The 45839-nt window shown below is 35.6% G+C and carries 41 protein-coding genes and 4 tRNA genes; 36 read left to right on the top strand and 9 right to left on the bottom strand.

Features of this window, described 5'->3' with window-relative positions; translation table 11 throughout:
- Positions 1-240: 240 nt before the first annotated feature.
- The 6 genes from gyrA to dnaA all read right to left on the bottom strand — a co-directional run bounded on the left by gyrA (position 241) and on the right by dnaA (position 8907).
- The gene (gyrA, locus tag ACODS7_RS17170) at positions 241-2712 is read right to left on the bottom strand and encodes a DNA gyrase subunit A (protein WP_001282866.1); all 2472 of its coding nucleotides are present in this window, start codon (positions 2710-2712) and stop codon (positions 241-243) included.
- Positions 2713-2800: 88 nt separating this feature from the next.
- On the bottom strand, positions 2801-4723 hold the full coding sequence (gene gyrB / locus ACODS7_RS17165; RefSeq protein ID WP_000435980.1) for a DNA topoisomerase (ATP-hydrolyzing) subunit B: 1923 nt from the start codon (positions 4721-4723) through the stop codon (positions 2801-2803).
- 39 nt (positions 4724-4762) lie between these two features.
- Positions 4763-5890, bottom strand: coding sequence for a DNA replication/repair protein RecF (gene recF / locus ACODS7_RS17160; RefSeq protein WP_016079537.1), 1128 nt, complete (start codon positions 5888-5890; stop codon positions 4763-4765).
- Positions 5891-5902: 12 nt separating this feature from the next.
- Positions 5903-6115, bottom strand: a complete 213-nt coding sequence (gene yaaA, locus ACODS7_RS17155; RefSeq protein WP_000680510.1) for a S4 domain-containing protein YaaA — start codon at positions 6113-6115, stop codon at positions 5903-5905.
- 127 nt (positions 6116-6242) lie between these two features.
- Complete coding sequence (gene dnaN, locus ACODS7_RS17150; protein ID WP_016079538.1) at positions 6243-7388, bottom strand: DNA polymerase III subunit beta; 1146 nt, start codon at positions 7386-7388, stop codon at positions 6243-6245.
- Between the two features lie 178 nt (positions 7389-7566).
- Entirely contained in the window at positions 7567-8907 is a 1341-nt protein-coding gene (gene dnaA / locus ACODS7_RS17145; RefSeq protein ID WP_000428018.1) for a chromosomal replication initiator protein DnaA, read from the bottom strand.
- A gap of 564 nt (positions 8908-9471) precedes the next feature.
- Here dnaA and rpmH point away from each other — a divergent pair.
- The 10 genes from rpmH (at position 9472) to spo0J (ending at position 18519) form a co-directional block, all read left to right on the top strand.
- On the top strand, positions 9472-9606 hold the full coding sequence (gene rpmH, locus ACODS7_RS17140) for a 50S ribosomal protein L34 (RefSeq protein ID WP_000831901.1): 135 nt from the start codon (positions 9472-9474) through the stop codon (positions 9604-9606).
- 76 nt (positions 9607-9682) lie between these two features.
- Positions 9683-10030, top strand: a complete 348-nt coding sequence (gene rnpA / locus ACODS7_RS17135) for a ribonuclease P protein component (RefSeq protein WP_000726621.1) — start codon at positions 9683-9685, stop codon at positions 10028-10030.
- Between the two features lie 52 nt (positions 10031-10082).
- Entirely contained in the window at positions 10083-10850 is a 768-nt protein-coding gene (spoIIIJ, locus tag ACODS7_RS17130) for a YidC family membrane integrase SpoIIIJ (protein WP_000727741.1), read from the top strand.
- Positions 10847-11464, top strand: a complete 618-nt coding sequence (gene jag, locus ACODS7_RS17125; RefSeq protein WP_243168675.1) for an RNA-binding cell elongation regulator Jag/EloR — start codon at positions 10847-10849, stop codon at positions 11462-11464. The genes spoIIIJ and jag overlap by 4 nt, the downstream gene beginning before the upstream one ends.
- Before the next feature lie 226 nt (positions 11465-11690).
- Positions 11691-13067: a tRNA uridine-5-carboxymethylaminomethyl(34) synthesis GTPase MnmE gene (gene mnmE, locus ACODS7_RS17120; RefSeq protein ID WP_243168674.1), complete on the top strand. Its 1377-nt coding sequence runs from the start codon at positions 11691-11693 to the stop codon at positions 13065-13067.
- A gap of 46 nt (positions 13068-13113) precedes the next feature.
- Positions 13114-15003, top strand: a complete 1890-nt coding sequence (gene mnmG, locus ACODS7_RS17115; protein WP_029443713.1) for a tRNA uridine-5-carboxymethylaminomethyl(34) synthesis enzyme MnmG — start codon at positions 13114-13116, stop codon at positions 15001-15003.
- 22 nt (positions 15004-15025) lie between these two features.
- Complete coding sequence (gene rsmG / locus ACODS7_RS17110) at positions 15026-15745, top strand: 16S rRNA (guanine(527)-N(7))-methyltransferase RsmG (protein ID WP_001019628.1); 720 nt, start codon at positions 15026-15028, stop codon at positions 15743-15745.
- 105 nt (positions 15746-15850) lie between these two features.
- Entirely contained in the window at positions 15851-16723 is an 873-nt protein-coding gene (noc, locus tag ACODS7_RS17105; RefSeq protein WP_000799016.1) for a nucleoid occlusion protein, read from the top strand.
- Between the two features lie 190 nt (positions 16724-16913).
- Positions 16914-17675, top strand: coding sequence for a sporulation initiation inhibitor protein Soj (gene soj / locus ACODS7_RS17100; RefSeq protein WP_000516114.1), 762 nt, complete (start codon positions 16914-16916; stop codon positions 17673-17675).
- Positions 17668-18519: a stage 0 sporulation protein Spo0J gene (gene spo0J, locus ACODS7_RS17095; RefSeq protein WP_080117058.1), complete on the top strand. Its 852-nt coding sequence runs from the start codon at positions 17668-17670 to the stop codon at positions 18517-18519. Before soj ends, spo0J begins: the two co-directional genes overlap by 8 nt.
- Positions 18520-18539: 20 nt before the next feature.
- Here spo0J and yyaC read toward each other — a convergent pair whose 3' ends face one another.
- Entirely contained in the window at positions 18540-19136 is a 597-nt protein-coding gene (gene yyaC, locus ACODS7_RS17090) for a spore protease YyaC (RefSeq protein ID WP_001020711.1), read from the bottom strand.
- A 259-nt stretch (positions 19137-19395) separates the two neighbouring features.
- Between yyaC and ACODS7_RS17085 the strand changes: the two genes are divergently transcribed.
- The 25 genes from ACODS7_RS17085 to ACODS7_RS16965 all read left to right on the top strand — a co-directional run bounded on the left by ACODS7_RS17085 (position 19396) and on the right by ACODS7_RS16965 (position 40867).
- Positions 19396-20277, top strand: coding sequence for a mechanosensitive ion channel family protein (locus ACODS7_RS17085; RefSeq protein ID WP_000365111.1), 882 nt, complete (start codon positions 19396-19398; stop codon positions 20275-20277).
- Positions 20278-20297: 20 nt separating this feature from the next.
- Positions 20298-20495, top strand: a complete 198-nt coding sequence (locus ACODS7_RS17080) for a DUF951 domain-containing protein (RefSeq protein WP_000435486.1) — start codon at positions 20298-20300, stop codon at positions 20493-20495.
- Between the two features lie 115 nt (positions 20496-20610).
- Entirely contained in the window at positions 20611-21711 is a 1101-nt protein-coding gene (ychF, locus tag ACODS7_RS17075; protein WP_000524670.1) for a redox-regulated ATPase YchF, read from the top strand.
- Positions 21712-21902: 191 nt separating this feature from the next.
- The gene (gene rpsF, locus ACODS7_RS17070; RefSeq protein WP_001233781.1) at positions 21903-22193 is read left to right on the top strand and encodes a 30S ribosomal protein S6; all 291 of its coding nucleotides are present in this window, start codon (positions 21903-21905) and stop codon (positions 22191-22193) included.
- 26 nt (positions 22194-22219) lie between these two features.
- Positions 22220-22750 (top strand): single-stranded DNA-binding protein, encoded by a 531-nt coding sequence (gene ssb, locus ACODS7_RS17065; RefSeq protein ID WP_002108911.1) that lies wholly within the window; start codon positions 22220-22222, stop codon positions 22748-22750.
- 45 nt (positions 22751-22795) lie between these two features.
- Positions 22796-23029 (top strand): 30S ribosomal protein S18, encoded by a 234-nt coding sequence (rpsR, locus tag ACODS7_RS17060; RefSeq protein WP_000918873.1) that lies wholly within the window; start codon positions 22796-22798, stop codon positions 23027-23029.
- Between the two features lie 80 nt (positions 23030-23109).
- On the top strand, positions 23110-24045 hold the full coding sequence (locus ACODS7_RS17055) for a YybS family protein (protein WP_016079545.1): 936 nt from the start codon (positions 23110-23112) through the stop codon (positions 24043-24045).
- 78 nt (positions 24046-24123) lie between these two features.
- A complete protein-coding gene (locus ACODS7_RS17050) occupies positions 24124-26097 on the top strand; it encodes a DHH family phosphoesterase (RefSeq protein ID WP_243168673.1) in 1974 nt (657 codons plus the stop codon).
- Positions 26094-26540, top strand: coding sequence for a 50S ribosomal protein L9 (rplI, locus tag ACODS7_RS17045; protein ID WP_000864237.1), 447 nt, complete (start codon positions 26094-26096; stop codon positions 26538-26540). Before ACODS7_RS17050 ends, rplI begins: the two co-directional genes overlap by 4 nt.
- Before the next feature lie 27 nt (positions 26541-26567).
- On the top strand, positions 26568-27917 hold the full coding sequence (dnaB, locus tag ACODS7_RS17040; protein ID WP_001286147.1) for a replicative DNA helicase: 1350 nt from the start codon (positions 26568-26570) through the stop codon (positions 27915-27917).
- A gap of 215 nt (positions 27918-28132) precedes the next feature.
- Positions 28133-29422 carry an adenylosuccinate synthase gene (locus tag ACODS7_RS17035; RefSeq protein ID WP_000100230.1) on the top strand — a complete coding sequence of 430 codons (1290 nt, stop codon included), beginning with the start codon at positions 28133-28135 and terminating at the stop codon, positions 29420-29422.
- Between the two features lie 140 nt (positions 29423-29562).
- A tRNA-Lys gene (locus tag ACODS7_RS17030) sits at positions 29563-29638 on the top strand.
- Between the two features lie 13 nt (positions 29639-29651).
- Positions 29652-29723, top strand: a tRNA-Glu gene (locus ACODS7_RS17025).
- 22 nt (positions 29724-29745) lie between these two features.
- Positions 29746-29821, top strand: a tRNA-Asp gene (locus ACODS7_RS17020).
- An 8-nt stretch (positions 29822-29829) separates the two neighbouring features.
- Positions 29830-29902 (top strand) — tRNA-Phe (locus ACODS7_RS17015).
- Positions 29903-30183: 281 nt separating this feature from the next.
- On the top strand, positions 30184-30891 hold the full coding sequence (gene walR, locus ACODS7_RS17010) for a cell wall metabolism DNA-binding response regulator WalR (protein WP_000971865.1): 708 nt from the start codon (positions 30184-30186) through the stop codon (positions 30889-30891).
- A 3-nt stretch (positions 30892-30894) separates the two neighbouring features.
- On the top strand, positions 30895-32736 hold the full coding sequence (walK, locus tag ACODS7_RS17005) for a cell wall metabolism sensor histidine kinase WalK (protein ID WP_243168672.1): 1842 nt from the start codon (positions 30895-30897) through the stop codon (positions 32734-32736).
- Complete coding sequence (locus ACODS7_RS17000) at positions 32733-34049, top strand: YycH family regulatory protein (protein ID WP_048564329.1); 1317 nt, start codon at positions 32733-32735, stop codon at positions 34047-34049. The genes walK and ACODS7_RS17000 overlap by 4 nt, the downstream gene beginning before the upstream one ends.
- On the top strand, positions 34030-34872 hold the full coding sequence (locus ACODS7_RS16995; protein WP_016079548.1) for a two-component system regulatory protein YycI: 843 nt from the start codon (positions 34030-34032) through the stop codon (positions 34870-34872). The genes ACODS7_RS17000 and ACODS7_RS16995 overlap by 20 nt, the downstream gene beginning before the upstream one ends.
- Complete coding sequence (locus ACODS7_RS16990) at positions 34856-35650, top strand: MBL fold metallo-hydrolase (RefSeq protein ID WP_016079549.1); 795 nt, start codon at positions 34856-34858, stop codon at positions 35648-35650. The genes ACODS7_RS16995 and ACODS7_RS16990 overlap by 17 nt, the downstream gene beginning before the upstream one ends.
- Before the next feature lie 63 nt (positions 35651-35713).
- Positions 35714-36892, top strand: coding sequence for a S1C family serine protease (locus tag ACODS7_RS16985; protein ID WP_016079550.1), 1179 nt, complete (start codon positions 35714-35716; stop codon positions 36890-36892).
- Positions 36893-36945: 53 nt separating this feature from the next.
- On the top strand, positions 36946-37131 hold the full coding sequence (locus tag ACODS7_RS16980) for a CxxH/CxxC protein (protein WP_001052827.1): 186 nt from the start codon (positions 36946-36948) through the stop codon (positions 37129-37131).
- A 59-nt stretch (positions 37132-37190) separates the two neighbouring features.
- Entirely contained in the window at positions 37191-37670 is a 480-nt protein-coding gene (rlmH, locus tag ACODS7_RS16975; RefSeq protein WP_001027003.1) for a 23S rRNA (pseudouridine(1915)-N(3))-methyltransferase RlmH, read from the top strand.
- A 79-nt stretch (positions 37671-37749) separates the two neighbouring features.
- Positions 37750-39768, top strand: a complete 2019-nt coding sequence (locus ACODS7_RS16970) for a GAF domain-containing sensor histidine kinase (protein WP_029443711.1) — start codon at positions 37750-37752, stop codon at positions 39766-39768.
- 220 nt (positions 39769-39988) lie between these two features.
- The gene (locus ACODS7_RS16965) at positions 39989-40867 is read left to right on the top strand and encodes a radical SAM/SPASM domain-containing protein (protein ID WP_000713633.1); all 879 of its coding nucleotides are present in this window, start codon (positions 39989-39991) and stop codon (positions 40865-40867) included.
- 38 nt (positions 40868-40905) lie between these two features.
- On the opposite strand, the gene pepF is transcribed toward ACODS7_RS16965, so the two are convergent.
- Positions 40906-42723: an oligoendopeptidase F gene (gene pepF / locus ACODS7_RS16960; protein WP_243168671.1), complete on the bottom strand. Its 1818-nt coding sequence runs from the start codon at positions 42721-42723 to the stop codon at positions 40906-40908.
- A 137-nt stretch (positions 42724-42860) separates the two neighbouring features.
- Positions 42861-43844, bottom strand: coding sequence for a GMP reductase (guaC, locus tag ACODS7_RS16955; protein ID WP_000432447.1), 984 nt, complete (start codon positions 43842-43844; stop codon positions 42861-42863).
- Positions 43845-44318: 474 nt separating this feature from the next.
- On the opposite strand from guaC, the gene ACODS7_RS16950 reads away from it, so the two are divergent.
- Complete coding sequence (locus ACODS7_RS16950; RefSeq protein WP_016079555.1) at positions 44319-45764, top strand: DEAD/DEAH box helicase; 1446 nt, start codon at positions 44319-44321, stop codon at positions 45762-45764.
- The last annotated feature ends 75 nt before the right edge of the window (positions 45765-45839 follow it).

Raw genomic sequence — 45839 nt, 5'->3', positions numbered from 1 at the left:
TAGTTTGTCTAGCATCTAAAAATAAAAATTGACGTTTCACGTTGTTTGTTTCGTTTAGTTTTCAAAGTTCAATATCACGTTTCAGCGACTCTCATAATATATCATAGTATATTATTTTCGTCAACAAGTTTTTCAAGATAATTTGTATCTCTCATTTGCTGACTCTGCCTATTATATAGACTTTCCTATCACTATGCAAGTATTATTATAAAAAAATAAGAGGGGGGAAAATCCACCCTCTTATTCTTCAGAAGAAACCTCTTCATTAGATTCTTCTTCTTCATCTTTCTGTGCTTTTGCTACTGTCGCTACCTCTTGCTCATCCTCTAAACGAATTAGACGAACACCTTGTGTATTACGTCCCATTTGAGAGATTTGATCAACTGGCATACGAATAATAACGCCTGCGGCTGTAATTAGCATGATGTCTTCTTCACCTGTTACAGACTTAACCGCTACTAACTTACCGTTTTTATCTGTAATGTTACAAGTCTTAAGACCTTTACCACCACGACTTTGTAGTCGATACTCTTCAACTGGAGTACGCTTACCATACCCGTTTTTCGTTACAATTAAGACATTCGTATCTTCTTCAACAATTTCCATACCTACTACTTGGTCCTCTTCGCCTAGTGTAATAGCTTTTACACCAGCTGCATTACGGCCCATAGAACGTACATCTTGTTCATTGAAGCGAATTAACATACCGTTGCTTGTCCCTACGATAATATCTTTATCGCCAGATGTTAAACGTACAGAAATCACTTCATCTTCTTCACGAAGAGAAATTGCAATTAAACCGTTCGTACGTATATTTGCAAATGATGAAAGTGGTGTTCTCTTAGAAATACCTTGTTTCGTTGTAAAGAATAAGAACTGGTCGTCACCAAATTCACGAATTGGAATAATGGCATTGATCCACTCACCCTTATCTACCCCTAATAGGTTAATAATTGGTAGCCCTTTTGCAGTACGACTATACTCTGGGATTTCGTATCCTTTCGTACGGTATACTTTACCCTTGTTTGTAAAGAATAAAATATGATCATGAGTAGACGTTGTTAATAAATGTTCAACAAAGTCATCGTCATTCGTACCCATTCCTTGTACACCACGTCCCCCACGGTTCTGTGTTTTGTACGTAGAAGCTGGTAACCTCTTAATATAACCGTTATGAGTTAACGTAATCGCAATATTTTGCTCAGGAATTAAATCTTCATCTTCAATAAATTCCATACCGCCGATTGTAATCTCTGTTCGTCTCTTATCATTGAAACGCTCTTTTACTTCTGTTAATTCTTCACGAATAATCTCAAGAACTTTCTCTTCATCTGCTAAAATTGCTTTTAATTCAGCAATTAACTTCATTAAGTCTTGATATTCTTGCTCGATTTTTTCACGTTCTAATCCAGTTAAGCGTTGCAGACGCATATCTAAAATCGCTTGCGCTTGTTTCTCACTTAAACCGAAACGTTCCATTAAACCTTGTTTTGCAATATCAGCCGTTTTTGAACTACGAATTAAAGTAATAACTTCATCAAGATGATCTAAAGCAATTCGTAATCCTTCTAAAATATGAGCACGTGCCTCTGCTTTTTCTAATTCATAAGCAGTACGCCTACGAATTACTACCTTCTGATGCTCCAAATAATGATATAAGTTTTGTTTTAAATTTAGTACTTGAGGCTCTCCATTTACAAGAGACAACATATTAATACCGAAACTTGTTTGAAGTGCTGTATGTTTATATAGATTGTTTAATAGTACGTTTGCATTGGCATCACGACGTACTTCCATGACAATACGCATACCATTTCGGTCTGATTCATCACGTAAATCTGTAATGCCTTCAATTTTCTTATCGCGAACTAATTCTGCGATTTTTTCAATTAATCGTGCCTTATTAACTTGATAAGGCAGTTCCGTTACGATAATAGATTGTTTACCATTTGATTTCTCTTCAATTTCAACTTTGGCACGAAGCATAATAGAACCTCGTCCTGTTTCATAAGCTCTACGGATGCCACTTCGCCCTAAGATTAAACCTGATGTCGGGAAGTCTGGCCCAGGAATATATTCCATTAATTCCGCGATAGTGATATCCGGGTTATGGCTTAATGCCAACACACCATCAATTACTTCGCCAAGTTGATGCGGCGGAATGTTCGTTGCCATACCAACTGCAATACCTGTCGTACCGTTTACTAATAAATTAGGGAAACGCGCTGGTAATACAATCGGCTCTCTTTCCGAACCATCGTAGTTATCTTGATAATCAATTGTATTTTTTGAAATATCACGTATTAATTCCATAGAAATCTTAGACATTCTTGCCTCTGTATAACGCATTGCCGCTGCTGAATCTCCATCTACAGAACCGAAGTTACCATGCCCATCTACAAGCATATAACGTTGACTGAAATCTTGCGCCATACGTACCATTGTTTCATAAACGGCTGAATCACCATGAGGGTGATACTTACCAATTACTTCACCGACAATACGTGCTGATTTCTTATACGCTTTATCAGCTGTAATTCCTAAATCATTCATCGCATATAAAACCCTACGATGCACAGGTTTTAATCCATCACGAACATCTGGTAATGCACGAGATACGATAACACTCATTGCGTAATCTAAAAATGAGGTACGCATTTCATGACTAATATTAATTTCTCGAATTCGTGCTTGTTGTTGATTGTCTGACATCAACGAGCACCTCCTCTTACGTTTCCGTTACACATACATTGATTTATATGTAGAAGACAGGAATACTTAGATTCCTGTCATTACTCATTTAAATATCAAGGTTTTTCACGTATTTTGCATTCTCCTGGATAAAGTTACGACGTGGTTCCACTTTATCACCCATTAAAATTTCAAATGTTTCGTCTGCTTCTATTGCATCTTGAAGAGAAACTTGAAGTAACGAACGTACTTCTGGATCCATTGTCGTTTCCCATAGCTGAGTTGGATTCATCTCTCCAAGACCTTTATAACGTTGAATTCCTGGTTTCGGCTGGGCTGGTAGCTCAGCTAATATTTTTTCAAGTTCCTTATCATTATAAGCATATTGAATTTTTTTACCTTGTTGCACTTTAAACAAAGGTGGCTGTGCGATATATATATATCCACACTCAATTATTTGACGCATATAACGATAGAAGAACGTTAATAATAGGGTACGAATATGCGCACCATCAACATCAGCATCGGTCATAATAATAACTTTATGATAGCGTGCTTTTTCAATATCGAAGTCTCCACCAATATTTGTACCGATCGCCGTAATAATTGTACGAACTTCATCATTTGATAAAATCTTATCTAAGCGTGCCTTTTCAACATTAATAATTTTACCTTTCAGCGGTAAAATCGCTTGAAAATGACGATCGCGTCCTTGTTTTGCAGATCCACCCGCAGAGTCACCCTCTACGATATAAATTTCACTAATTGCTGGATCTTTAGAAGAACAATCTGCCAATTTCCCTGGTAAACTTGAAACTTCTAAAGCACTCTTTCGGCGAGTTAGTTCACGAGCCTTTTTAGCTGCTACACGCGCACGTGCTGCCATCGTTCCTTTATCTACAACCTTACGTGCAACATTGGGATTTTCCAGTAAGAATTTTTCAAAAGCCTCAGAGAATACCGACTCAGTAATCGTTCTCGCTTCACTATTTCCAAGTTTCGTCTTCGTTTGCCCTTCGAATTGTGGATTTGGATGTTTAATTGACACGATTGCTGTTAAACCCTCACGAACATCTTCACCAGTCAAATTACTATCCGCATCTTTTAAAATGTTATTTTTACGACCATAATCGTTAATCACACGTGTTAAGGCAGTTTTAAATCCTACCTCATGTGTACCACCTTCATACGTATGAATATTATTTGTAAATGAGTAAATATGATTTGTATATCCTTCGTTATATTGAAGTGCAACTTCAACTTGAATACCATCTTTTGAACCTTCTACATATACAGGCTCTTCATGAATTGGTTGTTTTGAACGATTTAAATGTTCAACATATGATTTAATTCCACCTTCATAGTGGAACTCTTTCTTTTGCTTATGTTCACGTTTATCTTCAATTGTTAATTTAATATTACGATTTAAAAACGCCAACTCACGCATACGAGTCGCTAGCGTATCGAATTCATATTCTGTCGTCTCTTTAAAAATTTCTGGATCCGGTTTAAAGCGAGTTATTGTTCCAGTCTTATCTGTATCACCAATGACTTTTAAATCTGCAACCGGAATACCTCTTTCGTATTTTTGGTAATGGATTTTGCCATCACGATGTACAAATACTTCTAATTCTGTTGATAAGGCATTTACAACAGATGCACCAACACCGTGCAAACCACCAGAAACTTTATAACCGCCACCGCCAAATTTACCACCAGCGTGGAGGACAGTCATAATAACCTCTACTGCAGGACGTCCCATTTTTTCTTGTATACCAACTGGAATACCACGTCCATTATCCGTTACAAGAATACTATTATCTTCTTCGATACTAACGTTAATTTCATCGCAATATCCTGCTAATGCTTCATCGATACTATTATCGACAATCTCCCATACAAGGTGGTGAAGTCCCTTTCCACTCGTAGATCCAATATACATACCCGGACGTTTCCGAACTGCCTCTAGTCCTTCAAGTACCTGTATCTGACTCTCATCATATGCATTTTCTTGCATTTGTTTTTGTTCCATTGACACAAAGATCACCTACTTTTCCATTTAAACAGGGGTTTATGCCCTATCTATTTCACAATCTACCGTGCCGTTCGTTACATGAATTGTTTTCGCATCTTTTAATGTTTCGTGTTCAATTCCGTCGACACTCGTCGTTGTAACAAATGTTTGCACCTTTCCTTGAATTGTATTTAACAGATGTGATTGACGATAATCGTCTAATTCTGATAAAACATCATCCAGCAAAAGGATTGGATATTCTTTAACCTCTGAATAAATTAATTCAATTTCAGCTAATTTTAGGGATAGTGCGGTCGTTCGTTGTTGTCCTTGCGAACCAAAGACTTGAACATTTTTACTATTAACGAAGAATTGTAAATCATCACGATGAGGACCAATTAAAGTCGTACCACGGAAAATCTCACGTTGTTTCACAGATTGAAAACTTTCATAGTATACTTCTTTTATTTTCGACAAATCCATTGATTCTGATACATCCACACTTGGTTTATAGACAATTTCTAACTCTTCTAATCCACGGCTTATACCGCGATGAATTGGAGCTGCCCATTCCTGTAGCAAATGCAAAAATTCAAAACGTTTTTGTAGTATTTTTGCACCATGCTCAATTAGTTGAAGTGTAAATACATCCAACATCGTTTCCTCATTCTTACTATTCCCTTGCATCTTTTTCAACAAGTGATTTCGTTGCGTGAGCACCTTTTGATATTGACTTAATTCATACAAATACACAGGAGCTATTTGTCCTAATTCCATATCTAAAAAGCGTCTTCTTACTTGAGGGCTTCCTTTTACAAGATTTAAATCTTCTGGGGCAAACATGACAACGTTCATCACGCCAATGTACTGGCTTAACTTTTGTTGTTCAAGTTGATTTAATTTTGCCTTTTTACCTTTTTTCGAAATATTTAATTCCAAAGACAAAGAACTGTTTCTTTTTTGTAATTTCCCTTTAATTTGACCAAAATCTTCATCCCAACGGATAAGTTCGCGATCATTAGAGGTTCTATGAGATTTCGCCATCGCTAAAACATAAATAGCTTCCATCAAGTTTGTTTTCCCTTGTGCATTTTCGCCGATAATTACATTTACCTTATCTTCAAAGGAAAGCTCTAATTTTTCATAATTGCGATAGTTTTTTAATTGTATTTCTGAAATAAACAAAGGGCTCCCCCTTTATGCCTGAACTTGGAAAGTTCCGCTTCCTGGAATTTCAATAACATCATTCGCATATAGTTTGCGACCTCTTCTATTTTCAAGTTCGTTGTTCACGTACACTTCATATTCTTGTAAAAACCATTTTACAGCGCCACCTGTATCAATTACATCAGCTAACTTTAAAAATTGTCCTAGTGTAATATACTCTGTTGAAATTTTAATATGTTTCATAAAATCGCTCACTTTCTGAAAGTGTTCATTCTTTCATTGTACTAAATAAACTAACATTAGGAAAGTAATACCCAAAAATCAAATAAGGGCCACTAGCATCTTTAAACTAGCAACCCTTATTCCTTACCTAGTAAGTACGAACCGGTAAAATTAATTGAATAATTGAATCATCATTTACTGTACGAATTAAGAACGGTCTCATCGCCCCAGTAAAACTAACTTTAATCTCTGTACTATCCAAAGCTTTCAATGCATCCATCATATATTTTGCACTAAAAGATATTTTTAACTCTTCTCCATCTACTTTTTCACATTGTACTTCTTCGACAACTTTTCCGATTTCTGGTGAATTCGAAGAAATCTCTAGCATTTCTTGCTCTAAAGTTGATAATTTGACAACGTTATTGCGGCCATCTCTCGCTAATAGTGAAGCACGATCAATTGCTTGTAGGAATTCTTTTGTATTCACAAAAATATCCGTTTTACTCTCTGCTGGAATTAAACGTGTCGTATCTGGATAATTTCCTTCTAACAATCTTGAGAAGAATAATAAATGCTTTGTACGGAATAATACTTGATACTCCGTAATAACAATATCCACCATTTCTTCAGACTCATCTAGAATCTTACTTAATTCATTTAAGCTCTTACCTGGGATAACAACATTAGCTTGAAATTCATCTGCAATATTATGTCCTTCGATTTTTGCTTTTCGAAGTGCCAGTCTATGACTATCTGTTGCAATACAAGTTAACTCGCTGTTATATACCTTCCAGTTTACACCTGTCAAGATCGGTCTTGTTTCAGAAGTAGAAACTGCAAATACAGTTTGTCTGATCATATGCTTAAGTAAATCTGTTGGTATCTTAAATACATGATGTTCTTCAATCTGTGGTAATAACGGATATTCTGCAGAATCTAAACCATTTAAGTTAAACTCTGATTTTCCAGATTTTATTTTTGTCATAAAATGATTTTCCACAGAAATTTCGACAGTATCTCTAGGTAGTTTTTTTACAATCTCACTAAAATATTTTGCTTGTAAAACAATGCTTCCTGATTGAGCTATTTCTACAATTTCTTTTCCATCTTCTTCGACTGGAATAAACGATTCAATAGAAATATCAGCATCGCTTCCTGTTAATGTAACCCCTTCTTCAGTAGCTACAACTTTAATTCCTGTAAGGATGGGGATTGTTGTACGAGAAGAAACGGCCTTCATTACATCTTGTACACCTCTTACAAGATAGTCTTTTTGTATTGTAAAACGCATAAAGAAAAACCTCCGGTAAGTATAAGATTTTATTTAATTAATAAAGATAAAAAATAGTAGTAATAGTAATAGGGCTTGTGGATATGTGGATAACCCCTTTGAAGGATGTAAAAACAGTCTATCTACATGTGGATAGACTGTGCGTAAAACAAGGTAAGTTATTCACACTATTCAGCTACTACTTTAAAATACCATTAATTTCTTCAACTTGCTTTTGTAATTGTGTATCGGTTTTTAGTAGTTTAGAAATTTTTTCATGGGCATGGATAACTGTTGTATGATCACGTCCACCAAATTCTTCACCTATTTTTGGTAAAGAGGAATCCGTAAGTTCGCGTGATAAATACATTGCAATTTGGCGAGGAAACGCAACTGATTTTGTACGTTTTTTCGCTTTAAAATCTTCTAATTTCACTTGATAAACGTCTCCGACAGCTTTTTGAATATCATAAATAGAGATAATTTTCGGCTTAGAATTTGGAATAATATCTTTAAGTGCTTCAGCTGCTAAATCAGCATTAATATCTTTATTAATTAAAGATGAATAAGCTACAACTCGGATAAGTGCACCTTCTAATTCACGAATATTTGAATCAATTTGATTTGCGATATAAAGCATAACTTCATTTGGTATATCAAGTCCTTCAGCTTTTGCTTTTTTGCGTAAAATTGCAATTCGTGTCTCTAAATCTGGCGGCGTAATATCTGTAATAAGTCCCCATTCAAAGCGAGAACGAAGACGATCTTCTAAGGTTGGAATTTCTTTTGGTGGTCGATCACTAGAAATTACAATTTGTTTACTTTCTTCGTGTAATGCATTAAATGTATGGAAAAACTCTTCCTGAGTTTGTTCTTTTCCAGCAAGAAATTGAATATCATCTATCAGTAAAACATCTACGTTGCGATATTTATTACGAAAATCAACAGCTTTATTATCACGAATAGAGTTAATAAATTCATTAGTGAATTTTTCTGATGATAAATATACAACTTTTGCATTTGGATTATGTTCAATTACATAATGACCAATCGCGTGCATTAAATGCGTCTTTCCAAGCCCAACTCCCCCGTAAATAAAGAGTGGATTATACGCTTTAGCTGGCGCCTCGGCTACAGCTAATGAAGCTGCATGGGCAAAACGGTTACCAGAGCCAATAACAAATGTATCAAATGTATATTTTGGATTTAACATGCTCTGTGGTAAATGAGCCGAATCATCTTGTGCTGGATTCCGCTTAACTGGAGGAAGATCAATGTCCTCTTCAGCTTGACTTTGGGGAATAATAAAGCGGATTGCTAATTTTGCCCCTGTTAAATCGTATAGTGTTTCTGAAATTAGTTCTGAGTAATGAGATTCTAGCCAGTCACGAGCAAATTCATTTGGAGCTGTAATCGTTAATACGTCTTTCTTCAAGTTATGAGCCGTTGTTGATTTTAACCATGTTTCATAACTAGGTTTGCTTACCTTTTTTTCTAATTCTTTTAAGGCACTATTCCATAAATCAGAGATATTTTCCAAAGGTGTCCCTCCTTTACTAAGATGGTAAAAGAATAAGGTTGCGCAACAAATGTACAACCTAATAAATATAAAATGTATATTTATACGAAACGTATTTTAAAACCTAAAAACGTCGTTTGTATATGAGATAGGGTTTTCGACAAAAAAAGCAAATGTGGACAACTATTTACCCACATGTGATTAAAACTGTCCACATGTTATACACAAATTGTGGATAAGATAAAGATGTGGAAAACTTATTCAAAGTGAAAACACAACTATAATATCAAAAAAAAGTGGCTATAGCAATGAATTTAAGAAAGTTATCCACAAAATCAATACCTTGTGGAATAAACTTGTCCACAACACGATATACTGTGTAAAAGTGGGAAAAAAGTTTGTGGATATAAAAAACGTGAAAAAACATTTATCCACAAGGAAATATAGATGCTGTGAAAAAGTATGTGAATAGGTTCAAAATGAATATTTGATGAAAATTTCTAGAACCATTGACATTTTCCTAGTTGATTAACTATAATTTATAGGACTGTCTTTAACAGATATTCCTCAGGGAGGTGTCATATAATGAAAAGAACTTACCAACCAAATAAACGTAAGCGCAGCAAAGTACATGGTTTCCGCAGCCGTATGAGCACAGCGAACGGACGTAAAGTGCTAGCAGCTCGTCGTCGTAAAGGAAGAAAAGTATTATCTGCGTAGACCACTGATCGTTCAGTGGTCTTTTTTTCTAATAATAGTGAATTTCCGCTGATGAAATACAGGAGTGTCAATTGATATGAAGAAAAAACATCGTATAAAGAAGAATGATGAATTCCAGGCGGTTTTTCAAAAAGGAAAATCAAATGCGAATCGTCAGTTTGTTGTATACCAATTAGATAAAGAAGAACAGCCAAACTTTCGCATCGGCCTTTCTGTTAGCAAGAAAATAGGAAATGCAGTAGTTCGTAATCGAATTAAGCGCATGGTCCGTCAGGCTATTACAGAGTTAAAAGATGAGATAGATTCTGGAAAAGATTTTGTTATAATAGCAAGGAAGCCTTGTGCAGAGATGACATATGAAGAAGTAAAGAAAAGCTTAATTCATGTCTTTAAACGCTCTGGTATGAAAAGAATAAAAAAGTAGCGTAAGGAAATGAATTACACTATATACATACCGATACAAGGAGGAGTAGGCTTTGAAAAAGAAATTAGGTTTACTAGCCATGGTCGTTGCATTAATGGCGATTGCCACCGGTTGTAGTGAAACAGGTCAGCCGATTACATCGAAAAGTACTGGGATTTGGAATGAATATTTCGTATATCCGCTTTCTCAGTTAATCACGTATTTTGCCGACTTATTTAACAGTAATTACGGTTTAGCAATTGTTATTACAACTCTTATCATTCGTTTTGCATTATTACCATTAATGATTAAACAAACAAAGAGTACAAAGGCAATGCAAGCGTTACAACCAGAAATGGTGAAGTTAAAAGAGAAATATAGTTCTAAAGATCAAGCAACACAGCAAAAACTACAACAAGAAATGATGCAGTTATATCAAAAGAATGGTGTAAATCCATTGGCAGGATGTTTACCGATATTTGTTCAGATGCCTATTTTATTCGCGTTTTATCATGCGATTATGAGAACAACAGCAATTAGTGAACATACATTTTTATGGTTTGATTTAGGACAGGCAGATCCGTTCTATATCTTACCGGTTGTTGCAGCAATTACGACATTTATTCAGCAAAAGCTTGCAATGGCAGGAACAGCTGGTCAAAATCCGCAAATGGCAATGATGCTTTGGCTTATGCCGATTATGATTTTAATCTTTGCGATTAACTTCCCAGCAGCATTATCACTTTACTGGGTTGTTGGTAATATCTTTGGGATTGCTCAAATGTACTTTATCAAAGGGCCAGAGATTAAGGCTAGCAAAGCTGGAGGCTCAAGCAAGTGAGTGTAATTACTGCTAAAGGACAAACAGTCGAGCTGGCAGTAGAGGATGCTTTAAGGCAATTAAATACATCAAAAGATCAAGTAGATATAAATATTGTCGATGAGGGTAAAAGAGGATTCCTTGGTTTATTTGGGAATCGTCCTGCAGTAGTAGAAGTTGTATTGAAGAAAGATCCAATTCAGGAATGTGAAGAATATTTAAGAAATGTTATTCACAATATGGGTGTGGAAGTTGAAATTAGTAAAATTGTAAAAGGACGCGAAATCGAATTTACAATTTCTGGTGATGATGTAGGGGTTTTAATTGGAAAAAGAGGTAATACATTGAACTGTTTACAGTATTTAACAAAACTTGTCGCGAATCGTAACACGAAGCAGTATATCGGTATTACACTAGATGCTGAAAATTATCGTAGTAAAAGAAAAAGTACGTTAGAATCACTTTCTTATCGATTAGCGAAACAAGTATCTAATACGAAAAAAAGAGTTATTTTAGAACCGATGCCATCTTTTGAACGAAAAATTATTCATCAGGCATTATCAAATCATCAAGGTATCAAAACAACTTCTGAAGGAAATGAACCACATCGGCATGTTGTAATATCTCCTAAATGACCGGTTGCTCAAATGAGTGCCGGTTTTTTTGAGCGAAAAATAGATGTGGATAACTAAAAAACACTAAACTTATCCACTGTGAATAAGTTTAGTGTTTTTTACATGGGGATATAATAAAATGAGTTATTCTTCTTTTGTAGATAGGTTCGTTATGGTATCCTAATAATTTAGTGAAAGAAATAATCATGTTGAAATAGAGATAAATAAGCAAGTGAGGTGAAAGGACATGGAATTTGATACAATTGCTGCGATTTCCACAGCGCTTGGAGAGGGTGCAATTGCCATTGTTCGAGTAAGTGGGGATGATGCGGTTGAGAAAGTTGACCGTATTTTTAAAGGGAAGGATTTAACAGAGGTTCCTTCTCACACTATTCATTATGGTCATATCATTGATTTAGATACAAATCAAGTTATTGAAGAAGTTATGGTGTCTATTATGCGCGCACCAAGGACTTTTACACGTGAAAATATAGTTGAAATTAACTGTCATGGTGGACTTGTTTCAGTAAATAAAGTATTGCAACTTATTCTAGCACAAGGAGTACGATTGGCAGAACCGGGCGAATTTACAAAACGTGCTTTTTTAAATGGACGTATCGATTTATCACAAGCAGAAGCTGTTATGGATTTGATTCGAGCAAAAACAGATCGTGCGATGAATGTAGCAATTAATCAAATGGAAGGGCGATTATCTAAATTAATTGGTCGCCTACGTCAAGAAATATTAGAAACGTTAGCTCATGTTGAGGTAAATATAGATTATCCAGAATACGATGATGTAGAAGAGATGACACATAATATTTTAATTGAGAAAGCGACGCATGTTCGTTCGGAAATCGAAAAAATATTAGAAACATCAAAACAAGGGAAAATTTTACGTGAAGGTATTGCTACAGCAATTATCGGTAGACCTAACGTTGGGAAATCATCGTTATTAAATAGTCTTGTTCAGGAGAAAAAGGCAATTGTAACTGATATTGCAGGAACAACTCGTGATGTTATTGAAGAGTACGTTAATGTGCGTGGTGTACCTCTTAAACTTATAGATACAGCCGGTATTCGTGAGACAGAAGATGTTGTTGAACGAATTGGTGTGGAGCGTTCAAAAGAAATGATGAGCCAAGCGGATTTAGTATTAGTTGTTGTCAACTATAGCGAGGCTTTAACAAATGAGGATGAAGATCTATTACGTGCGGTACAAGGAAAAGACTTTATTGTTATTGTGAATAAGACTGATTTACCGCAAACGATTGATATGGAACGTGTTACAGAGTTAGCCGCGGGAAATCGTGTTATTACAACATCTTTAATCGAGGAACAAGGAATAGATGAACTAGAAAAGGCAATAGCTGATTTATTCTTTGAAGGAACAATTGATTCTGCAGATATGACATATGTTTCTAATACGAGACATATTGGATTATTAACACAAGCGGGACAAACAATCGGTGATGCAATTGAGGCGATAGAAAATGGTGTGCCAATTGATATGGTACAAATTGATTTAACAAGAACGTGGGAAATACTTGGTGAAATTACTGGTGACACAGTTCATGAAAGCTTAATTGACCAGTTGTTCTCTCAATTTTGTTTAGGAAAATAATATAGTGATGTTTTAGAAAGATAGAGATTATTAGGAGGAATAAACAATGGGATACAATGCCGGTTCATACGATGTCATAGTAATCGGTGCAGGTCATGCAGGATGTGAAGCTGGTCTTGCGGCAGCACGAATGGGCTCAAAAACATTAATGTTAACAATTAACTTAGATATGGTAGCGTTCATGCCATGTAACCCTTCTGTTGGTGGACCAGCAAAAGGGATTGTTGTTCGTGAAATTGATGCATTAGGCGGAGAAATGGGACGTAATATTGATAAAACTCATATTCAAATGCGTATGCTAAATACAGGTAAGGGCCCAGCTGTACGTGCGCTTCGAGCGCAAGCTGATAAATTCTCTTACCAACATGAATTGAAGAAAACAATTGAGGAAACACCAAACTTATCGTTGTTCCAAGGAATGGTAGAGCGTTTAATCGTTGAAGAAGGTGTATGTAAAGGGGTAGTTACACAAGCTGGTGCAGAATATACAGCGAAAACCGTTGTAATTACGACTGGAACATTTTTACGTGGCGAGATTATCATGGGCGATTTAAAATATTCAAGCGGTCCAAATAATCAACAACCGTCTATTACATTATCTGAGCATTTAGAGGAGCTCGGATTTGATCTTGTTAGATTTAAAACAGGGACACCTCCGCGTGTAAACAGTAATACAATTGACTACAGTAAAACAGAAATTCAACCAGGTGATGATAAGCCGCGTTCGTTCTCTTTTGAAACAACGAAATTTATTATGGATCAAATTCCATGTTGGTTGACATATACAAGTACAGAAACACACCGTTTAATAGATGAAAATTTACATCGTTCAGCTATGTATTCTGGTATGATTAAAGGAACAGGTCCTAGGTACTGTCCTTCTATTGAAGACAAAGTAGTAAGATTTAATGACAAACCACGTCATCAAATTTTCTTAGAGCCAGAAGGGCGTAATACACAAGAAGTATATGTACAAGGTTTATCCACAAGCCTACCAGAAGATGTACAACGTGACATGCTTAGAACAATTCCAGGCCTAGAAAATGTTGAAATGATGCGCACAGGTTATGCAATTGAATATGATGCAATTGTGCCAACACAATTATGGCCAACACTTGAAACGAAAAAGATTAAAAATTTATATACAGCAGGACAAATTAATGGAACTTCTGGTTACGAAGAGGCCGCAGGACAAGGGCTTATGGCTGGGATTAATGCAGCATGCCGTTCTTTAGGTAAAAAAGAAGTTGTTTTAGGCCGCGAGGATGCTTATATTGGTGTCTTAATTGATGATCTTGTAACGAAAGGTACAAATGAACCATATCGTTTATTAACGTCTCGTGCAGAATACCGTCTATTATTACGCCACGATAATGCTGATCTTCGTTTAACTGAAGTTGGTCGTGAAATTGGATTAATTAAAGAAGAGCGATATGAGCGATTTACAAATAAAAAATTACAAATTGAGCAGGAAAAGGAACGTTTAAGCAGCATTATTATTAAACCACGTCCTGAAGTTCAAGAATTAATTCGCAATATTGGCGGAAGTGAATTGAAAGATGGAATACGTGCAAGTGACTTATTACGTCGTCCAGAGATGACATATGAGCATATTCATCTTTTAGTACCAAGTGAAGTAGAATTAAGTGATGAAGTTACAGAACAAGTTGAAATTCAGATTAAGTACGAAGGATATATTGAAAAATCTTTACAGCAAGTAGAGCGTATGAAGAAAATGGAGAGTAAAAAAATCCCTGTAGATATTGATTATGACGCGATTTCTAGCCTTGCTTCAGAAGCTAGACAGAAATTGAAAGATGTTCGTCCACTTTCAATGGGGCAGGCTTCACGTATTTCTGGCGTAAATCCAGCGGATATTTCCATTTTACTTGTGTATATAGAACAAGGAAAAATTGCGCGCGTATCGAACCAATAACATAGTAAGGAGATATTGCTAGATGAACATAGAACAATTTCAATCTATGCTAGAAGAGAAGGGAATCACCCTCTCTTCTAGACAGTTAGAGCAGTTCAAAATCTACTTTGAAACATTAGTAGAGTGGAATGAAAAAATGAATTTAACGGCTATTACAGAAAAAGAAGAAGTATATTTAAAACACTTTTTTGATTCCATTACAGCTGCTTTTTATTATGATTTTTCAAAACCATTCTCAATTTGCGATGTTGGTGCAGGGGCTGGATTCCCAAGTATTCCTTTGAAAATCTGTTTCCCGCACTTAAAAGTAACGATTGTAGATTCATTGCAAAAACGTATTAATTTCTTAAATCACTTAGCACAAAAGTTAGAATTAAGTGACGTTGCATTTTGTCACGATCGTGCTGAAACATTTGGGAAAAAAGAAGGTGTACGTGAATCATACGATATTGTAATGGCACGTGCAGTTGCGCGTCTTTCTGTATTAAGTGAGCTATGTTTACCACTTGTAAAAGTTGGAGGAACATTCATTGCAATGAAAGGTGCAGCAGCAAACGAGGAAATTGAAAATGGCAAGTATGCTTTAGAGGTGCTAGGCGGAGAGTTAAAAGAGATGTCTACGTTCCAATTACCGTTTGAAGAGAGTGAACGTAATATTTTATTAATCGAGAAAAAGCGCAAGACACCAAAGAAATATCCACGCAAACCGGGAACACCCAATAAATTACCTATTGAAAAATAAATCTTATTAGACGTAAGATTAAATTATATAAATGAAAACGTAAATGTTTCATAGGAAACATTTTATGGAGAATAGTCAATAGGCCTAAAAGGTGGTGGAATATGTATGAAAAATACGTTTTCTCGTTTATTTGGCTTTGGAGATAAAGAGAGCGAATTCGAATTACAAGACGAAAGCCATGAAGAGATAGATAAAAAGGTATATGAAGAAATACAAGAAATTCCGATAGTAAATATTACCCCTAACCGTTATCAACCAAGAACAGTTTTTGATGATGCGCGTATTGATGAGCTAGCATTAACGATTCGTACACATGGACTTATTCAGCCGATTGTTGTAAGGCAATATGAGGATGACAAGTACGAGATTATTGCTGGAGAAAGACGTTTTCGTGCAGCAACAAAGTTAGGGTGGGAAAAGGTTCCTGCAATTATAAAGAACTTAAATGATACAGAGACAGCTTCTGTAGCTTTAATTGAAAACTTGCAACGTGAGGAACTAACGGCAATCGAGGAAGCTGTGGCATATCAAAAGCTAATTGAGTTACATAATTTAACACAAGAAGCATTGGCACAACGACTTGGAAAAGGACAATCTACAATCGCAAATAAGTTGCGATTGTTAAAGTTGCCTGAAGAAATAAAAAGTGCATTATTAGAAAAAAGCATTACAGAACGTCACGCCCGCGCTCTCATTCCTTTAAAAAATGAGGAATTACAACTGAAGGTTTTACAGGAAATTGTGGAGAAACAACTGAATGTAAAGCAAACAGAAGAACGAATTGCGAAGTTACTAGAGGAAGCAAAACCGAAGCGTAAGGCAAAGCAAAAAGCAGTAAGTCGAGATACGAGGATTGCTATGAATACAATTAGACAATCTTTACAAATGGTTACTGAAAGTGGTTTGAATGTTAATTCTGAGGAAGAAGAATTTGATGAGTACTATCAAATTACAATTAAAATTCCAAAGAAAAAATAATAATGACGTGTTAGAGACCTTATCCTATTGGAGAGGTCTCTTTTACTATATTTTCTTGTTAAATGAAGAAGGAGTTTAGAAATAAATTTTGAAGTTTAATAAAGGACGTAAAAGAAAAAGTTTTATTTCATGTTACAATAAACGTAATTGTTACTAGAATAAGATAGAAAGGTTGAAAGTAGGTGACATCATGGGAAAAATCATTGCTATTGCTAATCAAAAAGGCGGTGTTGGAAAAACCACAACATCTGTTAATTTAGGGGCTGGATTGGCACAAGTAGGTAAAAAAGTCCTTCTTGTAGATATTGATGCTCAAGGAAATGCAACGACTGGTGTGGGGATTGAAAAATCTGAATTAGATCAATGTATTTACAATGTTCTTGTGGAAGATGCAGATGTTCAAGGGGTTATACAGAAAACCGCAACTGAAAACTTAGATGTTCTACCCGCTACAATTCAATTGGCTGGTGCTGAAATTGAATTGGTACCGACTATTTCCCGGGAAGTACGTTTGCAAAGAGCATTACAGCCAGTTCGTGATGAATATGATTATATTATTATCGACTGTCCCCCGTCTTTAGGGTTATTAACGATTAATGCATTAACAGCAGCAGATTCGGTTATTATTCCGGTACAGTGTGAATATTACGCACTAGAAGGCTTAAGTCAGCTATTAAATACAGTTCGACTTGTACAAAAACATTTAAATAAAAATTTAGCAATTCAAGGCGTATTGTTAACGATGTTGGATGCCCGTACAAATTTAGGGATCCAAGTTATAGATGAAGTGAAAAAGTATTTTAGGGATAAAGTATATCGCTCGATTATTCCGCGTAATGTACGCTTGAGCGAGGCTCCAAGTCATGGGAAACCTATTATGCAGTATGACGCTAAATCAAGAGGAGCAGAAGTATATATAGATTTAGCAGAGGAAGTGATTGCAGGTGGCTAAAGGATTAGGAAGAGGAATTAATGTGTTTTTTCCTGATTTAGATGTGAAAGAAGAGGAAACAATCCAGGAGATTCTTGTAACTGAATTAAGGCCAAATCCATATCAACCGCGTAAACACTTTAATAAAGAGGCTATTCAGGAATTAGCAATTTCGATTAAGGAACACGGTATTCTACAACCATTAATTGCTAGGAAGAGTATTAAAGGATATGAAATCGTTGCAGGTGAAAGACGATTTCGTGCTGCAAAAGAAGCTGGTTTAGAAAAAGTACCTGCGGTTGTAAGACAATTAACTGAACAGCAAATGATGGAATTTGCTTTGTTAGAAAACTTACAACGAGAAGATTTAAATCCTATGGAAGAGGCAATGGCATACCAGATGTTAATGAATGAGCTAAATGTAACGCAAGAACAATTAGCAAAACGTCTTGGCAAAAGCAGACCTTACATTGCAAATTATACTCGGTTATTAAGCCTCCCTTCGTTCGTCCAAGATATGATTGCAAATGGTCAACTTTCAATGGCTCATGGGAGAACTTTACTTACGATAAAAGATGAAGAGCAATTGAAGTCCTTATTGAAACGCATTGAAAAAGAAGGATTAAATGTTCGTCAATTAGAGAAAATCGTCCAAGAGATTAATCAACACGTTTCACGTGAAACAAAAAAAGTGAAAAAAGAGCGAAATATATTTTTCGTAGAACGTGAAACGTTCTTAAGAGAAAAGTTTGGCACAGATGTGAAAATTAAAGAGACGAAAAAAGAAAAAGGTAAAATCGAAATTGAATTTTTTAATAAAGAAGATTTAAATCGTATTTTAGAACTATTATCACAGAAAAATTAAAGAGCAAACCATCTTATTATTTATAGATGGTTTGCTTTTTTTAATGCGGATAATTTTTGATCTGTCTCTTTTATACTTTGTGCGATTACATCAGCCATTTTCATGACTAAACTTAATCTTGTATTTTGAAGAACGAAAAACTCCATAAACCCATTTAGATTGACGATACCGTGTATATGCAAATCACCAACTGCAGGTAATTTCTTATTCATAGCAGCTCCAGGTTTACTAGGTCCTTTTCCAGTAGTAATTGACCCGATATTTTGGGACTTTCCTAAACATGCATCAACAGCAATTATAAATGCAGCAGGATATTCTTTCTGTATATTCTGAATTTTTTCTTCTAGATTTAGCGCATGTACGGGCTCATCGAGTGTACCGAATACTTGGAGGTTTTTGATGTCTATTTGTTCAAGTTTTGTACCAACTAACGGGCCAAGTGCGTCACCTGTAGAACGATCTGTTCCGATACAAACGAGAATGAGTGGTATATTAGTTTTAATAGGAATATGGGTAAGTAAGAAATTACTGATTATCTCAGAGGCTTCTAGATCTTGGTGCATAACGTTTTGAGTTTCTTTCTCAAAAAATGGTAAGCGAAAACTTCCAATATTCATGAAGCACCCATCCTTTTAATAAATTTTCAATATATGTTATATGGTGAGAAAAATGGAAAGCTATAAGTGCGTAATTTTTGCAAAATGTGAATGAAAACGGAAATAATAGTACTAGTATATATATATTCGTTCCATTTTATACCTGAATGGCGGGTATAAAATAGGATTAAAATCATAAAATTTTTTCAGCAATTAGAGGACTTCTGATACAATAATAAGGATAACTAAAAAGAAATTTTAGCTAGAGAGGTAGAGGCACATGGATTTATTAACAAAGTGGTTTAATTCTACGAAACAGTATTTATTAGATGCTGATCGTTGGGCTCATATTGGAGTTGCGACATTAAAAATATGTATTATTTTAATAATTGGTGCAGTTGTTGTGCGAATTGCAAGAGCGGTTGTACGAAATGCGTTTCGTATGGGGAGTCGTTCTCCAATTCAAATTTCAGAACGTCGTACAGTTACAGTAGCGAAATTACTTGAAAATATTGTAGCGTACGTTGTTATGTTCATTATGCTAATTGCAATTTTAGGTGTGTTTGATATTAATGCATCAGGTTTATTAGCGGGGGCCGGGGTAATTGGTTTAGCAGTCGGATTTGGTGCTCAAAGTTTAGTGAAAGACGTTATTACAGGTTTATTTATTTTGCTAGAAGATCAGTTTTCAGTTGGCGATTATGTTAAAATCGGTCAATTTGAAGGAGTCGTTTTAGAAATTGGACTCCGCACAACGAAAGTAAAGAGTTGGACAGGTGAAATTCATACTTTACCAAACGGAAGTATTATTCAAGTTACTAACTACTCAGTTAGTAATAGTGTAGCTTTTGTTGATGTATCTATTTCATATGAGGCTGATATTGCGAAAGCAGAGCAGGTTATTGAAGATTTATTAGTAGAGTTACCTTCAAAGTACGAAAAAATGGTAACAACACCTCAATTATTAGGTGTGCAAACATTAGCTGCATCGGAAGTTATATTGCGCGTTATTGCTGAAGTAGAGCCGATGCAACATGCAGTTATTGCAAGGGCACTTCGTAAAGAGATTAAAAATCGTCTTGATTTACATGGAATTGAAATTCCATATCCACGTATGGTTTTATATAATCGTGAAGAATTGGTTAGTGGAAAAGCAATTTAGTATGGAGAGGAGTTTGAAGAGTGGAGCAAAAGGAATATAACTTGTACGATGTTGTGGAAATGAAGAAAGCACATCCATGTGGCGAGAATCGTTGGAAAATTATTCGTATGGGAATGGATATCCGCATTAAGTGCGAGGGATGTGACCATTCAGTAATGATTACTCGAAGAGAGTTTGATCGTAAGGTGAAAAAAATACTTGTGAAGCACGAAGAATAGAGGGAGAGTAACAGTTACAGTAGGTAACTGTTACTTTTTTTCGTTTGGCGGAAACTTGTCATTTTTTTCGTTACTATCTATAATGATGAAAGATTGAGACATAGGAGTGAAAAATATGGGATTAACGGCTGGGATTGTTGGATTACCTAACGTAGGGAAGTCCACTTTATTTAATGCAATTACACAAGCAGGAGCAGAATCTGCGAACTATCCATTCTGTACAATTGATCCAAACGTAGGAATTGTAGAAGTACCAGATGAGCGTTTAAATAAATTAACGGAATTAGTAGAACCGAAAAAGACTGTTCCGACTGTATTCGAGTTTACTGATATTGCAGGTATCGTAAAAGGTGCTAGTAAAGGTGAAGGTTTAGGAAATAAATTCTTATCTCACATTCGTCAAGTAGATGCAATTTGTCAAGTTGTTCGTTGTTTTGAAGACGAAAATATTACGCACGTTTCAGGGAAAGTAGATCCAATTGATGATATCGAAACAATCAACTTAGAGCTAATTTTAGCGGACTTAGAGTCTGTTGATAAGCGTATCGAGCGTGTTGCGAAATTAGCAAGACAAAAAGATAAAGAAGCTGTATATGAGCATGAAATTTTAGTTCGTTTAAAAGAAGCTTTTGAAGAGGGGAAACCAGCTCGTACTGTTGAATTTACAGAAGAGCAAATGAAGATTGTTAAAGGCCTTCATTTACTTACAACAAAAGAAATGTTATACGTAGCGAACGTAAGTGAAGACGATGTTATCGATCCTTCAGAAAATAAATACGTACAAATGGTAAAAGAATTTGCAGAAAATGAAAATTCTCAAGTAATCGTTGTATGTGCAAAAATCGAATCAGAAATTGCTGAATTAGACGAGGAAGAGAAAAAAGTATTCCTTGAAGAATTAGGTATTGAAGAGTCTGGTTTAGATCAATTAATTCGTGCAGCATATGACCTATTAGGACTTGCTACTTACTTTACAGCTGGCGTTCAAGAAGTACGTGCTTGGACATTTAAACAAGGTATGAAGGCACCACAATGTGCTGGCGTTATCCATACAGACTTTGAGCGTGGATTTATTCGTGCAGAAACAGTTTCTTACGATGACTTAATGACAAACGGTTCTATGACAGCTGCAAAAGAAGCTGGAAAAGTACGTTTAGAAGGAAAAGAGTATATCGTAAAAGACGGAGATGTTATGCACTTCCGTTTTAACGTTTAATTTAATATTTCCTAGGAAAAATAAAGATATGAGCTTGGCGAATATATTATATGTTTGCCAAGTTTTTTATGTATTGGTGAGTTGATTCATATAACTTACTATGATATAATCTAAACTCGTGAGTAATTACTATAAATTAATTGCTCCTTGCCCATTATGGGCCGTTTAGACCAAAAGGAGGTGAAAGTGTAATGAGAAAGTACGAAATTATGTACATCATTCGTCCTGGCGTTGAAGAAGAAGCTCAAAAAGCTTTAGTTGAACGTTTTGCAGGTGTTTTAACAAACAATGGTGCAGAAATCATTAACACGAAAGAGTGGGGTAAGCGTCGTTTAGCTTACGAAATCAACGACTTACGTGAAGGTTTCTACATGATCTTAAACGTGAACTCTAACGCAGAAGCGATTAACGAATTCGACCGTTTAGCTAAGATCAACGAAGACATCCTTCGTCATATCGTTGTTAAAGAAGAAGAAAAATAATTGATATATAAGGGAGAGTGGTTCGATTGATGAATCGTGTTATCCTCGTTGGTCGTTTAACTAAGGACCCTGACTTACGTTACACGCCCAATGGTGTTGCAGTAGCTACTTTTACGTTAGCTGTGAATCGCGCATTTGCGAATCAACAAGGTGAGCGTGAAGCTGACTTTATTAATTGTGTAATATGGCGTAAACAAGCAGAAAACGTAGCAAATTATTTGAAAAAAGGAAGCTTAGCAGGCGTAGATGGACGTCTTCAAACTCGTAATTACGATGGACAAGACGGTAAACGTGTATATGTAACAGAAGTTCTTGCGGAAAGCGTACAATTTTTAGAGCCGCGTAATGGCGGTGGGGAGCAACGTGGTTCATTCAATCAGCAACCATCAGGAGCTGGTTTCGGTAACCAAAGCTCTAACCCATTTGGTCAATCTAGTAATTCAGGTAACCAAGGTAACCAAGGTAACCAAGGTAACTCTGGATTTACGAAGAATGACGATCCATTTTCAAATGTAGGTCAACCGATCGACATTTCCGACGACGATTTACCGTTCTAATACAGTAAATTTGTTAGTTTTAACAAAGAATGGAGGGAAATAGACATGGCAGGACGCAAAGGTGGACGTGCGAAACGTCGTAAGGTGTGTTTCTTCACAGCTAACGGCATCACTCGCATTGACTATAAAGATGTTGATTTATTAAAACGTTTCGTTTCTGAGCGTGGTAAAATTTTACCTCGTCGTGTAACAGGGACAAGCGCAAAATACCAACGCAAACTTACAGTTGCAATTAAACGTGCTCGTCAAATGGCACTTTTACCATATGTTGGTGAATAATAGCGTATGAAATGCACAGTAGAGTCGGACTCTACTGTGCATTTTGCTATGCTTTTCTTTTTTGAAAGAGAGGTTAAAATGTGAAACAAACAAAGTTTATTACAGAAGGCGCAGCGTTATTAGCTATATATGCAATTTTGTTGCTTATATCTATGTATGTTCCGATTTTGGGTACTGTTGTAACTTTTGCGTTGCCGTTACCATTTATACTATTAACGATAAGACATAAACTATCTAATGTGCTTGTGGTTTTTGTAGCGGCACTTTTTGTTACTATTATTGTGAGTCAACCCATGAATTTAGTGAAGACCATTATGTTTGGATTGATAGGGATTGTTTTAGGATATATGTATAAAACAAGAAAAAAACCAGTGGAAATCTTAATAGCGGGGACGCTTGCATACTTAATTGGTTTTGTACTTATTTATGTTGCGAGTATAAAGTTTTTCAACATAGATATAATGAAGCAAATGCAAAGTATGTTTAGTGAAAGTATGGTGCAAAGTGAAAAGATAGTAAGTGCTATAGGTATGCCGATTAGTAAGGAACAAAAAGAGTTACTTACACAAATGAATGATATATTACAATCGTTATTTCCAAGTATACTTGTTCTAGTTTCAGTATGTTTTTCTTGGATTACAGTGATAATATCAGGTAGTGTTTTGAAAAAGTTAAAACATGATATTATACCTTGGCCTAAATTTAAAGATATACAATTACCAAAGAGTATTGTTTGGTATTACGTTATATTTATTTTGTTAGCAACTTTTATAAAAGTAGAACCAACATCATATTTACATATGGTATTTTCTAACCTATATGTCATATTTGCACTATTGCTTGTACTGCAAGGTCTGACATTCATCTCCTTTTTAGCGTATAGAAAAGGTTTTACTAAAGGGGTTCCTATTATTAGTTTTATTGTATGCATGTTTATTCCGATGCTGTTTCCTCTTGTGACAATCTTAGGTATAATTGACTTAGGGATTTCATTGCGTTCTAAAATAGGGGAATAGGGTAATATTCCTTATACTATTTTAATCTGTTTAACTAACTGGAAGGTGAGTTAGTTTTACTTTATAGGAGTTGTATACATGCCTGAATTTGATAAGAAACAGTGGTTTTTATATCCTGTTTATGTATTGGCATTTTTTGTATTTGTTCTCATTTCAATTCTCTGTTATTTTCATTTAATTATGGGGATAGCTGCTTTTGTCATTTTTTGTATCGTATTCTTTATCGTTATACGATTTGAACTTAATTTTCAAAGGAATTTCGAAAAGCATACGACAGATATGATTACGAGGGTAAAGAAAGTAAGTAACGAAGCATTTAACCAAATGCCGATTGGTATTTTGTTATACAATAAGGATTATGGGATTGATTGGGCAAATCCTTATTTATCTTCATGTCTGGGACAGCATGCATTAGCTGGATGGCACCTTTACGATGTATCAGAAACATTACTTCTTTTTATTAAAGGAGAAACTTCTGATGATATAGTCTCTTTAAATAATCGAAAGTTTCGCGTTTTTGTAAGGAAAGAAGAAAAGTTAATTTATTTCTTTGATGTAACGGAACAAACAGAAATCGAAAAGATGTACGAGGATCAACGAACTGTTTTAGCTGTCATTTATTTGGATAATTATGATGAAGTTACACAAGGATTAGATGATCAATTACGTACGAATATAACAAGTCTTGTGACATCGCGACTAAATGAATGGGCACTTAAGTATGGTGCGTATTTAAAACGTGCATCTTCAGAAAGATTCTTCGTTGTGTTAAATGAAAGTATTCTGACGCAGATGGAGAAAGGGAAATTTAGTATTTTAGATCAGGTGCGTGAAGAAACATCTAAAAGGAATATACCACTTACATTAAGTGTAGGTGTCGGATCAGGTGATTTACCTTTATCAGAGCTTGGGGCAATGGCTCAATCTGGTTTAGACCTTGCGCTTGGGCGTGGGGGAGACCAAGTAGCTATTAAACAAGCGACAGGTAAAGTTAAGTTCTATGGAGGTAAGACAAATCCGGTTGAAAAACGTACCCGTGTACGTGCTAGGGTCATTTCGCATGCGTTAAAGGATTTAGTATTAGAAAGTAGTAATGTCATTATTATGGGGCATAGGGCTCCTGATATGGACGCAATTGGTGCTGCGATTGGTATTTTAAAAGTGGCTCAGTTAAATGAGCGTAAAGGATATATTGTGTTAGATGAAAAGGATTCCGATAAAGGAATTAAGCGCTTGATGGATAAAGTGAAACAAAATGAGGAGTTATGGTCTCATTTTATTACTCCAGAGCAAGCGATGGAGTTTGCAAATGATGAGTCGTTGCTGGTTGTTGTCGATACGCATAAACCTTCTATGGTGATGCAGCAAAAACTGTTACATAAAATTGAAAATGTAGTAGTTATTGATCATCATCGCCGTGGAGAAGATTTTATTGAAGATCCATTGCTAGTTTACATGGAACCATATGCTTCTTCAACGGCAGAATTGGTTACAGAATTGCTTGAGTATCAACCGAAAAATTTAAAGATGACAATGTTAGAAGCAACGGCATTGTTAGCGGGTATTATTGTCGACACGAAAAGTTTCACATTCCGGACGGGGGCTCGTACGTTTGATGCTGCTTCTTATTTACGTTCACATGGTGCAGATACTGTACTTGTACAAGAACTTTTAAAGGAAGATATGGATCAGTATTTACGGGTTGCAAAAGCTATAAAAAATGCGTACATTTATAAAAATGGAATTGCGATTGCTAAAGTTGATAGTGATGATTACTACGATCAAGTGCTTATTGCGCAATCAGCTGACACGTTACTAACAATGACAGGAATTATTGCATCATTTGTTGTTGCGAAACGTGGCGAGAATCTCATTGGAATTAGCAGCAGGTCTTTAGGTGAAGTGAATGTGCAGCTAATTATGGAAAACTTAGGTGGTGGCGGGCATTTGACAAATGCAGCCACACAAATGAAAAATGTTACAGTAGATGAAGCTGAGGAGAAGCTTCGATTTGTTATTGATGACTATTTACAGGGAGGCACACAATCATGAAAGTAATTTTTCTAAAAGACGTAAAAGGTAAAGGTAAAAAAGGAGAAGTAAAAAACGTACCAGATGGCTATGCAAATAACTTCTTACTAAAACAAGGATTGGCTGCTGAAGCAACAAATAGCAGTATGAAAACTTTAGAAGCTCAAAAGCGTAAAGAAGAAAAAGATGCAGCAGCAGAAGTTGAGAATGCAAAAGAGCTGAAAGAAACATTAGAGAAATTAACTGTAGAAGTAAAGGCGAAATCTGGAGAAGGTGGCCGTTTATTCGGTTCTATTACGAGCAAACAAATCGTAGATGCGATGCAAAAATCACATAAAATTAAACTTGATAAACGTAAATTTGAAATGGATGATGCAATTCGTGCATTAGGCTACACAAATGTAACAGTGAAATTGCATCCGCAAGTAACAGCGACAGTAAAAGTTCATGTTAGTGAACAATAAAAATAAATTAAGCAAGGAGGATTGCGTATGAGTGATGTACTTGCTGATCGTACCCCTCCGCATAATATAGAGGCCGAGCAGGCGGTTTTAGGGGCCATATTAATTGATCAAGATGCGTTAACGTCAGCATCGGAGTTATTGGTACCTGATTCATTCTATCGAACGAAACATCAAAAGATTTTTGAGGTCATGCTTGGGTTATCTGATAAAGGAGAACCGATCGACTTAGTAATAATGACATCAGCGATGGCTGATCAAGGATTACTAGAAGAAGTTGGTGGAGTGTCTTATTTAGCAGAGTTAGCAGAAGTTGTTCCAACAGCTGCTAACGTTGAATATTATGCACGTATCATCGCTGAAAAGGCACTTTTACGTCGTTTAATTCGAACAGCGACTCATATTGTCTCGGATGGATATGAGAGAGAAGATGACGTGGACGGCCTTTTAAATGAGGCCGAGAAAAAAATATTAGAAGTATCCCATCAAACAAATGCAAAAGCATTTCAAAATATTAAAGATGTTCTTGTAGATGCTTATGATAAAATTGAACTTTTGCATAATCAAAAAGGTGAAGTTACTGGGATACCAACTGGATTTACTGAATTAGATAAGATGACGGCAGGTTTCCAGCGAAATGATTTAATCATCGTAGCAGCACGTCCGTCAGTGGGGAAAACTGCATTTTCATTAAATATCGCACAAAACGTAGCGACGAAAACGGATGAAAATGTAGCGATTTTTAGTTTGGAGATGGGCTCCGATCAACTTGTTATGCGTATGCTTTGTGCAGAAGGAAATATCGATGCGCAAAGACTTCGTACCGGGTCATTAACTTCTGATGATTGGGCGAAATTAACAATGGCGATGGGTAGTCTTTCAAATGCCGGTATATATATTGATGATACACCGGGAATTAAGGTAAATGAGATTCGAGCAAAATGTCGTAGACTAAAGCAAGAACAAGGTCTTGGCATGGTTTTAATTGACTACTTACAGCTTATTCAAGGAAGTGGGAAATCAGGTGAGAACCGTCAGCAGGAAGTATCTGAGATTTCTCGTACTTTAAAAGGGATTGCACGTGAATTGCAAGTGCCTGTTATTGCCTTATCACAGTTATCTCGTGGTGTAGAATCTCGTCAGGATAAACGCCCGATGATGTCTGATATTCGTGAATCTGGAAGTATTGAGCAGGATGCTGATATTGTAGCTTTCCTATATCGTGAAGATTACTATGACCGTGAAACGGAAAATAAAAATACGATTGAAATTATCATTGCAAAACAACGTAATGGTCCGGTAGGTTCAGTAGAGCTTGCGTTTGTTAAAGAATTTAATAAATTCGTCAATTTAGAACGACGCTTTGAAGATGGGGCATAAAGGCAGTATAAAAAAGAAACACATTTCTTATAATAAGATGTGTTTCTTTTTTTATGGGATAAAGATAAGGCTTTCATAAGGTGAAAATATAATTCTTACGAACGAAAATGATTTTTAATAAAAAAATGTTCGCTTTTTGGTTGACTTCTTTTTCGGTTTTGGTACAATTATATTGTTTGAATAGATCGTTTGAAAATTGCGGAGGTGCTTTAATAATGTCTTCAGTAGTAGTTGTAGGAACACAATGGGGCGACGAAGGAAAAGGTAAAATCACTGATTTTCTTTCTGAGCATGCGGAAGTAGTTGCAAGATATCAAGGTGGAAATAACGCGGGACATACAATTGTTTTCGGCGGAGTTAAATATAAGTTACACTTAATTCCATCTGGTATTTTCTATAAAGAGAAAATTTGTGTAATTGGAAATGGCTTAGTAGTAGATCCGAAAGCATTACTTGAAGAGTTAAAATACTTACACGACCGTGGTGTAAGTACTGATAATTTACGTGTAAGTAACCGTGCACACGTTATTTTACCTTATCACTTAAAACAAGATGAGTTAGAAGAAGCTAGCAAAGGTGATAACAAAATCGGTACAACGAAAAAAGGTATCGGTCCTGCATACATGGATAAAGCTGCTCGTATTGGTATCCGTATGGCTGATCTTTTAGACCGTGAAGCATTTAAAGAGAAGCTCGAGCGCAATTTAGTAGAGAAAAATCGTTTGTTTGAAAAAATGTACGATACAGAAGGTTTCAGCGTAGAAGAAATCTTTGAAGAGTACTTCGAATATGGACAACAAATCGCACAATATGTATGCGACACATCTGTTGTATTAAATGATGCACTAGATAACAATCACCGTGTATTATTTGAAGGTGCACAAGGTGTTATGCTTGATATTGACCACGGTACGTACCCATTCGTTACATCTTCTAACCCGATTGCGGGTGGTGTAACAGTTGGAACTGGAGTTGGCCCTGCGAAAGTTACTCGCGTTGTAGGTGTATGTAAAGCATATACAAGCCGTGTTGGTGACGGTCCATTCCCTACTGAACTTAATGATGAAATTGGTCATCAAATTCGTGAAGTTGGTCGTGAGTACGGAACAACAACTGGTCGTCCACGCCGCGTAGGTTGGTTCGATAGCGTTGTTGTAAGACATGCACGTCGTGTTAGTGGTTTAACGGATCTATCATTAAATTCTATCGACGTTCTAACAGATATTCCAACTCTTAAAATTTGTGTTGCTTACAAATACAATGGCGAAGTTATTGATGAAGTTCCAGCAAACTTAAACATTTTAGCGAAATGTGAGCCTGTATATGAAGAGCTTCCAGGTTGGACAGAAGATATTACTGGTGTAAAATCATTAGACGAGCTTCCTGAAAATGCACGAAAATACGTAGAACGTGTTTCTGAGTTAACAGGAATTCAATTATCTATGTTCTCAGTTGGACCAGATCGTAACCAAACAAATATTGTTCGTAATGTATACGAAGCTTAATTGATATTTTAAGAAAAAACTCATGTCCGCATGAGTTTTTTCTTATCTTTTATAAAAAAATGAAAAAAAGTGTTGCGAAAAATACAGAATACATGTTATGATACATCTTGTCGTCACGAAAATATGACGTTGGTGAGTATGAGCCATTAGCTCAGTTGGTAGAGCATCTGACTTTTAATCAGAGGGTCGAAGGTTCGAATCCTTCATGGCTCACCATTTTATTTTTCGTGGCCCGTTGGTCAAGTGGTTAAGACACCGCCCTTTCACGGCGGTAACACGGGTTCGAATCCCGTACGGGTCATGTTTTTTTTTTGCTTATTTTTGGTCCCGTGGTGTAGTGGTTAACATGCCTGCCTGTCACGCAGGAGATCGCCGGTTCGACCCCGGTCGGGACCGCCATTTATGTTGGCTCGGTAGCTCAGTCGGTAGAGCAGAGGACTGAAAATCCTCGTGTCGGCGGTTCGATTCCGTCCCGAGCCACTCTCAGGATATTAAGTGGGCCCACTTAATATCCTTTTTATTTATGTAATTTTACAAAACTGAGTAGTTATTTTAAAATAGAACGAGGAGCCTCTAGCAGTTGAAGCTAGAGGTTTTTCTATAGATCGTATAGGATTCCGTGTAAAAGTGGATCATACATGAGTCTATGAGAATAGAGGAGAAAATACTTAAACAAAGGATGCGGTCATATAGGACATACTATGTAAACATCAATATGTTTAGGGATTATTGACCATATTTTTATAAGGAGGAAATAGACGATGATGGGAAAGAAAATTTTAGTAGTTGATGATGAAAAGCCGATTGCAGATATTTTGAAGTTTAACCTAGAAAAAGAAGGTTTTGAAATAGTAATGGCGCATGATGGTGATGAAGCAATTGAAAAGGCTAATGAAGAACAACCAGATATGGTTTTATTAGATATTATGCTACCAGGTAAAGATGGCTTAGAGGTTTGTCGTGAAATACGTAAAAGCTCAGAAATGCCGATTATTATGCTTACAGCAAAGGACTCTGAGATTGATAAAGTATTAGGGCTTGAGCTTGGGGCCGATGATTATGTAACGAAGCCATTTAGTACGAGGGAATTACTTGCTCGCGTGAAGGCGAATTTACGCCGCCATCAACAGGGTGGTGCTGCAGAAAAAGAAGAAAACACAGAAATGGTTATTGGACCAATTGTTATTAATCCAAATGCATATAGTGTAACGAAGCGCGAGGAAAATATCGAGCTTACACATCGTGAATTTGAGTTGCTACATTATTTAGCGAAACATTTAGGACAAGTTATGACACGCGAACATTTATTACAAACAGTTTGGGGTTATGACTATTTTGGAGATGTGCGCACAGTAGACGTAACAGTACGTCGTTTGCGTGAAAAAATTGAAGATAATCCAAGCCATCCTACTTTAATTGTAACTAGACGTGGAGTAGGGTATTACTTGCGTGACCCAGAGCAGGAATAGTATATGAAGAAAGTTGGTTTTTTTCAATCTATTCATTTGAAATTTGTGCTTATATATATGCTATTAATATTAATAGCGATGCAAGTTATTGGGGTGTATTTCGTAAGGGAATTAGAGAAGAGCCTAGTACAAGGTTTTAGGGATTCTTTAACGCAGCAAACAAACTTATTATCATATAACTTGAAACAAGAGTTTAAAAAAAGTTATACAAAAGCAGAAACAGAGTCAACAGATGAAACAATTAAAACTTCTATTCGAAAATTTGCCTCTGATCAAAAGAAAGTTATACACGAGGTAAGTGTATTTGATTCGCATAGAAAGTTACTGGCTATTTCAGATGAGTCAAAGCAGAATAAGGTGAATAGAACATCAACTGATATAGCTGTTCAGCGAGTGTTAGTACAAAAAAAGCCAGAAGTGAAAATTGAGAAGGATGGTAGTACAGGCCATCGTGTTCAAGTTATGCTTACTCCGATTCTAGATGATAATGGCAAGGATGCGCTTGGTGTTATATACATCGTTGCATCTATGGAAGATGTATATAAACAAATGAAGGATATAAATCAAATTTTTGCTACGGGAACAGTAATTGCCTTATTAGTAACAGCCGTACTTGGAATTTTATTGGCTCAAACAATTACAAGACCAATTTCAGATATGCGGAGACAAGCAATTGAAATGGCAAAAGGAAATTATTCGAGAAAAGTAAAAGTGCATAGCCATGATGAAATTGGACAACTTGCATTATCCTTCAATAATTTATCAAAAAAATTACAACAAGCTCGTTCTTCTACAGAAAGTGAAAGGCGTAAATTATCATCTGTTTTATCACATATGACAGATGGAGTAATTGCTACTGACCGAAAAGGGGATATTATTTTACTAAACGACCCTGCGGAAAAGATGTTAAATGTTTCTCGTGAAACAGCGCTCGATCAATCTGTTTTAGAGGTATTAGGGATACAGGAAGAATTTACGCTCGATCATTTATATGAAGAGCCAGATTCTGTTTTATTAGATTTTAGTACGAGAAACGAACCATATATTTTACGTGCTAGTTTCTCTGTTATTCAAAAAGAAACAGGGAAAGCAAATGGTTTAATTGCCGTATTATATGATGTAACTGAGCAGGAGCGTATAGAAAGGGAACGCCGCGAGTTTGTGGCAAACGTTTCTCATGAATTAAGAACGCCATTAACAACAATGCGCAGTTACTTAGAAGCACTTACGGACGGTGCGTGGCAAGATCCGAATATCGCACCGCAATTTTTAACAGTTACACAAGAAGAAACAGAAAGAATGATTAGACTTGTAAATGCGTTGTTACAGCTATCTAAACTTGATAGTACAGAGCACCGTTTAATGAAAGAATGGGTTGACTTTACTGATTTCTTTAATAATATTATTGATCGCTTTGAAATGTCTAAAGAGCAAAATGTAAGTTTCAAACGATCTTTCTCTAAGAAATCTAGATTTATTGATATGGATACTGACAAAATTACTCAAGTGCTGTATAACATTATTTCAAACGCATTAAAGTATTCACCAGAAGGTGGAACAGTAACATATCGCTTACGTGATCGTGGTGATTTATTAGAAATTAGCGTAAGTGACCAAGGAATGGGTATTCCAAAAGAAAACGTTGATAAAATCTTTGAACGTTTTTATCGCGTAGATAAAGCTCGCTCAAGACAAATGGGTGGTACGGGACTTGGATTAGCAATTGCAAAAGAAATGATTGAGGCACATGGTGGCTCTATTTGGGCGAAGAGTGAAGAAGGAAAAGGGACAACTATTTATTTCACGTTACCAATGGCAGCGGATGAAGAGGACGATTGGGAATGAGTATGGAAAACTTTAAAACAATAGTTTTAATTAACCTAGTTGTAATTAGTCTATTTCTTACTTTTAACCTATGGACGTATGTGCCAGATTCTACATCCATGCAAAATGCGAAATTTGTACAAGGGAATGAAGGAACGAATCAAACTAAAATTTCCGATGTTGTCCGTCCTACTTCTATCATCGTGCATAAAGATAAAAATCATTATGGGAGCAGAAGAGAGGCAGATATAGAATCAATCTATAAGCCCTTGGAAGTAGGGGAACTACATGAGTTTAGAGAGATATCAATCACTAAGGGGGATTTCCTTTCCTATGTGCATGGTGAAGGGAAAATTGAACTTGTTTTCCCTACCGATATCCCATTTGATGCAGTTAAATCCATGTTTAACATGAAAGAGAAAAGTACAGATAAGCCTAAACATTTTAATCGTATTCTCCTTGATCCTTCTAGGAGTAAGGATCAAGAAATTAAAATTAACTTTGTTTCTGATGGTGATAACTTTAAAATATATGAGGCAAAATTAAGTGGTGTGTATTTAAAAGATATTGTAAATGCTCAAAATCAATTTATAGTATCAGCAAAGCCCTATTTTGATTATCAAATCAATGATATGAAAAAGTTATTTTTACCAGATGGAGCGACAGAGTTAAACAATATAACATATATTTCATCTAATTTAGCAGTTGATACGTTTAAGAATGCTCTGTTTAGTGATCCTCGTTATTTAAGTCCGATTACTGAGATATCGAAAGAAACATTTACAGATGGTATTAGATCCATGGAAATTGAAAACGATCGTCACATGCTAAATTATAAAAACTCTTCTGTCTTAACTGAGAAAACGATAGATAATTTAATGCTGTTACAAAAAAGCTTTGAATTCGTAAGTGGTCACAGTGGAAGTTTGGATTCATATCGTTTGGACTATATGAATAAAGGAGAGACAGTATTTCGCTTACATGAAGATGGATATTCCGTATTCAATACAGATGGATTAGCTGAATTGAGACAAAAATGGGGATCAGAAGAAGTAATGGAATATGAAAGACCGTTGCTGTCTTTAAATACTAAAGGCATAGAACAGAAGGTTACTCTTCCGTCAGGGCATGTTGTAATAGCATCCCTAGAAAATAATCCAGAGATAAAGAAACAAGTAATTAAGGATATTGGTATTGGATACAAGTTATCACTAGATGGTCAAGTAGTTCGACTACAACCAATTTGGTATGTAAAGCTTGTTGAAGGTGAAACGGGTAAACAGAAAATCTATGAGTGGAGTGAGGGAGGACTAAATGGATTGGGATCGAATTAAAACCATATTTATTGTGACCTTTTTTGTTTTGGACCTCTTTCTCATTTTTCAATTCATTCAAAAGCAAGATAGTAATCAATTGGAGCTTATTGCAGAAACAAAGATAGATCAAGAATTAAAAGCAAACAAAATTACTATAGGGAATATCCCTAAGGAACCGAAAAAAGAGTCATTTATTAGAGCGGAAAATAAAGCCTTTAAAGAAGATGATATACAATCTTTGAAAAATCAAACGGCGCATATACAAAATATGTACAAGATAGAAAGTAAGCTAAAAGAGCCTTTTTTAAATACGAAATCATTATCAAAAGATAAGTATAATGAATTTTTGAAGAACTATGTATTGGATGGACAAAAGTATGAATTTGGAGCGGTGAAAGACTCTAAAATTTATTTCTTCCAAAAATATAAAGATAAGCCTATTTTCTATAATAATCAGGCGATGATTGTTGTGGAATTAAATGAAAAAAATGAACTTGTTTCATATACGCAGACAATGCTAACTGATTTAAAAGAAATGGGCGAAGGTGAAAAAACGAAAGAGCAAGAAATTATTACGGCTCAAACAGCTTTAGAAAATTTATATTTAAAAAATAAAATTCATGGAAATACACATGTTAAAGAAGCGCAAATTGGTTATGCCACTCTTACCGCATCTACTTCTAATAACCAAGTACTTGCTCCAACATGGAATTTAAAAACGGAGCAGAAGCAGGACTTCTTTGTGAATGCAATTGAAGGACAAGTTATGGAATTAGGGGAAAAGGAAAATCAAGTGGTTGATGAACATACTGGAGTGAGAAATAATGGGGTTGCATTTTAGCGTACTTGCAAGTGGAAGTACAGGAAATATGCTATACGTAGGAACCGATGAAAAAAAATTACTAGTCGATGCAGGTTTAAGTGGTAAAGCGACAGAGGCTTTATTTAAACAAGCAGAACTGAATATAAATGATGTATCAGGTATTCTTGTAACACATGAGCATAGTGATCATATTAAAGGGTTAGGTGTATTGGCGCGAAAATATGATTTACCCATTTATGCGAATGAGAAAACATGGAATGCAATGGAACATTTAATAGGAAATATCCCAACTGAGCAAAAATTCATTTTCTCAGTTGGGGATGTGAAAACATTTGGTGATATTGAAGTCGAATCATTTGGAGTTTCTCATGATGCGGCAGAACCGATGTTTTATGCTTTCCATAATAATAATAGGAAATTAGCGCTTATTACAGATACGGGATACGTAAGCGACCGTATGAAGGGCGTTATTAAGGGAGCTAATGCTTTCGTATTTGAAAGTAATCATGATGTGGAAATGCTTCGTATGGGACGTTACCCATGGAGCATTAAACGACGTATTTTAAGCGACGTTGGACATGTTTGTAATGAGGATGCTGCATTAGCAATGGCAGATGTAATTACAGATGAGACAAAGCATATTTATTTAGCCCATTTAAGCTTAGATAATAACATGAAAGAACTAGCCCGTATGTCAGTATCACAAGTACTAGAGGAAAAAGGATTTGGAGTGGGTGAATCCTTTGAAATTCACGATACAGATCCAAAAATGCCTACAAAAATTCAATACGTATAATTCTTCATTTTAGTAAACAATAAAGATGAATATAGTTGTTTTCAGGAAGATGGGTGAACAAATATGTCCTTTATTGATGAAGAAAATTATCGTATGAAACGTGCAGGAAAAAAGAAGCATAAAGGTATAGTTCTTTCTAGTATAGCGGGAACAATTGTAGGGGCTTCTTTATTTGCGTTTGGAGCCCCTTTATTTTCAAATTCTGCTGATACGCTTCCGCAAGCTGAAGCAAGTGGAAGTAATATGATGGCCGAAGCTCAAGGAATTAAACAGATTAGCTTTGTAGATGCTGTTGATCGTGCATCTGAAGCTGTTGTGGGTGTTATTAACATTCAACGAGATAACTTTTCAGAGGCAGATTCAGAGGCTGGTACAGGATCAGGAGTAATTTATAAAAAGACAGATGGTCAAGCTTATATTGTAACGAATAATCATGTTGTAGCTGGAGCGAATCGTATTGAAGTAAGTCTAAGTGACGGTAAGAAAGTTCCTGGAAAAGTATTAGGAACCGATGTAGTCACAGATTTAGCTGTATTAGAAATAGATGCAAAGCATGTGAAAAAAATAATTGAAATTGGCGATTCTAATACTGTTCGCAGAGGAGAGCCAGTCATTGCGATTGGAAATCCACTTGGACTGCAATTTTCGGGAACTGTTACGCAGGGTATTATTTCAGCTAATGAACGTATTGTCCCCGTAGACTTAGATCAAGATGGACATTATGATTGGCAAGTAGAAGTGTTACAAACAGATGCGGCGATTAATCCGGGGAATAGTGGCGGTGCGCTTGTAAATGCAGCAGGACAATTAATTGGTATTAATTCAATGAAAATTGCTGCAAAAGAAGTAGAAGGAATCGGACTTGCTATTCCGGTGACTAGGGCTGTTCCAATTATGAATGAGCTTGAGAAGTATGGGAAAGTAAGAAGACCGTATGTTGGGATTGAACTTAGGTCATTAAATGAAATTCCAAACTATTATTGGTCAAAAACATTACATTTGCCAGGTACTGTAACAGAAGGAGTTTGTATTTTGGATGTGAAAAGTCCTTCGCCAGGCGCGGATGCTGGTTTAAGAGAACATGATGTTATTGTGGCAGTAGATGGAAAACCGATTCGTGATATTATTGGATTCCGCACGGCCTTATATGATAAGGAAATTAATGATAAAATGACTCTTACGTTTTATCGTGGTACAAAAAGAGTAACAACAACAGTGAAATTAGGCATTCAAAAGTATTAAAAACAGGAGGGCCTACCTCCTGTTTTCTATTGTAGAAAAGTGAGGTGAAGAAAATGAATTTACCTTGTTGTTTAGAACATGTTGAATTAGCATTAGATATTATTGTGGATGAGTGTGAAGTTGCGCCAGTTATCAACAATGTGGATAACTCAGAAAAAGAGAAAAAAACATGTGAATTTTGTCAAAATGAGGCGACATATGTTGTATCGAACACAGATTCCCACACAATATGTGGGTAGTATTTGTGGATATGTGGATAAGTTTTGTGGATAACATGTTTGTAAGGTGGAGGATACGTGTGAATATCTCGATTATTTCAATTGGGAAATTAAAAGAAAAATATTTAAAACAAGGTATAGCAGAATACTTAAAACGATTATCAGCATATGCAAAAGTAGAAGTAATTGAATTGCCGGATGAAAAGGCTCCAGAAAATTTAAGTGAAGCAGAAATGTTAATTGTAAAGGAAAAAGAAGGTATACGTATATTGGATAAAATTTCTGATGACACGCATGTGATTGCTTTAGCTATAGAAGGAAAGCAAAAGTCATCAGAAGAATTTGCGGTAAGTCTAGATCGCCTTGCTACATACGGAAAGAGTAAAGTGGCATTTGTAATTGGTGGATCACTTGGACTAAGTTCAGAAGTGATGAAGCGTTCAAACGAATCACTTTCTTTTTCAAAGATGACATTACCACACCAATTGATGCGATTAGTGTTGCTTGAGCAAGTGTATAGAGCGTTTCGGATTAATCGTGGGGAACCTTACCATAAGTAAGGTATTCTATGTAAAACAAAGGTAAGACGCTGATATTATCATATTTATTTTATTATGCCTATAACTGGAGGCTATGTGAATGGTAAGTGATCAGACGAGATATTCTAGGCTCGCGAATATAACAAAAATAATAAATACAAAATTAGAACTACGTGAAGTATTACAGCGTGTGACAATGGCGATATCAGAGGAGATTGTTAGGTGCGATGCTGTTGGAATTTATTTACCCCAGGAAGATGGAACATTTAGAGGATTTGCAGGAAAACCAGAGACCATAAATGGCGTAACGCTCGATACTCAGGTAATTGATCCTGAAGTAGATTTATTGGCAAAAGAAGTTATTGAAACGAAAAAAACCATCTATATTCCTGATACCTCAAAGGATCATCGACCAGATCCGAGACCAGTTGATGCGTTTAAAATTAAGTCCTTATTAGCTCTGCCTATCTCATTTAGGCAAGAGTTATTTGGTCTGGTTTTTTTATTTGATTATGGGATTCCGATGAACTTAACAGATTCAGAAATTCAAAGTGTTGAAGCTTATGTAAATATGGCCGCGGTCGCAATTCAAAACGCAAATAATTTAACACAAAAGGAAAACCTTATTGCTGAGAAGCAGCTGTTACTAAATGTTACCCGTGATTTATCAATGTGTTCCTCGATACAGGAGAGTTTTGATAAATGCTTTTTTTACTTAGAACAGATTTTAGAAAGTAAAAATATGACTGCCCATCTTCTAGATCCGCTAGATAAAACAACGATTAAAACAACGAAATTAAGTAAGGGCTGTGATTGGACAGAAGCGGATTGGACAGAGAAAAGCTATGAAGCCAAGATCCAAGAGGTTATTCAAACAAAAAATATAGATAGTAAGGATTTATTGATGATTCCATTGGTTTCAATGGGAGAAGTATTAGGGGTAATCGTCGTTGGCAAAGAAGGAAAAGCTCACAATTATGATAATTCTCAAATTCAACTAGCAAAATCTATCGTTGATGCCACAGCCCCTACGTTTTCAAATTTGTTATATATGGATAAATTAGAAAGTATAGTGGAAGAGCGAACGGGAGAGCTAGCTGCTGCTAATGAAAAAGTTACAAGTGTGATTGAATGTATTACGGATGGATTCTTTACTTTAAATAATAAATGGGAATTTACGTACGTAAATAAGCACCAATATTTTCCGCAAAGAAAAACAGCAAAAGATGTATTAGGAAAGAATATATGGGATGTTTTCCCGAGTGACATCGACACAGTTATGTATAAGGAATTTCATCGTGCAATGTCAGAGCGAACTACAGTTCATTTCGAATTTCTTTCTACTGCAGATGAATATTGGCACGAAGTTATTGCATACCCGTATGATGATGGTATTTGCTGTATTTTTAAAAACATAACGGAAAAAAAGAAATATGAACAGGAATTGAAAAGGTTATCTAACATTGATTTAATAGGGCAAATGGCAGCAGGTATCAGCCATGAAATTAGAAATCCAATGACAACGGTACTAGGATTTTTGCAGTTATTAAAAGAAGAGAATACCTATGAGAAACATAATAAGTACTTTCATTTAATGATTGAAGAACTTAACCGTGCCAATTCTATTATTACTGAATTTCTCTCAATGGGGAATACAAGGAAATTGGATTTGCAGATGTTAGATTTAAATTCAATTATCCGCGATATTATTCCTTTAATAAAGGTTGATACGCACAATCAAAATAAGTATATTCAAGTCGATACAAATGACATTCCGGAATTACTTTTAAATCGTAATGAGATACGGCAATTATTAATGAATCTATATCGTAATGGCTTAGAAGCGATGAATACAGGGAAAGTTCTAACCATTAGCACCTACAAGGAAGGTCAAAATTGTGTGGTGCTTGCAGTGCGCGATCAAGGAAAAGGTATTAGGCCTGAAGTATTAGAGAAACTGGGTACGCCATTTTACACGACTAAAGATAATGGAACTGGATTGGGGTTAGGTGTATGTTATGCCATTGCTGCCCGCCATAATGCAAAAATAGAAATTAAAACAGGATCAGAAGGCACTACATTTTTTGTTAAATTTAATTATAAAGATAATAAAAAATAACCTTATTTAGGTTAGTTATGATGAACCGTATCATAAATAAATTTATTCTTTGCATATAAAAAGGATAAAAAGACCATTGGACAAAAATTACCGATGGTCTTTTAAATATTATTAGATGGTATGTAGATTTCCTAAAATAAGTATGTTTCTATTTCCATAAAAATATGCTGTAATATGAAGAGGAAAAAGTATAAGTAGTTAGAGAAGTGAGGAATTAAAGGTGAAGAAGTTTAAGAAGTTTTACTTGGAGATTACGAGTGTGTGTAATCTTGCGTGTAGCTTTTGTCCGCCGACGGAAAGGCAGAAGCAATTCATTTCTGTAGAGGATTTTGCTAAAAGATTAGACCAAATTAAACCTCACACAGACTACATTTATTTGCACGTAAAGGGTGAGCCATTGCTCCATCCGAAAATAGATCAACTATTAGACTTAAGTCATGAAAAAGGGTTTAAAGTTAATATTACAACGAACGGAACGTTAATTAATAAGAGAAGGCATAGACTGTTAAATAAGCCCGCGTTAAGACAAATGAATTTTTCACTGCATAGTTTTGATGGGCACCCAGGTTCGCAAGATAAAGAAGGCTATGTAAGGAGTATACTTTCCTTCATTAGGGAAGCGACAAGTCAATCAGATTTAATTGTATCGTTAAGGTTATGGAATTTAACTCAGGATAATAAAACAAATGCTGAAATCCAGAAAAATAGAGAGTTATTATCCATAATTGAAAATGAATTTGATCTATCTTATCAGATTGAAGAGAAGCTTACACCAGGAAAAGGTATAAAAATTGCAGAACGTGTCTTTATTAATCAAGACTATGAATTCCAGTGGCCAGCATTACATGAAGAAGAGGATGATGGGAAAGGATTCTGTCATGGACTTCGTAATCAGGCAGGGATTTTAGCCAATGGGACGGTTATTCCTTGTTGTTTAGATGGTGAAGGGATTATTAACCTTGGAAATATTAATAATGATTCATTTTCTAACATTATAGAAGGTGAAAGAGCAACAAACATTGTCGATGGATTTTCAAAAAGAGTTGCGGTTGAAGAACTTTGTAGGAAATGTGGATACCGCAAAAGGTTTGGGAAGTAAATATAAAATAAGCCCTCATAAAGCGAGGGCTTATTTTTTTATTCTTGATAAGAATGCTCTAATTCATCAATTAATGAACCAACGTAAGAAACAGCTTTACGGATTGCATCTGGTTTTAACATATCTATTCCGGCATGTTTCATTAGTTCAAGTGGTTTCATTGTACCACCAGCGCGAAGCACATCTAACCAGCGATCAATAGCAGGTTGTCCTTCTTCTTTAATCATTTGAGCTACTGCAGTAGATGCAGTGAGGCCTGCGGAATATGTGTAAGAATATAGCCCCATATAATAATGAGGCTGACGCATCCAAGTTAAGCCCGCACCTTCATCGATTTCCACAGAATCTCCCCAGAATGTCGAAAGGACATTTGTTTTAATTTCAGTTAAAGTTGTAGCTGTAAGGGCCTGTCCTTCTTCTGCTAGAGCATATACTCTACGTTGATATTCACCCTCAAGTAAATGAGTAACAAAGTTGTGATAATATGTGCCGAGTAGTTGTAGAATGACCCATCTGCGCATTCTCTTATCGTCGGTAGTCGCTAGTAAATGCTGAGCTAATAGTAATTCATTCATAGTTGATGGTGCTTCAACAAAGTACATAGATGGACGTACGTTCATGATACGTTGATTTTTATTTGCTAAATAGAAATGACCAGCATGTCCAAATTCATGTGCTAATGTGAAGCATCCACGCATCGTATTTTGCCATGTAATTAAAATATAGGGATGAGAGCCGTATGGACTTGAGCAAAATGCCCCTGTTGATTTGCCTACGTTATCTGCAAGATCTACCCATCTTTCTTTGAATCCTTTTTCGATTATGGAACTATATTCATCGCCTAATACTTTTAAAGAATCTTGAATGAGCGTGCCTGCTTCTTCATAAGTAATCGCCGGATTAAATTCGGGATCTAAAGGTGCATGTAAGTCACAGAAAAGCATTTGATCGAGTCCTAATACTTTCTTTTTTAAATCTGCAAAACGGCGCATATGAGGTGCTAATTCTTTATAAATAATATCAAGTTGGTTGTTATACATTTCAAGTGGAACCTTTTGTGGTTCTAATAGCATATGGGTAACGGATTCATATTTACGTAAACGAGAAAGTGTTACTTGTTTTTTTACTTCGGTAGCATATGTAGTCGCAACTGTATTTTTATAGCGCTTCAAAGTGGAAACAAATGATGAGTATGCTTTTCTACGTATGTATGCGCTTGGAGAAAATTCATATTTGCTTTCAAATAATGCGAAAGAAACAGGGAGTTCGTTTCCTTGTTCGTCTTGTATAGAAGTGAAATCCATATCTGCCAATTTAGTCATGCCGTAAATTTTGTATGGAGAACTATGAACTTCGCCAAGTGCAGCAAGTGCTTCTTCTGTTTCAGGAGAGAGTGTGTGCTGCCTTTTTTGGAGTATTTCTAGTAACGACTTACGGAAAGGTTCGAGTTTTGTTTCTTCAGTTAAATATTTTTCAATTGTTCCTTCGTCGAATGAGAGGATTTCATTATGAATAAAGGATAGTGCAGTATGTACTTTCGTCCATAAAGCAGAAATTTTGGAAGAGTTCGCTTGAATGATTGGATTTGTACGATCAGTAGATTCTTTTAAATTTGCATATGAGTACAGTTTTGTTAACTTCATTAAAAGCTCTTCTTCTAAAAGTAGACAATTTAATAAAGTTGTGGAGTTAGTATGTAACCGTCCTTTAAATGCATCAAGTTTCTGTATATTATTTTCTAATACGTTTAATGCGGTATGCCACTCATCATCAGACTTATACAAATCAGACAAATCCCATTTTAGTTCGTTAGGTACTTCCGCACGAACAAGACGATTCTCAATTATAGTTTTCATGTCTTACATCCCCCTTATTAAAAGCATCTAAAAATATGATACTAGAAAATTCAGTAAAATAAAAATATTTTACATTTATATATATGAAAAAGAAGGAGAAGCATAGAAATGCTTCTCCTTCTTTTTAAATTTAAGAATTAATATACTTTGTCACCATTGAAAATCGAGTTTTTCACGACAACATAATCTACAGTACGAATAGCATCTAGTTTTGTTCCACCAGCGTAAGAGATAGAAGATTGAAGATCTTGTTCCATTTCGATTAACGTATCTTCTAAAGAACCTTTATGCTCAACGAACATTTTCTTACCTTCAACGTTTTTCTTCTCACCCTTTTGGAATTCAGAAGCAGAACCGAAGTATTCTTTATAAAGTTTGCCATCTCTTTCGATAGTTTCCCCTGGAGACTCTTCGTGACCAGCGAATAGAGAACCGATCATTACCATAGTTGCCCCAAATCGAATAGATTTAGCTACGTCGCCGTGTGTACGAATACCACCATCAGCGATAATTGGCTTACTTGCAGCTTTTGCACACCAGCGAAGTGCAGCTAGCTGCCAACCACCAGTTCCGAAGCCTGTTTTAATTTTAGTAATACAAACTTTACCAGGTCCAATACCAACTTTTGTTGCATCAGCACCAGCATTTTCTAATTCTCTTACCGCTTCTGGAGTTCCAACGTTTCCAGCGATAACGAAGCTCTCTGGTAAATGTTTTTTAATATGTTGAATCATGTTGATCACAGCATTAGAATGACCGTGTGCGATATCAATCGTGATATATTCAGGTGTAAGTTGCTCAGCAGCTAATTGTTGTACGAATTCATATTCGTCCTCTTTTACACCAACGCTGATAGAAGCGATTAATCCACGTGATTGCATATCTCTAATGAATGAGATTCGTTTCTCTGGTTGGAAACGATGCATGATATAGAAGTAATTGTTTTCAGCTAAATAAGTTGCGATTCTTTCATCAATAATCGTTTGCATATTTGCAGGCACGACAGGTAATTTAAATTTATGTTTTCCTAAAGTGACAGTTGTATCACATTCAGAGCGGCTATTTACAATACATTTTGCAGGAATTAATTGAATATCTTCATAGTCAAATACGTTTTCCATCATTTACACCCCTAAAATACGAATATTTTATTTTTATTAATCAAAAATGTTCGTCCATAGGATAATTTACATTATTTTTATTAAGAAGTCAAAGGATTTCTTAACATTTTTTGAAAAAGTAGATTTTATATCTGAAAAAAAACGTTAAAAACGAATTTAAAACGTTTTTTCAATTGTATTGTTCGTTTATGGAAAAGGTTGAAAAATTGAGATAATTACACAAGGTTGTATGTATTCTTTTTATTTTTTGGTAGGGCGAGGGTACTATGAAAGGGTTGATGCTAACAATACGAGCAAAAGATGTTATCAATTAGTTGAACAATATATGAAATGATAAGGTTTATTTCTATATAAAAAGATGAATCTGGCATGATCCACCTTTTTATGTGAGGTTTCAAGTATAATAAGTAGGGTGATAGTAACGTATACAAAAGATAAAAAAGAAAATAATACAGAATAAAATGAGGTTAATATATGAGTAAAAAAAGTTTTTCTGATTATAAATTAAGTAAGGAAATTGTAAGGGCACTTACTGGGTTAGGATATGATCATCCAACAGAAGTACAAGGTGAGGTTATTCCAGTCGCATTACAAAAGAAGGATCTTGTTGTGAAGTCCCAGACTGGAAGTGGAAAAACAGCTTCATTTGGTATTCCACTTTGTGAAATGGTGGAGTGGGAAGAGAATAAACCACAAGCATTAGTTTTAACACCAACGAGAGAGCTTGCGGTACAGGTAAAAGAAGATATTACGAATATAGGTCGATTCAAAAGGATTAAGGCTGCGGCAGTTTATGGGAAATCTCCATTTGCACGTCAAAAATTAGAATTAAAGCAAAAGACACATATTGTAGTTGGGACTCCTGGTCGTGTGTTGGATCATATTGAAAAGGGTACCCTTTCTTTAGAGTGTTTGAAGTATTTAGTTATTGATGAAGCAGATGAGATGCTAAATATGGGCTTTATCGATCAAGTAGAGGCAATTATTGATGAATTACCTACAAAAAGAATGACAATGTTATTTTCAGCAACACTTCCAGAAGATGTTGAAAAATTATCTCGTACATACATGAATTCACCAATTCATATTGAAATTAAAGCGGCCGGGATTACAACGGATAAAATTGAACATACTCTTTTTGAGGTGATAGAAGACGAGAAGCTTTCACTACTTAAAGATGTAACAACGATTGAGAATCCTGATAGTTGTATTATTTTCTGTCGTACACAAGAAAATGTAGATCATGTATATAGACAGTTAAAACGAGCTAACTATCCTTGCGACAAAATACATGGTGGTATGGTACAAGAAGATCGTTTTGAAGTCATGGATGATTTTAGAAAAGGGAAATTCCGTTATTTAGTAGCAACAGACGTGGCTGCGAGAGGAATCGATATTGATAATATTACACATGTTATTAATTATGATATTCCACTTGAAAAAGAAAGCTATGTACATCGTACTGGAAGAACGGGACGAGCTGGAAATAGTGGAAAAGCTATTACATTTATAACACCATATGAAAATAGATTTTTAGAAGAGATTGAGGATTATATTGGTTTTGAAATTCCAAAGGCAATTGGACCTTCAAAAGAAGAAGTTATGAAAGAGAAAGCTGCATTTGAAGAAAAGATACATGCTAAACCAATTATAAAGAAAGATAAAAATGCGGACATAAACAAAGGCATTATGAAGCTGTACTTTAATGGCGGGAAGAAAAAGAAAATTAGAGCGGTAGATTTCGTCGGTACAATTGCTAAAATTAAAGGTGTTACAGCAGAAGATATAGGCATTATTACGATACAAGATAACGTTTCTTACGTTGAAATATTAAATGGAAAAGGACCACTTGTCTTGAAAGTCATGAAGACTACAACGATTAAAGGGAAACAATTAAAAGTTCATGAGGCAATTAAGTAAATAAAAAACTATCCACTTTATGAAGTGAACCCTGAAAACGGGACACCTATCAAAACACCTAAACCACTTGTTCCC

The sequence above is a fragment of the Bacillus sp. FG16 genome (assembly GCF_057809515.1).
The sequence above is the reverse complement of the archived record's forward strand: the minus strand, read 5'-3'. Positions and strand labels throughout refer to the sequence as shown.

Bases quoted from the DNA above. Each gene is read 5' to 3' on its own strand.
- walR (WP_000971865.1), top strand. From the start codon at position 30,184: ATGATGGGAAAGAAAATTTTAGTAGTTGATGATGAAAAGCCGATTGCA.
- ACODS7_RS16990 (WP_016079549.1), top strand. From the start codon at position 34,856: ATGGGGTTGCATTTTAGCGTACTTGCAAGTGGAAGTACAGGAAATATG.
- rsmG (WP_001019628.1), top strand. From the start codon at position 15,026: ATGAACATAGAACAATTTCAATCTATGCTAGAAGAGAAGGGAATCACC.
- rplI (WP_000864237.1), top strand. From the start codon at position 26,094: ATGAAAGTAATTTTTCTAAAAGACGTAAAAGGTAAAGGTAAAAAAGGA.
- rpsF (WP_001233781.1), top strand. From the start codon at position 21,903: ATGAGAAAGTACGAAATTATGTACATCATTCGTCCTGGCGTTGAAGAA.
- soj (WP_000516114.1), top strand. From the start codon at position 16,914: ATGGGAAAAATCATTGCTATTGCTAATCAAAAAGGCGGTGTTGGAAAA.
- ACODS7_RS17035 (WP_000100230.1), top strand. From the start codon at position 28,133: ATGTCTTCAGTAGTAGTTGTAGGAACACAATGGGGCGACGAAGGAAAA.
- yyaC (WP_001020711.1), bottom strand. From the start codon at position 19,136: ATGAATATTGGAAGTTTTCGCTTACCATTTTTTGAGAAAGAAACTCAA.
- rpmH (WP_000831901.1), top strand. From the start codon at position 9,472: ATGAAAAGAACTTACCAACCAAATAAACGTAAGCGCAGCAAAGTACAT.
- ACODS7_RS17050 (WP_243168673.1), top strand. From the start codon at position 24,124: ATGCCTGAATTTGATAAGAAACAGTGGTTTTTATATCCTGTTTATGTA.
- walK (WP_243168672.1), top strand. From the start codon at position 30,895: ATGAAGAAAGTTGGTTTTTTTCAATCTATTCATTTGAAATTTGTGCTT.
- yaaA (WP_000680510.1), bottom strand. From the start codon at position 6,115: ATGAAACATATTAAAATTTCAACAGAGTATATTACACTAGGACAATTT.
- noc (WP_000799016.1), top strand. From the start codon at position 15,851: ATGAAAAATACGTTTTCTCGTTTATTTGGCTTTGGAGATAAAGAGAGC.
- gyrB (WP_000435980.1), bottom strand. From the start codon at position 4,723: ATGGAACAAAAACAAATGCAAGAAAATGCATATGATGAGAGTCAGATA.
- ACODS7_RS16995 (WP_016079548.1), top strand. From the start codon at position 34,030: ATGGATTGGGATCGAATTAAAACCATATTTATTGTGACCTTTTTTGTT.
- mnmG (WP_029443713.1), top strand. From the start codon at position 13,114: ATGGGATACAATGCCGGTTCATACGATGTCATAGTAATCGGTGCAGGT.
- dnaN (WP_016079538.1), bottom strand. From the start codon at position 7,388: ATGCGTTTTACAATACAAAAAGACTATCTTGTAAGAGGTGTACAAGAT.
- ACODS7_RS17000 (WP_048564329.1), top strand. From the start codon at position 32,733: ATGAGTATGGAAAACTTTAAAACAATAGTTTTAATTAACCTAGTTGTA.
- rpsR (WP_000918873.1), top strand. From the start codon at position 22,796: ATGGCAGGACGCAAAGGTGGACGTGCGAAACGTCGTAAGGTGTGTTTC.
- ACODS7_RS16985 (WP_016079550.1), top strand. From the start codon at position 35,714: ATGTCCTTTATTGATGAAGAAAATTATCGTATGAAACGTGCAGGAAAA.
- ACODS7_RS17085 (WP_000365111.1), top strand. From the start codon at position 19,396: ATGGATTTATTAACAAAGTGGTTTAATTCTACGAAACAGTATTTATTA.
- pepF (WP_243168671.1), bottom strand. From the start codon at position 42,723: ATGAAAACTATAATTGAGAATCGTCTTGTTCGTGCGGAAGTACCTAAC.
- ACODS7_RS16950 (WP_016079555.1), top strand. From the start codon at position 44,319: ATGAGTAAAAAAAGTTTTTCTGATTATAAATTAAGTAAGGAAATTGTA.
- mnmE (WP_243168674.1), top strand. From the start codon at position 11,691: ATGGAATTTGATACAATTGCTGCGATTTCCACAGCGCTTGGAGAGGGT.
- rnpA (WP_000726621.1), top strand. From the start codon at position 9,683: ATGAAGAAAAAACATCGTATAAAGAAGAATGATGAATTCCAGGCGGTT.
- gyrA (WP_001282866.1), bottom strand. From the start codon at position 2,712: ATGTCAGACAATCAACAACAAGCACGAATTCGAGAAATTAATATTAGT.
- ychF (WP_000524670.1), top strand. From the start codon at position 20,611: ATGGGATTAACGGCTGGGATTGTTGGATTACCTAACGTAGGGAAGTCC.
- ACODS7_RS16970 (WP_029443711.1), top strand. From the start codon at position 37,750: ATGGTAAGTGATCAGACGAGATATTCTAGGCTCGCGAATATAACAAAA.
- dnaB (WP_001286147.1), top strand. From the start codon at position 26,568: ATGAGTGATGTACTTGCTGATCGTACCCCTCCGCATAATATAGAGGCC.
- guaC (WP_000432447.1), bottom strand. From the start codon at position 43,844: ATGGAAAACGTATTTGACTATGAAGATATTCAATTAATTCCTGCAAAA.
- ACODS7_RS16980 (WP_001052827.1), top strand. From the start codon at position 36,946: ATGAATTTACCTTGTTGTTTAGAACATGTTGAATTAGCATTAGATATT.